This window comes from Paenibacillus sp. MER TA 81-3 (genome assembly GCF_023713585.1).
GTDB lineage: Bacteria > Bacillota > Bacilli > Paenibacillales > Paenibacillaceae > Paenibacillus_B > Paenibacillus_B profundus.
In genome coordinates, this window is record NZ_JAMAWB010000035.1 from 1 (window position 1) to 57,671 (window position 57,671).

Here is a 57,671-nt window from a genome sequence, read left to right on the forward strand (position 1 = left end):
CTTCGGGAGCACAGAGATCACCAGCCTTTGATGAGATACTTTGATTATACCGAAAAAAAGAGACAGACTCTTCAAAAAAATGAAGAATTGTCTCTTTCAGGACTAAGGGACTTTTTCAGTGGCCTCCGAGTTTTCGGAGTGGTGTTTTGCGCTAACCAATCAATATAATTCCGTAGAATTCACCTGCAACAAATCCTAGATTTTCACCCGCCAATTTTACTTTTCAAAGAACACAATTTGTGCTGCCACTCCCAAAATAGAACCTATGGATATAATAAATAAAGTTCTTTTCTTTGGAGGGTTCGGTTCATCTTTTGCCTTCCTCTACGCAGCTCTTAATTACCTTCAGTTAAGTGTAGCCTATGCCGTATGGATTGGCATTGGAACAGCCGGTGCGGTGCTAGTAAATATGGTTTTTTTCAACGAGTCAAAGAGCATTGGGCGAACCATAAGTTTCATTATCATTGTCGTCGGTGTGACTGGACTAAAAGCAGTCTCTTAACCTACATTTCATATAGAGTAAAGAAGAGATAAAAGAGCGTGGAGAAACGGTACTTTCTAATCGAGAAGCACGTGTTAAAAATGAAAGATAACTATATTTTGTTCGTCGTATCAAAAGATGCTGCTATAATTGAAGGCGCATATGATGAAGCTCTTAAGTGATGGAAGAACGTTGTATATTCCGGCGCGCCCGGGTTAGGAAGTGAATAGGATGAGAGCACCGTTCGAATTCTCCTACGCTCTTGTTTCGTGCAAAAGACATAGTTTTCAAGCAGGCTTCAGACTAAGACCGATCCGGCCGCATACAGTAGCGCTGTGTTATATAACTAAGGGCAGCGGCACCGTGTTGATCGATGATACGCCGCATGATATCGAACCCGGAGCATGCTTCATGCTTCAACCTGGCATGCTCATCGAAGCAAGTGCTGCGCAAGACAACGATGTTCATTTCTTCCTGTTGCAATACATCGAAGTCAAGCTGCCTGTCCCGGAGCGAAATATTCGCATCAAGCCAGCTGATCCGCAGCATGGGGAATCCCGGCCTATTGCGTTCCTTATCGTGGCTCAAGTTACGGTCTTATCTGTGTTGGAGCAGCTTGAGCAATCGATGCTGGAGCAGGGGCATGGGGCATGGCTGCGTGGACAGGCGATGTTGTATGAGCTTCTCTATGTCCTTCATTCGGATTATGAATCACAGAAACAGAATCGGAATGAGTCGATCCAGCGCACGATTGACTTCATGGAACAGCATTATATGGAGAGAGTGCAGGTAGGCAAGCTGTCTGACATGGCCGGCATGACATCGAGCTCTTATTGCCGTGCCTTCAAACGAAAGACGGGGATGACACCAGGCGAATATTTGACCAATGTGCGCGTGCAGCGGGCCAAGGACTTGCTGGCCATGTCGCACCATTCTATTAAAGATGTCGCTCAAGGCGTCGGATTTCAAGACGAGCTATATTTTAGCCGCGTCTTCAAAAAATCGGCCGGATTATCTCCGACCATTTATGTAAAAAAATACGGGCAACGAATAGCCATCGTGAGCAAGCTGTTCCTGCAGGATCATTTGCTTGCTTTAGGCATCAAGCCAATCGCCGCGCCGTCTTTTCCGAATTATTGCTCAACGGCATCTGGCTTCCCGGTCTATCTGCATCATCTTCTTCACGGCACGAAGCCTCTGAATGCGGAACAGCATATTCACCCGCGCGAAGTTCTAATGATGGCGCCTGATTATATTCTCAAGATGAACTTTAAGCTCAATCAAGATAATCAAGTATGGACCGACATGACTGCCAATACGATAAGCTTTGACGGCTTTGACAGCTGGCATGGCTATCAGCGTTATATCGCCAAGATGGTCGGCAAGGAGCAGGAAGCGGAAGCGGTCATCCGCAACATCGCTTCCATGGAGGAACAGGCTAAAGAGATATTGAGGCCGATAACCCGCACTGGCAAATGGACCATCGTTCGTATTCATGAAAATGATTTGCGGATCCAAGGGATTAGCGGACATGCCATCAATGATTTGTTTTACGGAAGTTTCGGATTTCAACCGGAAGCCGAGGTGACGCACTCCTTTTACAAATGTATTGCGCTTTCCGAGTTGGTTGAACTGAACCCAGAAAGGATAATTATTCTCTGGAGCCAACGGGATGATGTGATGAAATTGCAGGGCAATCCTTTATGGAGGGAATTACGTGCTGCCCGAGAGAACCGGGTCTATGTTCCGGATAGCTTCGAATGGGATCCGTGGGGGCCGTTCGGCCGGGCGCATATGATTCGGGAAAGCGTGAAATATTTTCAGCAGCAATGCAGGTGATAATAGCCTCCATATAAAACGGGCAATGCAGTGTATGGATAAGCTGGGCGCTTCTCTATACAATATTAATTGATAATGATTATCATTAACAGTATGGAGGCTTATAGAGATGAAGAGAAGAAGGGGATCTAGTCTGACTCGAAATCAAATGACATGCATGTTGCTTGCAGCTATAGTGCTTGTACTCGTGGGGTGTGGAAGCAAGCCGAACGAGGTGCAGCCGTCATCTGCATCTGCCCCAGCTGCTGCGGACACCGCTGCCCCGAAGGCAGATGATGTGCGGGAGATCGAACATGCTATGGGTGCAGCGAAAATAAAGGGAACGCCGCAGCGTGTCGTCATTTTGACCAATGAAGGCACTGAAGCATTGCTTGCTTTGGGCGTGAAGCCGGTTGGAGCCATTCAATCATGGGAAGGCGAGCCATGGCACGATCATATTAAAGATGAAATGCAAGGGGTTAAGGATCTTGGCTATGAGAGCCAGCCGAACGTTGAAGCGATTCTCGAGCTGAACCCCGATTTGATTATCGGGAACAAAGTGCGTCATGAAAAAATTTACGATCAATTGGCGAAGATTGCGCCGACCGTATTTTCCGAGGAGCTGTCCGGTCAGTGGAAGGTGAACTTCAACCTGTATGCCGAGACGTTGAACAAGCAGGCCGAAGGCGAAAAGGTTATGGCGGAGTTCGACCAGCGTGTGGCCGACGCGAAAGCGAAGCTCGGTTCGAAGACGGCGACGAAAGTATCGGTGGTCAAATTCTCGATGAAAGGCGTTCAAATTTACCAGAAGGATACCTTTAGCGGCGTGCTGCTCGCTCAGCTTGGCATGGATCGTCCGGCTTCGCAGGACAAGGACAACTTCGCCGAGTTTTTGTCGGAAGAGGGAATGAATGAAATGGACGGCGATATTTTGTTCTACTGGATTTCTGAATCGAAAGGACAGACGGAAGTGTCTGACAATGCGAAGAAATGGATGGATAGCCCCGTCTTCAAAAGCTTGAATGTCGCTAAGACGAACCAAGTATTCCAGGTGAACGAAACGATCTGGAATACCGCAGGAGGCATCAAAGCAGCAAACTTGCTGCTGGACGATATTATGAAGCGCTTTGAATAATATATGTGGAATGAGGATGGGCATGCGCTCATCCGCTAACGAGTAGACCTGTCATCAACGACAAAGGTCTACTCGTTTTTTTTTCTGCTTCAGGTGGAACATTTTACTTGTTCCGGGAAGGAAACGACGGTCTGCGCATAGAATTGCTCTAGCAGGTCGAATTCAGACAAGGAGCGAGTCACATATGAAAATAGCGGTTGTTGGCTGCGGAGGCATGGGGCACGTGCATGCGCTTGAGTTTGCAAAAATGCCGAACGTCGAGCTGGTCGGCGTATGCGATATCGTGCCCGAGTTAGCGGAATCGTTGGCGCGGCAGACGGGAACGTCTGCGTTCACCTCGTTCGATGAGATGATGTCGTCCGTGGACGCTGACATTATTAGTGTAGCGGTGCCGAGTTATTTGCACAAGGAGCTTGTCATCAAAGTGGCTGAAGCGGGGAAGCATGTCATCTGCGAGAAGCCGATTGCGCTGAATGTGGAGGATGCCGAGGAGATGGTCCGCGTGTGCGAAGCGAACGGAGTGCAGTTGTTCGTTGGACATGTGGTGCGCTTTTTCCCGGAATATGCGCAAATAAAGCATCAAATAGATGCCGGGCAGATAGGCAAAGTCGGTGTCGCGAACGCGAAACGGGTGGGCGCTCACCCTGGCAACGTCAAATCCTGGTACAAGGAAGCGGACAAAAGTGGCGGCGTCATCGTTGACTTGATGGTGCATGACATCGACTTCATGCGTTGGACGCTCGGCGAGGTCAAGTCGGTATACGCCATGAACAAATACGATGATGACATGGATTATGCGTTAGTAACGCTCGTCTTTGAGAGCGGCGCCGTTGCCAATTTGGAAGCATTCTGGGGATATCCCGGATCGTTTCACTATACGGCGGAATTCGCCGGTACTGCAGGACTGGTACAGAGCGATAGCCTGAAGAACCAATCGCTGCAAATTCGTAAGAGCGAAGCGGAGGCGGACGGAGGCAATTTCGTTGAAATTCCGCAAAGTCCGGGATACCGCAATCCGTACACAGTGGAGCTGGAGCACTTTATCGGTTGCATTCGCGATGGCATTGAGCCGATTGTAACGGCGCGGGATGCTTGCAGGGCGCTCAAAATCGCAGCAGCTGCTCAGGAATCGATACGCACCGGCAAGGCGGTTCTGTTGTAAGCAACCGCAATTCAATGGGGGAGGGCTCGTGACATGAAAGGATTGAAGGTAGGGATGATTAGCTTCGCGCACGGACATGCGTACAGCTATTTTCATAGCCTGAGACAAATACCTGAAGTGCAAATCGTCGGAATTGCCGATGAGGTGCGCAGCCGCGTTGACAGCATCGTCGGCGAATATGGGGTGCCGTACTTTGCTGATTATCGCGAATTGCTCGCGCAGGACGTGGATGCCGTCGTTATTTGTTCGGAGAATGCGCATCATGCGCAAATGGCGATCGATGCGGCTAACGCTAAGAAGCATGTGCTCTGCGAGAAGCCGCTCGGCACGACACTGGAAGAGATGGAGCGTATGATTGCTGCCTGCAGGGACAACGGCGTTCAACTAATGACAGCGTTCCCATGCCGGTACTTGGCGGCGGTTGTCCGCGCCAAGGAAGCGGTGGAGCGGGGCGACATTGGCAATATCGTCGCCATCAAAGGCACGAATCACGGCGGCAATCCAGGCTCCTGGTTCATTGACAAGCAGCTGTCCGGCGGGGGGGCAGTCATGGACCATACGGTGCATGTTATGGATCTGATGAATTGGCTGCTGCAGTCCAAGGTGACCGAAGTGTACGCTTATGCGGCTACATTGTTCCAAGAGGACCTTGGGGTGGACGATGCCGGCATGGTTCACATCAAATTCGAGAACGGCGTCTTTGCCGCACTCGATACGAGTTGGTCGCGTCCGAAATCGTTCCCGACTTGGGGCGATGTGACGATGGAGATTGTCGGCACGAAAGGGGTTATCTCCGTCGATGGCTTCGCGCAGCATAACGATTTGTACAGCGATGAAGCGGGCAAAGGACTGTGGACGTATTGGGGCGACGACATGGATGCTTACATGGTGAGGGACTTCGTCCGCGCGCTGCTGCAGGGCGAGCCGGTGCCGGTCACGGGCGAGGATGGCTTGCGTTCGACGCAGGTGGCGCTTGCGGCGTATGAATCCGTGAAGCTGGGCCAGCCGGTCGCGTTATAGTACAGAGAGCTTAGGGTATAGAGCATTATAAAAGCTTTATTTAAGGGGCATGCCGCTGCGGGTATGCTCTTTTTTGCCGTTCGACTTGTTGAGATAAGGAAGTCTGTTGCTGAGCACAATGAGCATAGAACCTAGGATGCATCTGAGCCCCTAGCTTCAGCGAATCTTTATATTTCTTGATTTCATTGGATTTTGTCCAATGAGACGGGGACGAATGCGAGTCTTGTATGAAAGTCATTGGATTCCATCCAGCCAGATCCGCCCAACAAGGCTGAAAAACAGAAATCCGCCCGATTTGACTGGAGGTTTTCCAATGGAATGCAGATTACCAGTTTAAAGCAGGGGAAACCACTGTACATTTTCCAATGAATGCTCTGTCGCTCGTCACATCTCACTCCGTTAGAGGTTATAAACATCAAATAACATCCCGCCAGCTCGCTAGCTACCGTACTCATCTTCATCGCCTTTTACTCATTCTCCCACACGCTCAGAAACAGATTTTTGCTTAGAAGGCGAATCAACTTAGTAAACCAACTTGGGCAGGGCAGCTTAGATGCAATATTAGAATAGCAAAACCCAGAGCACAAACTGAGATACAGACCTAGACACCGACCTAGACACAGACCTAGACACAGACCTAGACACAGACCTAGACACAGACCTAGACACAGACCTAGACACAGACCTAGATACAGACTTAGACACAGACTTAGATACAAACTGAGATACAGACTTAGATCGGATCTTGGAATAGAACCTAGGACAGAAACAGAACTCTTCTGGAGATGGAGTCAGAGTCGACAAGCGGTACAGAGCTGTATTGTCCGTCGGCATACTGAAAGAAGTCGATTGCTTAGCCGATTTATCAACCGAATTGCTGCGGGGTCATACCGCGTTGTTTCTAGACAACAGCCCGGAGGTCATTATTCTCGGCACGAGGAAGGAGATTACGCGCAGCGCGCAGGAACCGCCAGCGGAGATACTGGTTAGGGCCCCCGGCTTGGCTTTAACGAGAGCATTTGCGATAATACAACGCTATTGCGGCAACGTGGTGAAAATACGAACTTGACCATAACCCAACTCCGTGTCGGGCAACGCGTTACGAAGGAACTCGTTATAGCGTACGTCGAGGATATTGCCGATGAAAAATTGGTCCAAGAGGTTCGCGAGAGAATTGAGCGGATAACCTTGATGATATCCAAGATACCGGATACATTGAACAGTTTATTGAGGACAATTTCCTGTCTCCGTTTCCGCAAGTTCAGAGCACGGAACGGCTTGATCGCGTCATCAGCGCATTTGTTTCCACTTTCGGTCCGTCGTTGTATTTCATTCATCTCGTTTCATCAGGGGCTGATACCGACGAAGCTGGCGCTCTCGATTGCGGATACCCGGGTGGGAGTGCCATTTCCGTCGCTGATTGAAGTGCTCATTATGGAAGTGGCGTTGGAGATCTTGCGGGAAGCGGGACTCAGACTGCCGAAGCCCATCGGTCAGACGATTGGCATCGTTGGCGGGCTGGTTATCGGGGAAGCCGCGGTACAAGCCGGGATCGTCAGTCCTATCATGGTTATTGTAGTGGCGGTTACCGCTATATCCTCGTTCACGATTCCCCAGTACAATGCAGGTATTGCGTTAAGGATTCTTCGCTTCATCGCCATGATTTTCGCAGCCGTATTCGGACTGTACGGGGTAGTGCTGTTCTTCTTGATGCTGTGCAGTCATCTGGTCAAGCTGAAGAGCTTCGGGGTGCCTTACATTAGTCTGGCAGCTCCATATCGTCCTCAGGATTGGAAGGACTATCTCGTGCGGGCAGGGCGTTGCCAAAACATACGACTCACGGACCGGAAAGGTGATCGTATACGAAATCACGTCGTTAAAGAGCAAGATTCGCCCCCATGTAAATGGAAACCGCGTTTCCTTCGATGTGCAGATTGAATCGGATGGCCGTATCGGGGAACAATGGACGAGCGGGAATGACTTCGACAACCGCTTCATCAGGCAGGTGGAGGCGGATACCGTCAAGCGGGTGAAGCAGCGGATAGGCAAGATGCTGCACAAGGTGCAGAAGGAATATCGCGCAGATGTCATCGGACTGGGCGAACAAGTGAGAATTCAATATCCGCGGGTGTGGAAAAAATAAAAGGGGATTGGGATGACATCTTCGCTGATGCATCCATCCGGTATAGCGTGAAGGTGAAAGTGAAAAAGTTCGGCACAACGAGTATCAAAATACAATAACGAACAGGCAGGAATCACTCAAAATAAAGGACGTAAGGAATATATCCTTACGTCCTCTTCTTTAAGCTGCCCGTCTGCCACAGGCATTATCGTTTGCCGTTCGGCTCCATATTTAGCTTGAAGCCTGCAACCAATGCTTGCAGCTCCTCGGCGATGCTCGACAGATGAATCGCCGATGCGGCAATCTCCTCCATCGATGCGTTCTGCTCCTCGCTGGCGGCAGCCACCATGTCCATCTCGTTGGCGGTATCGTGGCTCATGACGCTGACCTCGTCGAAAGCGACAATCATCGCTTCATTGGACAGCGACAATTGCTCGCCCACGTGAGCTACCTGCCCGAGCTGCGTGTCGATGTTGGCAATTGCGCTGTACATGTCAGCGAAGCAATGTTCGACGGACTGCGTCAGCTCGCTTCCGGCTGAGGCGGACTCCACGCCTTCCTCCATGCGGCGCAGCATGAGACGGGCCCGCTCCTGTATATCACCGATAAGTGATGCGATCTTGCTGGCAGCGGTTCCCGCCTGGTCTGCCAGCTTGCGCACCTCCTGAGCGACGACAGCGAAGCCGCGTCCTTCTTGGCCCGCTCGCGCAGCCTCGATAGCGGCGTTCAGAGCGAGCAGGTTCGTCTGCGAGGCGATAGCTTGGATGAAGCCGGTAATGCCGCTAATTTCCTCGGCCACTTGGTTCAAGGTCTCCGTCTCTGCCTTGGAGCGGTTGGAATGGTCGAGTATGGCAACCATTTGCCGCTTGGCCGCGCTGAGCGCCTCCTCACCGGTATTCGCCAATTCATTGATATGCTGCGACGCTTCCGTACTTGCGTGTACGATGCGGAGCGTATTCTCCAGCTCTCTACGGGTAATCTCCGAAGTCTGCTTGACTGCTTGCACGCTGCTGTTCATATCGGAGGACTTCGCCGATACTTCCTGCATGGAGGCGGCCACCTGTTCGATCGTGCTGACGTTCTGCTCCGAATTGGCGGACAGCTCCTGTGATGCAGCAGACACTTGCTCGGAGTGGGTGCTAATTTCAATCAGCACATCGGACAGCGATTGCGACATCGTATTAAAATTGGCTTCAAGCTGGCCGATCTCATCGATTCGCCCTTTCTCTGCGACACGAACGGTTAGATCCCCTTGAGCGACGGTGTCAGTCACCGACTTCAAGCGCATAATCGGCACGATCATCCGCTTCATAAATATCCAGATAAACAAACCGATCAGTCCGAGCAAAAGGGCGATAAACAAGCCTGCAATCCACTGTAGCTTGCTCGTCTTCTCTGCAATTTCGCTCGAGTCCAGGACAGAGACGACGTTCAATCCGAGAGCATTCCGTTTGTCATAGCTATAATATTCCTTGCGGCCTTCACCCGCGAGCATGAACGTTCCTTGTTCCTGCTTGCGCATGTCCTCGAATTGTTCGCCCTTCACGGGCTCACCCTTCGTAAAGTGCGGGTGGGACATCGTAACATTGTTGCGGTCGAATAAACTTACATATCCCCGATCTCCGATCGTGAATGAGCCGACCATCTCATTCAAGTTATCGATCGCGACATCGATGCCAGCTACACCGGAGCCGTCAGCTGTTGTCTTGGAAAAGGTAATGACATAGCTGCCGCTCATGACGTCAATATAAGGATCCGTCATGGCCAGCTGCCCTTTCTGTTTCATGGCTTGTTTGTACCAACCGCGTGTAGTCGGATCATAGTCGGTTTTTGCATTTTCGGAAGAGGTGTAGAAGTTCCCTTTTGAAGATACGAATGCGGCAAGCACATTATCCGAATCTTTCGCCACGTTGCGAATGCGGTCGTATATGTAGGTGTCGCGGTTCTGCCCAGGGGGAATGCTAAGGTCAGCAAGACTGCTTATCGTAACGGAGAAATCTTGTTGCGTTTCATTAAACACTTGGTTCATCATCGTGGTAACCTCGTCGACTTGGGACAGCAGCTCGTGCTCCAGCTGGTTGCGGGCTAGATGGGTCAACGTATAGCTTAGTACAACAGAAGGAATGACGACAAGTGCAATGAGAAGAAGCAACATCTGTTTGGTCAAGGATGCTTTATAACGGTCAAATAACTTTTTCATAATGAGTGGTAACTCCTCTCTAGGATGAAAAGATAATGAAGATCATGTTGTGGCAAAAGTATTTATCGGTATCTGGAGAAAAAAGTGAATATGGTAACCGTTCTCAATATTAATGTAAATATTGGTAAGGTATTTATGGAAGAATTTAATGTGCATCGAGGCGTGTGCGAAAGCGGTTGTACTAGGTTGAACTGCCCGATTTCATCAAAAAGCAACACTTTTTCTCATCAACAGCCGTTATAAGGAATAGAGACTTTTTAAATGATGTGAACCTTTCGTATTGTTTAGAAAATCTAATTGTTAGGCATCGGAACGGAGAATCAAATTATTCAGCTAGGCAGTTGAGAGAGGAGAAACTTATGAAGTTAGTATTTGAACCAGGCAAACGCCGCTGCGGATTCATCTTGCTATTCGCATGTGCCATACTGATCCTTACCATATTATGGCCGGCAAGCATGCAAGCTCAAGGCAATACAGCTGCAGCTTCATTTAAATTGAAGGCTCAAGCCAAATCCCTATATCTTGTCATTGGCAAGGAAGCCGACGTGCCGAAGGTGAACGCTGTATATAAGGACGGCAGAATAGAAGACGTTACCGGATCCATCACGTGGCAGTCCAGTTCAGACGTGTTGACTATCGTTGGAGGCAAGGTGAGCGGCAGATATGGGGCCTCTGCGAAGTTGAAAGGCACATACGGCAATCAGACGGTTACCGTTCCCGTACGCATTCAAGAGGACTTCGTGGAGTATGGGGTGGAGCCATCTTCCGTTACATTAAGTGTGGGCTCCTCCAAGCCGATTAAAGTAATGGGTTATTACTCCAGCGGCAAGAAAGTATCGATCGCAAATAAAATCCAATGGAAATCCGGAAATGAGCAAGTTGCGAGGGTAAGCGGCGCTACGATAAAAGGAGTGGCAGAAGGCAGTGCGACCGTGACGGGCGTTTTTGGCGAGCAAAAGTTCGAAGTTCCCGTGCAGATTACACCGAAGATTAAAAAATTAACTGTAACGCCTGCGAAGCTGGTTCTGACACCCGGTAAATCAGCCGCTTATTCCGTTCAAGCCATTTATGAAGGCGGGCGCAAGGTGGATGTCTCATCGCAGGTGACTGCTAAAGTTTCCGGTACGGGCATTCAAGTGAGCAATGGCACCGTTACGGCGGCAGGTCAGTCGAAGGGCAGTGCGAGCGTAAAACTGTATTATGGAGGAAAGGGAGTATCGCTGCCTGTCAGCCTGCAGGAGAGCTTGACGGGCATCGAGGTTCAACCGACGTCTCTCGTTATCGGAGCCGGAGCCTCCAAGCCTATCAAAGTGATCGGCACCTATTCCAACGGCAAAAAGGTATCGCTTGCGAGCAAGGTCACATGGACGTCCGGAAATGGGAAAATCGCTAAAGTGACGGGTGCCAACGTTAAGGGCCTGACGGAAGGCACGACGAAAATCGTCGGCGTTTACGGTGACCGCACGTTTGAAATTCCGGTTCAGGTCACGCCGAAGCTGCAGAAATTGACGGTCACGTCATCGAGCTCAAAGCTCGCGCCGTATCAAACAACTACTTATCGGGTACAGGCCGTGTCCAGCAGTGGGAACAGCACCGATGTAACGTCGCTCGCCCAAGCCAAGTCAAATGGGAAAGCAACCGCCAATCAGGGCACGATCACTGCAGTGAGCAAAGGCAAGGCCGTCATTACATTTACATACGGCGGCAAAAAAGCATCCTTGCGTATCACGATAGAGTAGCATCGAGGCACAATGATGTGTGTGATGGCAACAAATCATTATAACGGGCACAGCTTCGCGTAACAGCGAGTGCTGTGCCTTTTGTCATGTGCGGAACACGCGCAGCGGAATCATTTTATGAGGAAATTAAAAAAAGGAAAGCCAAAACCGACCGCCGTCTGTCTAATAGTACGTATTCAAAAAGATCACTTTTCAGCACCGAGAAGGTTGCAAGAACTTGAAGAAGGAGGAGCGGAGTGTATGTGAGGCTACATGAGCACCTGAAATGTTTCCAAAGGAAACATGCTTCAGAAGCATAAGCTCTTCGAGAGTGAATGCAAGATTCGATGTCGAATGGCATTCTTGAGATACTTCGTGATCAAAAGTGGACTTTTTGAATAACCTCTAACGGGGAAAGGGAAAGGAGACGTCATCGTAGCTATGAATACCGATAAGCTGGTGAGGAAAGCGCAAAAAGGGGACGACAAAGCGTATGCCATGCTGTTCCAGGAATACGAAGAGATGATTTACCGGACGGCTTACATGTACGTGAAGAACGAAGAGGATGCGCTCGATGTCGTGCAGGAGACGCGTATCTCTCTTTAAATCCATTACTTCCTTGAAAGAGGCGCACTATTTCAAAATATGGTTGACCCGCATCGCGATCAACTGTTCGCTGAACTTGCTGCGGCAGCGGAAAAATGTCATTCCGTTCGAGCAGGAACATATAGAGCAACTCAAAGCCGGGGAGGACGGAGATATTCCGCTTGCCGTCACATTGAACGATATGCTGGAAAGGCTGGATACGAACGAGCGCGACCAACTTCATTCCGTTGAACAAGCGCTATGAGTCTCCATTTGGCTTCAAGCTGGACTTTCTCCAGCTCCGGCATGGGCCGAGCAAGTCGGAGTTGCTCGTCGACATTCGCGAATCTCAGGCTTGGAGGAACCAATATGGGACGTTGGGACCGCAATTCCTGTACCGCATCAAGGACGAGCAAGGGCAGGTTGTGGCGGCGTGGGACGGTATTAACGACATGACCTATAGTCTTGAAAGCAAAAATGCGCTCCTTAAGCAAAGCAGCGGAGGAGGCACCACGGGCCGGATACTCTACCGTCATGCGTTCCTTCCTTTCGGCGATGCCAAAGGTCTGAAGCTGGAGTTGGCTGCAGTATACACGCAGAATCCGGTCAAGACGCCTTTTGCCGTCACCTTCTCGCCGGAGGAACTGCTCGGGCATCCGCTGGAGAAGAACTATGATGGCAAGCGGCGCTCGTCATCAGTCCGAAGAATAACAATGGCAAAGATAAAGCGGTATCGAAAGCGGATGCTTTGGAAATCGTGACGCCAGTCGCCAAGCAGGTGTTCGGAATTGATTTGAAGTCGTATGAGCTGAAAATCGACCCGGATTGGGGAGATTGCATCTTCGCGAGCAAAGGCAAGCCATCGCTCGTTGCGAAATTCGACAATAAGGGAAATCTGAGCCGAATTCATCTGGCCGTGGATAGTAACAATCGCAAATAAAAGTGAGGCATTTCTGTAATAGTACGTTGCTGGGAATGGAATTGTTCATCCAAGCGGGTTGTTGATTTAAATCAACAACCCGTTTTTCGTTGTCTTTTCTTCTATATTCCGATTATTTTGTGTAAACTGAAAGGATATAGAATGCGGCTTTCAGGGTAGAACGCCGTCAAAGTGGAGGTACTTGTGGTTGTCACAACTGGGACTGTCCGTTAATGAATTCAACCGTTTAACCGAACAGATGAAGCGTCACTTCAGCTATTCCACGCTGGAACAGGGCTGGCGTTATTACCGCAAGCAAGCCGTGTCCGGGATGCAGGCAGAGGTGAATGCAGAGGTTAAGTCAAGCAAGGTGCAGTGGATAACGGCGGAGGTGCATGAAACGAAGCGCTACCGTGTCCGCTTCAACGTGAAGCAAGTAAAGCGAAGCGATTGCACATGTCCGGACGGTGGATATTGCAAACATATGGCTGCCGTGTTCTTCCAGCTGTGCGAGCAGACCGGCGGCAAGCCAGAATTGTATTTGGCCGAATTCCGTCAAGTATATATCGACGAGGAACGCCACCGAGCGGCTACGCGCAAGCGGGCGGAGCAGAAGGCGGAGCTTGAGCGCCGCAAGCAGGCAAGGCAGATGGCCTTGTCCCCGTCGGCTCCGGCCAAGGAATGGCATGATTTTTTTCATAAAAAGTATGGCAAGGCATTCACCGACTTCCATTCGCCAGTAACCGGCATTGTGAAATGGACGAAGGAGGAGCTGTATCGTGCTGCCGACGTGCTGCCGAAGCCGGTTGTGCCCTTGTACCACATGCATGTGCTGTTGTTCCTCATTCAACAGCTGTCCATCCGTTATCGCCATGGAGGCACCACGGGAATTCAAGGCAGGGATGCTCCCGTTGCAGAAGTCGTGGCGCCGTGCCTGAATCAATTGCAATCCTTGGCGGAATCTTTCGTGCTCTCATCTATACCGTCTGTATACGAAAAGCATGTATCTGACTTGGGCGTGATGGCTGAGGCGATTGCTTTCTCGGAAGAGGAATCGCCAGTGGACGGGCTGGAGCCGTTCGCTGTGCTATGGTCGACGGTGCTCAATCGGCGTGAATGGATGGAGGAAGCTTGTGAGCGGCTCAAGACGATGCTTGCTCCTGTATCCGCGTTGCGGCCGCGGCGGAGGGATGCCATCCGTGCCGCGCTCCTTCATCTTGAGGTGATGCTCGGATACGAAGAGCAGGCGGTAAAGCGCTTGAACGAGCTGACGTATTATAAGGAGCCGGGGCGTTATTGGATGTATCTGCATGAGCACGTGCGGCACAATCGGCTGGATCGTCTCGCAATCTGGTTGGAGGCGCTCGCGCCTTTCGTGCGCCAGTCAGGCCGCCGTGAAGATATGAAGCAATATTGGGAATTTTGGGAGTGTGTATATGAACTGGCACCGGACCAGGCTGGAATGGAGTCGCTTATCTTAACGTTAATGCCAGGTGTATATCCTTATTTGTCTGCCTTTCTGTTGGATCGGCAGCGCTACCGGGATTGGGCGGAAATCCAATTGCTGCAGCGCATCTCTCCGGAAGAAGTGGCGCCTTCAGAGCTGGACATCGTGGAGCGTGCCGCGCCAGAAGTGGTGCTGCCGCTGTACCATCAAGCTGTGGAGCGGCATATCGAGGAGCGCAGCCGCGAGCATTACCGTGCTGCGGTGCATCTTCTGCAGCGCATGCATCGATTATATGAGAACATTCACTCGCTTTCCGTATGGGAGCGGTATATGGACGGTCTCTTCGATCGCTACTCCCGCCTGAGGGCGCTGCAGGAGGAAATCAAAAGAGGGGCGCTGATTGTATGATAGAACGAGCGTTGTCTTGGATGGTGGAAATCCGCAGGCGCGGGGATGGAAGCTTCTTTTTGTTCAATACTGGATTACTGCGCGATATACAGGCGCTTAAGCATATGTTGTTCGCTTGGCACGCGCCTTCCTTCTACGGCACGATGCTTCGCACGGAAGAGGACGATCGTAAAGAAGGAATCGTGGTGACAGCATCAGAGCTGCTTGAGATGGTAACGCAGCCGGCTACGGCTCGCTGGGCGGAAGTGGCGCAGGGCGGCAGCCTCCGCATTGCGGCACAGAGCGCCAAGCTTTACGGGAAGATAGTTGCCGAGGGGCGATTTCAACCTTCTTACACCAAATGGAAGCAAGGGTCGTTCGGATGGGACTTGCTATTGACGGAGACGGAACAAACCGAATGGACTGATCTTCACGAACAAGCCCGCTTGTTGGGGGATGATGGTGCAGGATTGTCAGATTGGTTCGACGGCCTGATGGCAGAACTGCTGCAGCAGCGTGATGAATATTCGGTATTGTGGCGAAAGGCAGTAAGTGCCAGACCGGAATTAGAGGCTCTGCGCTTGCCTGTAGAGCGTTCTCCTTGGTGGGATGAGCAGGATTGGCTGAATTCCATCAGATGGGAGCAGGACGACACTCCATTCCGTGTCGTGCTGCGCTTGGATGAACCGGAAGAAGATCGCGGTCCTTGGAGCTTGCATGTGCTGTTGCAAGACAAGAATGATGCCGATCATCAGCTTGCATGCAAATTTGACCGCATAGCGGGAGAGGCTGCCCGCGACGAGGCGAGGCAGGCAGCGAAGGGAATTGCAGAAGGCGTTGCAACTGCTGCAACAGGTGCTGCGGAAGTGGGAGCAGAAGGCGATATGGACCATTCGGACATACAAGCTGATGAGGAGACAGAAGAGCAAGTCTCCCCAGTCATCGGCTCGTTCCCGGAACTATGGCTTCCGTTCATCGGCCCCCGGCTCAAGCGGGATGTCGACAAGCTGCTGCAGATTTTGCCTTGGCTGGCGAACGACGAAGGCAGCAGCCGCATGAAGACGCGGTTGACCGAGACAGAGGCATGGCAATTTCTCGCTGACGGGAGCCTGCTTCTGGCGGAAGCGGGTTTCCACGTAGTAGTACCTGCCTGGTGGCAGAGGGTGCGCCAGATGAAGACGCGGCTCAAAGCCAAATTAACTTCTTCCGCCGGCTTCTCATCGGTGTCTATGATCGGCCTGGAGCATATGGTGCAGTTTGATTGGAAGCTGGCGGTCGGGGATTTGCAATTAAGTGAAGCCGAATTCCGAACGCTGATTGCAGAAGATCGCAGGCTTGTGCGTCTGCACGGCCAATGGATTCAATTGAATCCGGAAGAAGTAGAGCAGATTCGCAGCATGATGAAGAAGGTTGGCAGCGAAGGAGTCACCTTGGGCGAAGTGCTGGAGCTGCATTTAAACGCGGAGCGGGCGCGGCTCGAGGAGGAATTGGGCGAGGATGCGCTACAGCGGGGCAATGAAATGCAGCTGGAAATGGAACTGAACGAACAGCTGCAGCAACTCATCGGCAACCTGCAGCATCATTCGTCGGTCCCGCAGTGCGAAGCGCCAGCCGCGCTTCAAGGGACGTTGCGCGCTTATCAGGCCGAAGGGTACTCCTGGCTTATGTTCATGCGGCGCTTCGGCCTCGGGGCCTGTCTTGCCGATGATATGGGACTCGGGAAGACGATACAGTGGATCGCTTATCTTCTGCGTGTGAAGGAAGAAGCGCCTGCAGGGGGGCCCTCGCTTCTCATCTGCCCGACATCGCTTATCGGCAATTGGCAGAAGGAGCTGCAGCGCTTTGCGCCTCAATTGCGCGTTCGCTTGCACTACGGGCCCACTCGGATTAGAGGGGCTGGCTTCTTGAATGAGATTGGAGATGCCGACGTCGTTATCACGACCTATACGCTCGCTCTGCTGGACCGCGAGCAGTTGCGGATGACAACGTGGAATTCACTCTGTCTCGATGAAGCGCAAAATATTAAAAATCCGTATGCCAAGCAGTCTGTTGCGATCCGCAAGCTGAACGCGCAGCACCGCATCGCTTTAACGGGGACGCCGATGGAGAACCACCTAATCGAGCTGTGGTCGATTATGGACTTTCTCAATCCGGGCTATCTCGGCACGTTGTCACAGTTCCGGCGAACGTATGTGAATCCGATCGAGCGGACTCAAGATGCGGAGTGGACCATGCTCGTTCAGCGGCTCGTTCAGCCATTCCTATTGCGCCGTTTGAAGAAAGACCCAGAGATTCAACTGCATCTGCCCGAGAAAAATGAATCCAAGGTGTACGTACCGCTCACTGCGGAGCAAGCGTCCGTATATGAACAGACGCTGCAGCAGTTGTTCGGCGACCTGGAGCAGCTCGGGACGATGGAACGCAGAGGGCGTATTCTTGCAGCGTTGACGAAGCTGAAGCAGGTATGCAATCATCCGGGGCTGCTTAATAAAGAAGCGGCGGCCCGTTCGGGACCGGAACGTTCCGGGAAGCTAATCCGTTTGCTGGAGATGCTCGCCGAGCTCAGGGCTGAGAATGAGCGCAGTCTCATCTTTACCCAATATGCGGAGACTGGCCGACTGCTGCAATCCGTTCTTGCGAAGGAGTTGGGGGAGAAAATACCTTTCCTTCACGGCGGAGTGCCGAAGGCGGATCGGGATAGCATGGTGCAGCATTTCCAGGACGATATGTTGCCTGAAAATGAGCGTCCTGGCGTGTTCATACTGTCCTTGAAGGCTGGGGGAACGGGGCTGAACTTGACGGCCGCCAATCACGTATTTCATTATGACCGCTGGTGGAATCCCGCGGTCGAGAATCAGGCGTCTGACCGCGCCTACCGTATCGGGCAGACCCGCAACGTGCAAGTATATAAGCTGATCGCTCTCGGTACATTGGAAGAGCGGATAGATGATATGATCGAGCAGAAGCAGGCGTTGAGTGAGCAAATTATTGGCACCGGCGACAAATGGATAACGGAGATGTCCACGACCGAGCTTAGGGAATTGTTCGCGCTGCGCAGCCAGTGGATGGATTGAGCAAATGAAAGATATAGGAATCGAAATAAAGAAGCACACATCGCAATTATTTGCGGCGGTTGTGCTTCTTTTTGCAATGATACCCCTCCTGTCTTGAATAATATTCCTTTCTTTACAAACAATACGATTCAAGTGTGTGTTCAAAAGGGGACTTTTTGAACAACCTCTTCAACGGGAGGATGATGTGGATGTGCAGAAGATTTTCATTAGCGGCGGATTTACCGGAGGTTACGCATTATTTTCAAATTAACAGAGTGATGTTCCATTACAAGCACCGGTTCAACATCAGCCCGACGCAGACGGTTCCGGTCGTGCTGCAAACAGGCGGCGAACGAATACTGGATGAGTACCGGTGGGGAATGGTCCCGTTCTGGGGCAAAGACTCGCTGAATGCGGACATTTATGCGGTGCATGAGAATTCTGCCTATTGGAAAGTCGTCGAGCGGCAAAGGTGCATCATTCCTTGCAGCGGGTTCTATTATTGGCGGCAGGAAGGAAAGAAGAGCTATCCGATGCGTGCGGTGCTACGGACGAGAGGAATCTTCGGAGTGGCCGGACTGTATGATATATGGAAAGATTCGCGCGGCGAGGCGTACCGTACCTGTACACTACTTATGACCCGGGCCAATGATCTGATTGCGGAATTTGATGCGCGGATGCCAGCGATTTTGGAGCAGAGTGAGGCGGAGACCTGGCTGAACAGTGAGACGACAGAAGTAGAGGCGTTGGCCCACATGCTGCGTCCTTACAGCCCGGCGCGAATGAATGTCTACCCAGTGTCGCCGCTTGTCAATAACGACCTGTATGATACTTCGGACTGCATCAAAGAGATGGATTTGAAAGTCGCATGGGTAAAAAATTGAAAGCACGCAAATCCGAAGCCGCTGCCCTATCGGGTAAGCGGCTTCGTTGATCCCGGTGAATTGGAGAGGGCAGACATATAGAAGTTATCCGGCAGCATCGTTGTCATGCATGAACGTTTTTTACAATCGAATACCGGACGGTATAATAGATTCAAGATGCAAAGAAGTCGTTCCTTCACCGCGGAAGAGGCTCAAGGTGCTGCGGGAAGCCGTGTGAACGATAAAAGGAGTGGATATATCCGTGCAGCGAAATCCTTACCCGGAATGGTCGTGGTCGCCGTCGCGGCATACGTTGTTCGAAGAGTGCCGCCGCAAATATTACTATCACTATTATGCTGCGCATAACGGCTGGTTGGCCGATGCGCCGGAGCTAGCCAAGCAGGCATATCGCCTGAAGCAGATGACGAACCTGTATCTGGTATTTGGAGATGCGATGCATAAAATGGCGGAGACGACGCTGATGCAGTTCAATCAGGCAGGACGCCTGCTGGAAGCGGATGAGCTGACGCGGCGAGTGCGCAACTTGTTGAATCAAGCGTATAAGGATTCATTAGATCAAGCGGCATGGCGGGAGCAGCCGAAGAAGCGCACGATGCTGCATGAGATGTATTATGACGGCGAGCTTCCGCACCATGTGGCCGACACGATTAAACGCCGCATTCCGATACTTGCGGACCGATTTTTGGGCAGCCGCAGCCTGCAGCAGTTCGTTCAGGAGCAGCAAGCTCGCTTGCTGGAAATCGAACGGCTCAATACGATCGAGGTAGCGGGTACGAAAGTGTATGTGAAGCTTGACTTCATGTTCCGCCAAGATAATCGGCACGTCATAGTGGATTGGAAAACGGGACAGGAAGACGAACGGAACAAGACGCAACTGAGGCTGTATGGTCTATACGTGCATCGGATGTACGAAGTGCCGTATGAACGTCTTGATATACGAACGGAGTATTTGCTGAGCGGACAATGTTACGAGGATCAGGTCGAAGGTGAAGAGATGGCGGAGTTAGAGCGGCACGTGGTCACAAGCATTCAGTTGATGAGAGATTATTTGGCGGAGCCGGCGATCAACCGCCCGTTATCGGTAGATTCCTTCGAGCCGACAGAGAATGCTCGCCGCTGCCGCCGCTGCGCATTCCTTGAAATATGTGAATATGGACAGCGGTCGGAGGACACATCTTCTGCTTCTTGAGTTTAGCGCCGTCATCAGAAATCGAGTGGCATGAACAAAAGGAGAACCAAACCAAAGCAACAGTATGGAAAAGGAAGGGGGATGGACAGATGACGGAAGCGGTGAATAGGGGTGCGGGACAGGTAGAGGACTCTACAGGAGCGGCATTTTTTGTGCCTCTGCCGCCAGATGGGCGGTATACCCGTGGTACGTATCAGCACGATGCAGTTACGCTAGCCATGACGATGCTCGGCAGTGTGCTGGTACGCAGGACGGAAGCGGGCATCATCAGGAGCCGAATTGTAGAGACGGAAGCCTATGTCGGTCCTGAAGACAAAGGCTGCCATGCTTATAATGGACGGCGGACGGCGCGGACGGAGACGATGTTCCATGACGGTGGAACGGCCTATGTCTATTTCATTTACGGCATGTATCATTGCCTGAACGTGGTGGCGAACGCAACGGACAAGCCGGAAGCGGTGCTTATCCGGGCAATCGCGCCGCTGACGGACGACGATGAAGCGAGAATGAAGCAGTTCCGCCGCATTCGTTCGCGGAAAGCGGCGGATTTATGCAACGGTCCGGGAAAGCTCTGTCAGGCGCTGCAGATCGATAAGCAATGCAACGGCATAGATATGATGCATAGCGATGATCTGTGGATGGAAGGCGGGACATGGCCGGGGGCGGACAGGATTGTGTGTGCGCCGCGCATCAACATTCCGTATGCGCAAGAATATGAGAGCAAGCTATGGCGGTTCTATGTGCAGGATGATCCGTATGTGTCGGTTAACGATAAGCAGGCCGTGTCGTTGACGGCAGCTTGGAGCACGTTGTATGGAGCAGAGTGAGCGGACAAGCGTAAGGCTAAAGGGAGTGACGGTAAGACGGTAATCTATGGTGTATCCTGTCGGTAATGATGATGCCGAAGAGGGGATGCGCCTTTTTTTCATTCCCCTTCAACAGAGAACATGCTGTCGGTCTACCGTGCAACGGTCCTTACATCCACTCTCCCGTACAGTCAGGGAGGATAATGACAGAGAAATGGCACATGCTGTTTGGTATAGATATCATGGCAATAAGCGGCCGATTATGATGACAGTGAACCAGAATTGTCATAGGTTGTGTCGTCTCCTGATGGAAGGGGAGAATGATGCAAAGGGACGGTTGGGGGAATCCCCTTCAGTGTGAATGCGTCACTGCATGAACGGAACATATCGTTAATAATGAAGTTCCCATCCCTACAATTTTACAGAGGGCATTCAAACACTGCCGCTCATTTTTGTAAGGTGCCGATAAAGTTTTTTTATGACATTAAAATATTCGTTTGAATTTATGAACGAGTCGTTGTATACTACAAATATATAAACATTCAAACATTAGTTTGATTATTGTAATGTTTACGATTATCTTGCAAATGCAGTTCCACTTTTCAGTTTACATGCTTAATATTTAACCAACTTTACAACAATATACAGGTGAGGTGACGCAAATGGCTGCACGGAAAATAATGAAGTCTGACGAGAATGGGCTTGACCATGTGAAAGACGACGTATGTGAAATCGTATGCTACGATACGGAGAAGATTAACTCCTTAAAAGGGCGTGTAGAGGATAACGAAGTACAGGGAATGGCGCAGATGTTCAAAGCGCTGTCCGATCCGACACGTATGAAAATGGCGTGCTTGCTGGATGAGGGTGAGGAACTGTGCGTCTGTGATATGGCGATATTGACTGGACAATCGATAGCGACGGCGTCCCATCATTTGCGCTTGATGAAGTCGCTTGGCATCGCCAAGTCGCGCAAGGAAGGGAAGAACGTCTTTTATACATTGAATGACCATCATATCAGTACGCTGATTCGGATGACGCTTGAGCATCTCAGAGAGGAGCATTGCCATGACGACACGGGGCATTCCACAACAAACTGATGAACGAGCCGCATATCGTGTGCAAGGGCTGTCTTGCGCCAACTGCGCAAAAGGTCTGGAGGAGGAAATACGCCGCCTTGACCATGGAGACAATGCCGTCCTGAATTATAACAGCGGCACGCTGAAGCTGAGCCGCAACATTGATATGGCCAAAGTGAATCGTATATTGCGAACGGATGGAGCTAGAATTGTCGAGTCAGGGTCTGGGGCAAGCTCGAAGTCGAAAGGGCATTCTCATGCTGAGGGGCATAATCATTCACACGCCCACAGTCACGATCACGCTCATGGCCATGAACATGGAGATGGTCACGGGCATGACCACAGCCACGGAGATATGAAGAAGATGAAGTGGTTCCTCGGCAGCTCCGGTATTTTATTTATCTCTACCTTTTTGTTGGATGGCCGGATTCCTAGCGCGGTTCTTATCGCCGTATATTTGTTGGCTATGCTGTTAAGCGGACATGTGACGTTCCTGAAAGGCTTGCGCAACCTGCTCCGCCTTCGCTTCAACATGGATACGCTGATGACAGTAGCTTTGACCGGTGCGGTATTGATCGGAGAGTGGAAGGAAGCGACGCTCGTTGCCATTCTGTTCGGTCTGAACGAACTGCTTGAGGGCTATGGGATGGAGCGTGCGCGCCAATCGATGGAAGCACTGCTTGCAGTAGCGCCGAAGCAGGCAACAGTACTGCGGGATGGGCAGTCGGTGACGATCCCAATTGAACAGCTCGTCATGGGCGATACAGTACTCGTTCGTCCCGGAGAGAAGATTCCTTCCGATGGTACGGTGCTTGAAGGGCATAGCGCCGTTAATGAGGCGGCTATTACAGGGGAGTCGCTGCCGGTATCGAAACAGAACGGCGACGTTGTGTTTGGTGGCAGCGTGAATACAGACGGCGTCTTGAAGGTGCGGATTGATAAGGCGTACGAGGATTCATCGCTCGCGAAAATACTGCATCTCGTTCAGGAAGCGCAGGATACGAAGACGCCGACGGAATTGTTTATCGACCGCTTTGCGAAGGTGTATACACCAATTATTATGATTGTGGCTGCGCTTGTCATTCTCGTGCCGCCGCTGCTGTTCGATGGAGACTGGTACAAGTGGCTTTATCAAGGGCTGGCTGTACTCATTGTCGGTTGTCCGTGCGCGCTCATTCTATCGTCGCCAATTGCCATTGTGAGCGGGATTACCCGCACTGCCCGCAACGGTATTCTCGTAAAGGGCGGCGTTCACTTGGAGCAGCTCGGCAAGATTGAAGCACTCGCCTTCGACAAAACGGGTACGCTGACCAAAGGGGAACCCGCTGTGCAGGCGGAATCGATTTACCGGCCGGACCAATTCTATCAAGTAGTCGGTGCGGTGGAGCAAGCCTCGTTGCATCCGCTCGCCAAAGCTATTATGCGATACTTAGAAGCGAAGGGCGAAGCGGCGTTCCCAGAACCGTCGCATAGCGAGACGGTTCCGGGTGAAGGCATCCGTGCCATCATCGACGGAGTGACGTATTGGGTCGGCAGCGAGCGCGTACTGGATAAATTGGCGCCGCAAGGAGAGGCCGCGGAGCGCGTACGGAAGGCGCGTGAAGAAGCGGAACAGCTGAAAGCGCGCGGTCTGACGCTCGTCGTAGTCGTCTCCGAGCATACGCAAGAGCCGCTCGGATTGTTCGGACTCGCAGACGAAATTCGCGAAGAGAGCAAAGATACGATCGCAGCGCTGCATGCAGCAGGCGTCAAGCATACGGTCATGCTGACTGGAGACCATGCGCAATCGGCACGGCAAGTTGCAGATAATGTGGGCGTAACCGATTGGTATGCGCAGCTGCTGCCGCAGCAGAAGGTTGAGAAGATTAAGGAACTGTCGCAGCAATACCGTGTCGCCATGGTTGGCGACGGCATCAATGATGCGCCGGCGTTGGCTTCGGCACAGCTTGGAATCGCGATGGGCAAAGGAACAGACAGCGCCGTCGAGACGGCCGACATCGTGCTGATGCAGGATCATCTTGGCAAGCTTCCGATTGCGATTCGTATTTCCCACAAGGTGAACCGGATCATCCGCTGGAACATTGGCATTACATTGGTTCTTAAAATTGTTGCGCTGCTGCTCACTATTCCAGGATGGTTGACGCTTTGGATCGCTATTCTGTCCGATATGGGCGCGACCATCTTAGTGACACTGCTCGGACTTACGATTCTGCTTGGCAAAGATCGCGAATAAGCATCTTATAGCATAGAAGGCCGCTATCCCTCCTTAACGGGCGGAGCAGCGGCCTTTTTCGCCAGCGAAGCTACATTTGGGAAGTTGTTTTTTCATAGATGTTAAATCCGCTCGAATGGCTCCCTTTATACTCATATCCAATACTCTGGTAGAAGGCGTTCAGCGCATCATTGCTTGCGATGCAATCCAAGCGAAGCCGGTCTTTGCCAGCGAATGAGATTCCTTGATCCACCCATCTCATCATTGCTGCGCCGAGTCGTCTGCCGGAATAAGCGCGATGAATGGCTAGTCGATGCAAATAAATGCTGCTCTCGTGCCCCTCTTCGCCCCATAGGGAGCAGTCCCATTCACTCGGCTGCTGCAGCATCATGATGACACCGGCTATCTGAACGCCCTGCTTGAAGACGAACACGTCTCCGTTTGCAATCGCGCCGGTCATATCATGTGTGTCTTCACCTTCCAATAGTCCACTCCATTGGCTAGAGCCTTTGCTTCGCAGCCATTCGGCCGTCTGTACCAACAGCGACATCACTACGCTCGTATCTTCTGGTGTTGCTTGAGCCGCTACAATGTCGTCAGCAATCATATCTTCTTTTATAGTGAATTCACTCATATCTCTACTCCTCTCGTACGTTTCGCTGCGTCCATAATAATGCTATTTTAGCGCAATCCTGCAAGGACGACAAAGTGCTGGCGTCAAATATGTCAGGATGGAATGATACCGCAATCAGGAGTAAAAAGTTGGATCGCCGGGCAACCTTAACAACATAAACCAACTGTTACTGTTAAGGAGTGGGCGAAGCGATGAATTCCATTGGCACCGATGGCCGGGGAGACTATACGGCACATCTGCGGCCGGAGGAACGGCCGAACCGGGCATATGCCGTCACAACAACCTATGCCAGACGATTGGCGTGCATCCTTGCGGTGCTGCTGCTGGCAGGTTGCACCGATACGATGTCTGCCTCCACAGGAGAAGCGGCATTTCATGCAGGAGAACCGCTTGTTAATGAGCAAGTCATACATGCGCCTTGGATTGCAACGAAGAACACGGTGCGCGTCAATACAAACGACCCGGTTAAAGCGGCTGTAACCATTTCACGGACGGTATGGCCAGCGACTGACGATAACCAGCGGCCGAATGGAGTGGTGCTCGTACCGAATGACGACTGGGCGATTGCCATGGCGGCAGCTGATTTAATTCATTTTCCGAATAACGGACCAGTGCTTTATATTACGAAGGATAGCATTCCTGACGAAACGCTATCTGAGCTAAAACGGCTAAAACCGAAAGGTTCCCCAGAAAATGGTGGGGTGCAGGCGATCGTGGTCGGTGATGTAGATGCCAGCGTCACGGAAGAAATCAAGGAGCTCGGTTTGCAGGTTGATGTCATTAAAGGCGATCAGCCTGCGAAGGTTGCCGCTGATATCGATGCATATTATACACGGGTGAACAAGGAACAGCCGAAATCGGTCGTCATTGCATCGACAGATGATGCGAAGTTCGCTCTGCCGGCTGTCAACTGGATTGCCCATATGCCGGAGCCGGTGCTCTACGTCAGCAATAAGGGGATCCCGCAGGCGACAGCCGATGCGTTGGCGAAGCGGCGCAAGCAAGCGGTCATGTATGTAATCGGGCCAGAGCAAGCGGTGCCTGAAGGCGTGGCCAAGGAGCTAGAAGTGTTCGGCAGAGTCGTGCGCATTCAAGGGAAGGACCCGATGCAGCAAGCGATTGCGTTCGCCAAGTATAAAGATAACAAGACGGGCTTCGGCTGGGGCATTACGACGGCGGGGCATAACTTCTCCTTCGTGCGGGAGGGGGATGAATGGTTGGCGATTGCACAGGCTCCGTTCGCGCATCTGGGCAAGCATGCACCGCTGCTATGGATGAGCGGGTGGCAAGTTCCGGACGATGTGCGGACGTATCTCGAGTCCGTCCGGCCAAGGTACATTACAACGCCGGTGGAAGGGCCTTATAATGCAGCTTGGCTTACGGGAGCCGAAGGGAGCGTAATGCCGAGCGTTCAAAGCGAGATCGATGCCTTGCTTGAGATTGAGCCTAAGAAGGCTGGGAGCAAGAGCAGCCCTCACGCGGGACATCATGGGTAACAAGTTAGAGAGCTTAGCTATGGACTGACATGGCTAAGCTCTCGTCATGTCAGCCTGGCTTCAAGGCAGAGAAGCGCAGCCGCCTGTAGTCCGCAACCCATTGTCCCTGTGCACAAATGAACGGAAGCGTTGGATATTTTCGGCGTGCCTGTTCAATCATGTCCGCTGATTTATCGATACCCTCTGTATGAGCGCCCGAAGCGGCAATCTGTGCAGTAAGATCCCCAGTGCCACAGCCCAAATCAAGAATGCGTTCCCCCTCCTGGGGGCGAAGCAGATCGACAACGTCTTTGCCGTAGACGGAAATGAAGCGCAGCTTATCATCATACAGCTCGGGTTTCCATTCATTATGGGGCGGCATATTCATCACCTCGCGTGTAAAGTCGTTCAAAAAGTCCCTATTGATTATTGTAGTATGGCAGAATTTAGATTATAGGACAAATATATAATACCTATCCCTATTATAGGGTACAACTATATAACATGGGAGATGTTAACAAATAATGGCGTAAGTCACGATTTTAAATGTTTTTTTTGACAAAAGAAATGGAAATATGACGAGCTTTCCAGTACATTTAAACTAGGTGAAAAAAAGTTAGAAGAGGTGAATGTATTGGCAAAGTCATCATCACGCAAAGGTAAAAAAGGAAACGAACGCATGTTTCTCATTATGCTGCCGATTGCCATTATCGTACTGCTCGGCATTATTTTTGTGTTAAATAAACAAGGAGAGAAAATTAAAACAGACGAAATGGCGAACAAGCCAGCGGTAGAATTCAATCTTGAAGGCCAGCCGACGCTTGGTTCAAAGGACGCGAAGGTGTCGATCGTGGAGTTCGGCGACTACAAGTGCCCAGCCTGCAAAATTTGGACGGATCAGCTTTATCCGAAGTTAAAAGCGGATTTCGTGGATACGGGCAAGGCTACGTTTACATTTATGAACAAGCTGGTCATTCCTAAATCCGAGCTGGCTTCCGAAGCGGCAGAAGAAGTATTTCGCCAAAACCCGGAATCGTTCTGGACCTTCCATCATGAATTGTATACATCCCAGCAAAGTGAGCAAAAGGATTGGGTAACTGTCCCGTTCCTTGTTGATTTGGCGAAGCGTGTCGTGCCCGATATTGACGCAGGCCAGCTTGAGCAGGCTTTAAACGATCGCACGATGCAAGGCAAGGTAGCAAGCGATGAAGAGATGGCTCACAAAGCCGGAGTGAACGGCACGCCGACCGTATTCGTGAACGGCAAAGAATTTACGGGACAATGGGATAATTACAGTCAATTGAAAGCGTTTGTGGAGACGGCGCTGAACGAAGCGAAATAATGGATGGGGGCGTGGAAGCTATATGATGGTTATCCGGCGTTACGCCTTGCATTTCGCTTGGCTCGTTTCATTTGTCGCGGCAGGCGGGAGCTTGTATATGAGTGATATTTTACTGTGGGAGCCGTGCAAGCTGTGCTGGTTTCAGCGCATCTTCATGTACCCGATGGTGATTCTGCTCGGCATTGCCGCTTACCGGAATGACCGCAGTGTAGTTCGTTATGCCCTGCCGTTATCGATAGTCGGAGGATTGATTTCGACTTATCATTACATGGTGCAAAAAATTCCTGCAATGGCCAACACATCGCCTTGTCGCTCTGGCATCCCTTGCAATACGGATTATGTGGATGCATACGGATGGATTACGATACCGCTTCTGGCATTCGTTGCTTTTTTGTTCATCACGATATTGCTGCTCCTTGCGCGTAAGCACGAACCACAAGAATAGAGTGCGACGGGTTATCATCAACACATGGGGGAGATAGAATGATGAAATTCGGACTGCAGAAGAAAATGGTGTTCGGCATGCTTATCGTATCTGGAGTTACCTATGCGACAAGCGGTTTCTTTATCTTCGTACTGAAGCCGTATATTGCCCCGAATATGGGCGATATAGCATATGATGCGATTATTTTTATGCTCGGCATATTTTGGACGTGCCTGCTCGGATGGTTGGCTGCAAGCTTGATTGTAAAGCCGCTCATTCAGCTGACGAAAGCGGCGGACGAAGCGGCGCAAGGCCGATTGAGCGTGACGCTGCCTACCTATCGCTTCCAGGATGAAGTTCGGGTCTTGACCCATTCTTTCGGTAAAATGATTCATAACCTTCAAGGGATGATTGTAGAAATTAAGAGCAGTGTAGACATTACAACTCGCAATACTTCCATGCTCAGCGACGCGATGACGCATGCGGCCGAGCAAATTGAGCATATTTCACGCACTGCGGAGGATATGAACCATGGGGCGGAGCAGCAAGCGACCTGGACGGCGCAATCGGCTGCATCGGTAGAAGAAATTCATGCCTCTGCCGTCGCCGTACAGGAACGAGCAGGTGAGACCGAGCGCATGACGGCAGATACGCTGGACACGCTGGCAGAGAGCGAAGATATTTTGAAATCGATCATCGATGGCATGCTGCATGCCGCGGAAGCCGGACAAGCCTCGATTAACTCGGTACAGCGGTTGAACGAGCAGGCTGAGCAGATCGGGGATATATCGATCGCGGTGCGTGAAATTGCGGACCAGACGCATTTGCTCGCCCTGAACGCTTCCATTGAAGCGGCGCGCGCAGGAGAGCAGGGGGCAGGCTTTGCCGTCATTGCGTCCCAAGTCCGGAAGCTGGCGGAACAGAGCGCGGCAGCTGTCAGCAGCATTAACGAGCGGATTATCCATATGCAGTCCCAAGTGGTGGAAGCAGTGGGGCACATTACGGCTCAGGTCGAGACGGTAAGTCTGGAAGCCGGGAAAAAAGATGATGCTGCGCGTGCGCTCAATACGATTGCTGAGGTAACGAAGCAGGCGTCTACAGCCGTGCATGACATTGCGACGTCGGTCGGTCAACAGACGGAACGGTTCGCGTCCACGTTGCAACAAACGCGGCAAATGGCCGCCGTCGTCAATGAAATGGCGGCGGGCACGCGGCAAGTGGCGAGCGCAACGCAGGAGCAGACGGCTGTTATGGAAGAAATGGCAGCTTCTTCCGACGTTTTGCGTGATCAAGCGAGCCGTTTGAAAGCGCAAATTGAAGTGTTTAAAAGCTGATTATAAGCTATAATTTCATATAAAATGACTGTGACCTGCACACTTTTGAGTGATGCAGGTCATTTTTTGCAACATTTGTGCATATAGAGGTAAATAAAATGCATGTTCAATCTCGAAAAAAACGCTATCATGGAGATACAATGAAAAGTTTTTTATTTCTTCCTTACGACTATGTAGGAACATAATGATACAACTGAAGGAGAGAGATTCATGACAACGCTTTCGTACCAAGGCAAGCAATTTTTTGTAGAGGGCAAGCCAACTCAACTCATCTCGGGCGCCGTTCATTATTATCGTATCGTGCCGGAGTATTGGGAAGATCGGCTGCTTAAGCTGAAGGCGCTCGGCTGCAATTGCGTGGAGACGTACATTGCGTGGAACATGCACGAGCCGCGGGAAGGACAGTTCAATTTCGAAGGGATGGCGGATGTAGCTGAGTTCGTTCGTGTCGCTGAGAGAGTGGGACTGTATGTCATTGTTCGTCCAAGCCCGTACATCTGCGCGGAATGGGAATTCGGCGGTCTGCCGGCTTGGCTCTTGAAGGACGAGATGCGTCTCCGCTGCAGCGATCCGCGTTATTTGGACAAAGTAGCCGCTTATTATGATGCGCTCCTTCCTCAACTTACGCCGCTGCTCGCTACGCAAGGCGGCCCGATTATCGCGGTGCAAATCGAGAACGAATACGGCAGTTACGGGAATGACCATGCCTACTTGCAGTCGCTGCGCCAGATGCTTATCGAGCGCGGTGTAGACGTGCTGCTGTTCACCTCCGACGGACCGCAGGACGATATGCTGCAAGGCGGCATGGCGGAAGGCGTGCTGGCGACAGTCAACTTCGGCTCCCGCGTGGAGGAAGCCTTCGATAAGCTGAAGGAATATCAACCGGATGCGCCGCTCATGTGCATGGAATATTGGAACGGCTGGTTCGACCATTGGTTCGAGCAGCATCACACCCGCAATATCGAAGACGCATCCAATGTGCTGGACGACATGCTGCGCATCGGGGCATCGGTCAACTTCTACATGGCGCATGGCGGAACGAACTTCGGCTTCTGGAACGGGGCGAACCACGGCGGCAAGTATGAGCCGACCGTCACGAGCTATGACTATGACGTGGCAATTAGCGAAGCAGGCGATCTTACACCGAAGTATTATGCGTTCCGTGAAGTGATTGGGAAGTATGCAGAGCTTCCGGAAGGTGAATTGCCGGCGAATACGCCTAAAGCGGATTATGGCGCTGTGCAGGTGTCACGACGTGTCAACTTGTTCGACACACTCGCTTCGATGGCCGATGCGAAGACGAGTGTATGTCCGGAACCGATGGAGAAATACGGGCAGAACTACGGCTTTATTATGTACTCCACGCGTATTTCGGGGCCTCGTCCGGAAAGCCGCCTGACGATTCAAGACGTGCGCGACCGCGCCCTTGTCTTCCTGGATCGGAAGCTGGTCGGTGTCGTCGAACGTTGGGATCCGAAGTCCATTCCGGTCGTCATTCCGGAAGGCGGCGCGCAGCTCGACATTCTCGTGGAAAATATGGGCCGGGTCAACTACGGTCCAGAGCTGTATGACCGCAAAGGCATCACGCACGGCGTGCGCTTGAATGGGCAATTCCTGTTCCACTGGGAAGTGCGCAATCTGGAGCTGGCGACGCTCGACGGTCTGCGCTTCGATGCGTCGGCTTCAGAGCTGGAAGGCGAGCAGCCGGGTTTCTATGAAGCAACGCTGACGATTGAGGGGACGCCGAAAGATACGTTCCTGCGTCTCGACGGATGGAAGAAAGGCGTCGTCTTCATCAACGGCTTCAACCTGGGCCGTTATTGGGAAGTGGGGCCCCAGCAGACGCTGTTCGTGCCTGCGCCGATATTGCGCAAGGGTCGCAACGACATCGTCGTGTTTGAATTGCACGCAGCGGGAAATCAACTTTGCTTCGAAGCGGAGCCTTCCTTGTAAGGCCGGGGCGGACGAAAAATGAATGCGAAGGGGGTGCCTGTTTCCTGCGGGCATCCCTTGATTGCCTTTACTACAGTGTCTTTGCAACGGTTGTCTGTGTACGAAATGTCGGATGCTGCTGATACTGTTCAATCCGAAAGCCATACTTCAACATAGAGGTGAACCGTTCGGCCCGACTGGACGGCTTGACGTTCAAAGACACGGCAGCTGTCGTGGCGACAGTGCTCGGATTGCCGATTCCGGCAGCTTGGGATGCACGGTTGCCAGAGGATTTGTTCGTACGTGAAGTCATTCTGTAATCGGTAAAAAGGGGGATACACGGTATGACGATGTATGTAGGCGTAACAGATATGTTCCACAAGGAAGTGCGCAGCTACAATGAATGGAATCGGTATACGACACTCGCGAAGAAGCGGCATCAGCGCGTTGTCAGCTGCAAGCGGGATAGTGCAGCGTTTCAAGTATTGGTATCGAGCGACGAGCCGTTCCTTCTCGCGAAGAATGCCGATACGCTGTTCTGGAAGGGTGGAGCGCTGAACATTGCTCGCGTGGAGGTTGCCATTGCAGGAGCATCTGTTCATCCGGACGTGAAGCTGATCGGATTCATGCGGGACGACGACGGAACGCCGAAGGCAGATCTGCTGCTTGAAGATTCGCATATACGGGCGGAAGCGCGCCAAGTGCAGCCGGTATGGGTGGAACTTCCAGCGGGAGAGTCGATGAGGGCAGGAACGTACCATGGCCGTGTCCGCCTGTTCACTCATCAAATGTTCGAGGATGAGCAGTGTGTCGGCGAGTGCACGTTCGAATGGATCGTGGCGGAAGAGACACTTCCTGAAGCGAAGGATTACCGCTTCTATCTGGATTTGTGGCAGCATAGCTCGAATATCGCGCGGAAATATAACACCGGCCTCTGGACAGAAGAGCATTTTGCTGTATTGGATGCTTATTTAGAAAGTATGGGCCAACTGGGGCAGAAATCCGTCACGGTCGTCGTCTCCGAAGTTCCATGGTCTGGGCAAATGTCCCATAACGACCGGGACCCGTCGGACTTGTTCGAATACAGCATCGTATCCGTGCAGAAGGCGGCGGATGGGGCGTTCCGTTACGATTTCTCCGCCTTGGAACGCTATATAGAGCTCGGCGAGCAACACGGCATATCTCGTGAAATCGAAGTGTTCGGCCTTTTGAACATTTGGCAGGACACGCATGCAGGATATGGTGCGCTGGTCGAAGGCGTATCAGATGCGATTCGTGTCCGTTACTATGACGAAGCGAGCAGCACATACCGCTTCATGCGCGGGGAGAGCGAACTGCGCGCCTACGTTCAAGCGCTGGAGGCTCACTTTACGGCTACGGGACGGGTGGAGCGAGTGCGGATTTTGGCGGACGAACCGGCGGATTACGACCTCTTCAATGAGAAGCTCTCTTGGCTGCGCCAGGCGGCGCCGACCTTCAAGTATAAAGTCGCCATCAATCACGTCGAGTTCGTGGAAAAAGGAATGGAAGGCGTGTCCGATTACGTGCCGAGCTTCTACTGTGTCGTGAAGGAGCATGAGCGGCTGATGGAGCAGCGCCCGTCGATTGACGGAACGCTGTTGTACTACGTCTGCTGTAGTCCGGACCGCCCGAACACGTTCCTTGGTTCACCGGCGCTGGAGAGCAGACTCGTCGCGTGGTATGTTGAGCAGCTTGGACTGGACGGCTTCCTGCGCTGGAATTATACCGTATGGCCGGATCATCCTCTCGAGAAGTTAGCATACCGCTCAGAGATTTGGAAGGCCGGGGATACGAACTTCGTCTATCCGGGTCCGCTCGGCAAGCCGCTCTTGTCGCTGCGCTACAAATGGCTGCAGCGCGGCATCCGCGATTTCGAGCTCATGCAGCTGCTGAAGGAGCAGGGCGAAGGCGAACGGGTTAAGGCGGCCTTAGCACGCGTATTCCGCTATAAGCAGATTGCAGACTGCGATCCCGACCGCCGTGCACATGCAGAGGCGATGTATAGCTTGAGCGCGGCAGACTATGACGAACTGCTTCTCGGTGTAACAGAGCGAGTATAAATTATAAATGGAGAGGCTGTTCCAAGGGTCAGCCCCTTTTCTTTTAAAACGAAAACAGATTGACGGGCTTCCGTTCAATAGTCCTTATGTCCATTCTCCCATATAATCAGGCAGGATAACGTTAAGGGCAAGGCGTATATAGCTTCGAATAGATACCATGGCATGAAGCGGCTGATGTATGTAAGTTAATGGGAGTTAACTATAATTATCATTGGACATGCCACCTTCTGAAGAAAGGGGAGAATGGAACAAAGGGGCCGATGAATCGAATCGCTCTGTTCGCATCATTGCACGAACGGATCATTTCGTTAATATTGCAGAGTCATGCCTTGCAGTTCGATAGAGGTTTTCTCATGATGTGGTCTGCATGGTTGCAATCACTTACGTGGCACCCTGCAAGACCGAATTCCCTTCATTGGGGACGAGCTGCTCCTGTGGTGTATCGCATACTGGCATTTTCGCGGAAGCGGGCTGCTCCAATTCCTCTGGCTGAGGTTTTCCAACCACTTGCAGGACAAAGTCCGTAACATTAGCTTCATACCGTTCTTTATCTACGCAATAGGAAACACCGTGTGTGGCCCCATCCACCAGCACGAACGCTTTTGGTTCGGGCTTTGCGTTGTACAGGTCGGCACTCATGTAGGTCGGAACGAAAATATCCTTGCTGCCATGAATGAACATAATCGGCAGCCTGCATGTCTTCATGACGCGGATGGGGCTTACGTCCTCGAGCTCGAATCCAGCTTTGCGCTTTAACAAGCGATTGATGAGCGGCATAATCGGCCAAGCGGGCATATGATTGAGCTTCGTGACCTGATGATGGATTAGCTCCGTTAAGTCCGAATACGGGCAATCCGCAATAATGAACCGGACCTGTGGACGGTGCATGGCGGCATACTCGAGTACGGTTCCGCCGCCCAGCGACTGGCCGTGCAGACCGATTGCGCAGTCTTCCCCTTTACGGGCGATGACCCAATCTACCCATGCCTGCACGTCTTTTTTTTCGTTAAATCCGAAGGTGGTATACTGCCCCTCGCTCTGGCCGTGACGGCGTTGATCTACGAGCAGAACGTTAAAGCCCAGCTTGAAGAACATCGCCATGAATTGGGCGGACCAGGTCAGTGCCGACGTATAGCCGTGCACGATGATGATGACACGTTTGGATGCAGGAAATGATTCGATATAATACCCGTGCAGCGCTAAGCCATCATGGCTGCGGATGAACAGCTCCTCTTTATCGCAATCGTCATACTGCTTCTTACGGAACACCTTATGCTGTTCAAGCAAATCGAGGCATTGTTCATAGGTGGAGCTCTTCATCCGCGTCATCTGAAAAACGGCAAATTGCGGAATTATCCAGATGGACAACAGGATGAACAGAATGATGCCGCCTACTATCGGAATCCACATGTCAATCCACTCCTTAATCCACGTAGTCTTGTCTTCTTGTCTATTAGGGTGTGCAATTTCATCCCAATTTACACTTGTCATTCGACTGCATTCTACTACGTACTACATAGTGCAGGTTGGCGAAGATGTTCAGTTTTTGTACAATGAGAACATACGGAATGAAAACGGGGGATGACGTTGAATTTGGAAGAGCATGTAATTCAGGAAGAACGCAGTGCACGTGAACGGAAGGGCAGTGTGGGGGGAACGGCGGCAGATTGGCCAAGTCCGGCACGCAGGCTGCTTATCGCTGGAACGGGGAGCGGTGTCGGCAAGACGACCATTACACTCGGCATTATGAGGGCGTTAACCCGCAATGGCTGGAAGGTGCAGCCATTCAAGTGCGGCCCTGATTACATTGACCCGACTTATCATACCGCAGTGACAGGCGTACCATCGCGCAATCTTGACAGTTGGATGTGCGGTCCAGATGGCATGCGTGACATCTTCGTCCGGAGAGCGAACGGAGCGGACATTGCCATTATGGAAGGCGTCATGGGATTGTATGATGGACGTAGAGCAGACTCCGACGAGGGAAGCTCTGCTTCCGTTGCGAAGCAGCTGGATTGTCCGGTGCTGCTCGTCATTGATGCGTCGGGCATGGCTAGAAGCGCTGCTGCTATGGTAGCTGGCTTTCAACATTTCGATGCGGAGGTTCGCATTGCCGGAGTGATCGCTAACAACGTCGGCAGTGAGGGGCATGGCAAGCTGCTCCGCGAAGCAATTGAGTCCGCATGCGGCGTGCCGCTGATCGGCTTTGTGCTGCGTAATACAGAGCTGGCCGTTCCAGAACGGCATCTGGGGTTGGTGCCAGCCATCGAACGGGGAACGCTTGACTCACTGTTCGATCGTATGGCTGATGCCGTCGAAGCGCATACGGATCTGAATGAGATCGTTCGGATCGCAGAGTCAGCGCCGTTGCAGAACATGGACGACTTGAGCTTAGGCGCAGCGGATAGCAACGATATTCCGAGCAAGCAGAGCAGCTTCTCTTCCGTACGAGAGGCAGGGCAAGAGCTCGGCGTCACTCAGGAGCCGCTGCGTTTGGCGCTTGCTTATGACGCGGCATTTCACTTCTACTATCCGGACAATATGGAGCTGCTCGAAGCGTGCGGCTTCGAGCTTGTCCGCTTCTCGCCGCTGGCAGATGAGCCGGTGCCGGATGGTGTCGACGGCTTGTATATTGGCGGCGGCTTTCCAGAAGCGTTCGCGCCGGAATTAGCGAAGTGCAGCCGCGCATTGGCTTCCATCCGCCAAGTTATTGAGGCAGGAACACCGACATTTGCTGAATGCGGGGGTTATATGCTTCTGACCGAGCGGCTTGTGTTAACGGATGGAAGCGTCTATCCACTCATCGGCATCCTCCCAGGCGAGACGCGCATGGGAACGAAGCTGGCTGCACTCGGTTACCGTGAAGTGACAGGGGAAGCAGGTAATTTCCTGCTGCCAATGGAGCAGACAGCGCGCGGACATGAGTTCCATTATTCGACAGTTCATGTGGAGGAGGCGCAAGCGCTCCCTCCGGCATACCGTTCCCGCGGATTGGCCGGAGAGCGGCCCGAAGGAGCGGTGTATCAGGATCGACTTCAACTCGTGGCCGGCTATACGCACATCCACTTCGGGTCGAATTCCGCCATTGTGACAAATTGGGCGCAAGCCTGTGTCGCATTTCGTCAAAAACGTTTATAATGTATCCTAGGACGAGCCCCGCGCATGCGGGGTCTTCCACTGTTCATGAATAAGAATTCACAAGCTTCATACTAGTGTGGTAAACGACCTCTATTAAATACTTAGACAATGAACGTTACGTTATGCTGATAAGCGAAAGGATTTGGAACAGATGTGTGGCATTGCCGGTATATATCATTTTCATGATCAACAACCTTCTGAACATATCGTCCGCAGCATGATGGATTTAATTCATCATCGCGGACCGGATGATGCAAAGCTGTGGATCGGCGATCGCGTCGGCCTCGGATTTCGCCGTCTATCCATTATTGACGTTGCCGTTGGGGCACAGCCGCTCAGCAACGAGGACGATTCGGTATGGATTATATTCAACGGTGAGATTTATAACTATTTGGAACTGCGCGAAGATTTGATTCAACGCGGCCACCAGTTCAAGACACATACCGATACGGAAGTTATTCTTCACCTATATGAAGAGCACGGCTCCAAGTGCGTGAATCATCTGCGCGGCATGTTCGGGTTTGCGATCTGGGACCGCAACAAGCAGGAGCTATTCATTGCGCGCGACCATTTCGGCATCAAGCCGGTCTATTATTTCATGAACGAAGAGATGTTCCTCTTCGGTTCGGAGATTAAGAGCCTCTTGGCCGTACCGGGTGTACCGCGTCAAGTGAATATGAACGGCTTGTATAATTATTTGACGTTTCAATATGTGCCTGATCCTGAAACGATGTATGCGGGTATTCACAAGCTGCCGCCCGCACACTACATTACGATTCCGTTCGGTGGCAAGCCGGTCATTGAGAAGTACTGGGACCCGATGTTCGAGCCGGTGGAGCGTCCGCTGACGCAAATTATCGAGGAAATCCGCGATGTAATGCGCGACTCTGTGGAGCATCATCTGCATAGCGAAGTACAGCGCGGCTGCTTCCTCTCTAGTGGTATTGACTCCACCATTACGTCGACTTTGATGCGCTCCATCGAACCGATTAAAACATTTAGCGTCGGATTTGAAGGTCCGAACGATGAGACGATCATTGCACGTGATACGGCCAGACAGATAGACACGGAGCATTATGACCGCATAATTACGCAGGAGATGTACTTCGATGCGGTGCCGCGTGCCATCTGGCATTTGGATGAGCCGGTAGCAGATCCTTCCGCGATCGCATTATACGAGGTGGCGCGTCTGGCGAAGGAGCATGTCACCGTGGTACTGTCGGGCGAAGGAGCCGATGAGCTGTTCGGGGGATATCGCATTTACCGTGAACCGCATTCTTTGCGTTACTTGTCATGGATGCCGGAAGGTATGCAGCGCGTGATGAACCATATTGTGCGTTCCGTTCCGTTCTCGTTCTATGGGAAAAATTATTTGCTGCGCGGAACGACTCCGCTTGAGGAGCGTTTCTTAGGCAATGCGAACATTATGACGGATGATGCGAAGACAGAGCTGTTGCGGGCAAGCGCAGACGAAATGTCATCCTTCACGAAGCCGTTCGATATTGCACGCCAATATTATGACCGGACGCAGCACCTTGATCCGGTGTCTCGCATGCAGTATATCGATATGAACCTGTGGATGCCAGGAGATATATTAATGAAAGCGGACAAGCTGACGATGGCCCATTCGCTCGAACTGCGCGTGCCGTTCCTGGATCGCAAAGTATTCGATATCGCCCGCCGCATCCCGGCTCAACACCGCATTGCAGAAGGGACGACGAAGTACGCGTTGCGTAAAGCGATGGAAGGCATCATTCCGGATTCAGTCCTGCATCGTCCGAAGCTCGGCTTCCCGGTTCCAATGCGGGATTGGCTGCGTACAGAGCGCGCGAACATTATGTGGGAAGAGTTGTCTTCCAGCGGCATCGATCACATCATTAACCTGACGTCGGTCGAGGATATGTTCCGCCGGCATAAGAACGGTCAAGGAGACTATTCGCGCAAAATTTGGGTATTGTATGTGTTCGGCCTGTGGTACCGGACATATATGAGAAAGCAGTAGCATCGAATTATAGAGTAATGAGACTAATACCCGTCATTCTTGTTTTTTGCATGAATTCGGGTTGTCGCAAGATTAGCACTTCTCCATAGGAGAGGTGCTTTTTCGCTTGTTCATGCAAATATCGACAATTATACATGTTAAATATTACCTATATTAACATATATAGAAAGTATTGTTTGGGAAATGTTGAAAATCTATATTAAAGTACTAGGTGACTATTAAATATTGATATGGAGGTCATCGCGTATGTACAAAAAAATAGTTCCCGCGTCTTTGTTTGCCTTTGTACTCATTTTTGTGTTTTCTGTAACGACTGTGTTTGGAGCTGCTAAAATAGGGGAGCCGCTTAATTATCCGGAAAAGGGCTGGGATCGATATTCGTATACGTCACCCGAAATAACCTATGAAGGAAATTGGTGGGTTGGGAATGTCGCAAAACATAGCACCAATAAGGATGCTTCATTCAAGTTTAATTTTGAAGGCACATCATTCCGAATCATTACGCAAAATTATGGATATGTAGACACTTCGGACAATATTTCAGTTATCGTTGACGGCAAAATTAACGGGAAATTATCATTGCAAGATATTCCATATGATTATTATAATTCAAGACTGGCATATGAACTCAGTGGACTTGAGTATGGCGAGCATACGGTTGAATTCGTTAACAATCAAAGCAACAAGCATATACTGCTGACGGCGATTGACCTTCAGCAGGGAAGTCAGTTAAAGCCATATAATCCAGATGCCATCAACAGCCCTAAGCTGAGCGTTACATCGGTTACCTATGCTGTATATTTGAATCAGACGTTCGACGTTCAGATTTCGCTCGATAATGTGAATTATATTTATGCGGAAGACTTTACGATACAATATGACAAAACACGCTTCCGTCTGGAAGAGGTTGCAGTCGACAATAAATTAATGCTAGCGCATCAAAGCGACACAGGCGCGTTGTTGCGGCTCATTACGGCGAGCAAAGGGAAATATAACGGGATTCACGGAAAAAGCAAGCTCGTTAATTTGAAGTTTAGAGCGATTGGATTGGGAGACGGGAAGATTCAAGCCGTGCAGGCAAAGATTGCAGATAATGGAACGCGGGAAATCGACCTGCTGTCAGGTAATTTAGGAGGACGAACCTTTTCGGTCGTCGGCAGTTCAGAATTCAGTCTGAAGCATTTAGGCGTGCTTGCCTATTATTATGAAGATGATAAAGCCAAATTACCGCAAAATCTTCAAAATGTGGTCGGCGGCCAAGGAACGGTTGGAGAAGTTGATTTAACCCAACTCGTCAAATCGATTTTATCGAATCCCCATTATAATGTGAAATCCTAACAATAAGAAAGCTGCAAGTTGTTTTCGAAAGAAATTGTGAAAACGGCCTGCGGCTTCTTCTCATTTTCCGACATATGAGTTGGAAGCGAACACCTACGGATGTCGCTGAATAATAAGCGACTGTACTCCACAAAATAATCCTTGATTGCCAAGGAGGTGTAGCTATGAACAACAGACAACTAGGTACGCACGAAATGTTGGAAGTGCATGAACTTTTGAACTTTAAAAATGTTTGCATGACAAAAACCAAAACAATGATGGGGTTGGTGTCATGTCAAGAGTTGCAGGGATTAATGCAAGAAGATGTCCAAAACTCGGCCAAAGCAATTCAGGATTATCAAGCTCTATTGTCGCGAGCAAACTATATTTAAAGGAGGTGTTTATATGAATCCAATCGTTCAAAACCTGACGGGTATGAGCACATTATCCGATCAAGTAATTGCAACGGATATGTTATTGGCTTCAAAGTCCGGCATAAAGGACCTGGCCGTTGCCATTACCGAGTCAGCCACGCCTGATGTGCGTACTGTATTAAAGTCGCATTTAGATACAGCCATCACCTGTCATGAAAAGCTTACCAACTATATGATGAATAAGGGATATTACCATCCGTACAATGTGAATGAACAGTTGCAAATCGACATGCAAAGCGCCAATGCTGCATTGGGACTTCAGCAATAACATACTCGTACCCAGTCCAAAGCACCCATGAGATACGGGTGCTTTTTAATATACCTTAAAGCGTACTTGTTCGTATAAGGATTGCATCACATGGGAATCTTACAACTGATATAACATTACTAACCGGAGGTGAATGAATTGAAAAAACGACTGTCAGCTATTCTGATAATGGCATCCATTTCTATGGTTCTCGCCGTACCAGCCTTTGCAGTAGATGGTTCCAGTTACGATGGCGGTATGAACACCAACGCGAATAGTGGTTACAACACCAACACGACTGGCAATTACAACACAAGCAACGTCAGAACTAACGCTGTAAATGGCAACAGAGGAAACAATTATGGTTGGCTCGGTCTGCTTGGACTAATTGGCTTAGCAGGGCTGCGTAAAAGAAACGATGAATATTCCGGTCAACGTTCATAAGCTGTAAATTTCGATATTTAGCTGTTCTAAAGTAAATACGAAATGCAAGATGCACCCACAAGAGACATCATTATATCCTTGGGGTGCATTTTTTATGTCTGCGCCGTCTCCAATATTTTTCATTAAAAAGCCGCCCCCGGAGGAGCGGCTGAGAACAACTTACGTGACTTTATTGTGAGGGTGACCGATTTTCATCATGAGTTGGAAGCGGACGCCTGAGGATGGGAATGTCCATCCATTGCTGACTCGTCATCGGCTCCCCGCTTGCGTTTCTTGTCCATCCCGTCACGGGAGATACGGCCGTTGCCGATAAGCAGCGATACGAAGATGCCGAGCACGATAAATCCTAATCCGGTCAGGAACACGGTGGAGAAGGAGGAAGACCACGCTTCCTTGACGGTATCCAACAGGTTCGTTTTTGCTTCTGCAGGAAGCGGAATTTGTTCGCTGTTAATGAGCATTTGATACAGCGTATTTGAGTCGGTGCCGGTCTTATCCAGCACAGTCTGCGTCATCGCATCAGCGCTCGCTTTGGCTTTGGCTATGTTGGTTGCGATGACCGCATTCATGATGACATTGAACAGCGTCGCTCCGATTGTGCTCCCGATAGAGCGGAAGAAGGTCGTCGCTGAGGTAACGGTGCCCAACTTTTCACGCGGGAACGCATTTTGGACGACAATCGTAATAATCGGCATTACAAGCCCCATCCCGAAGCCGAGCACCATCATGAAGCTATAAGCGGTAATCTGCGTCGTATGGACGCCCATCGTGCTCATCAGCAGGAAGCCAATGGAAGTGATGAGCATCCCCGCGGCCATTACCGAACGATAAGGCATGCGCAATACGAGGCGGCCGCCGAGGACGCTCGCAATAATGAGCGCAATCATCATCGGTGTCATTGTGGAACCGGCCTGCGTCGGTGTCACGCCGAGCACGCCCTGCATGAACATCGGCACGAACATGATGGCGCCGAACATGCCGAGACCGACCAGAAAGCCGAGTGCGACGGATACATTGAATACGCGGCTCTTGAACAGGGACATCTCGATAATCGGTTCTTGTGCCCGACGTTCTACGAAGACGAATAGAACGAACAGCAGCAGCGCGCCGGCAAAGGTAAGTATGCTCGTTGCCGAAGTCCAACCATATTTGTCGTGATTCAAAGACAACCCGAGCAGAAGCAGCACGATACCTGGAATGAGTGTGAAAATACCTAACCAGTCGATGGCCACTTTCTTGCTCTTGTCCCGCGGAGCATCCACGGACTTCATCCCGATAAAGATAAGGACGGTCGATAATAATCCGAATGGGACATTAATTAAGAAAATCCAATGCCAACTAATATTATCTACGATAAATCCGCCAAAGAACGGCCCGATCACGGAACTAAGACCGAAAATCGCCCCGAAGATGCCTTGCCACTTCGCGCGCTGCTCCGGAGTGAACATCATGCCGATGATCGTCTGCGACATCGGCATCAGCATCCCGCCGCCAATCCCTTGTATGGCTCGATAAATGATTAATTGCTCCATGGTAGTGGCTGTCGCACATAGCCCAGAACCGACGACAAAGATAAGCCAGCCGATCAAATAAATAAAGCGGCTTCCGAATAAGTCAGCCAGCTTGCCAGCCAGAGGAATAACAGCAGTGGAACAGATCATATACGCTGTCGTAACCCATGCAAATATGGAAAACCCGTTTAAATCCTTAATGATGGTCGGCATAGCCGTACCGACAATCGTTTGCTCAAGGGAACTGAAGAACATCCCCATAATAAGACCGAATAAAACCATGTTGCGACGAGACCGGGTGGGGTCATTCGTCATCGTCATTCGCAATCACCTTGCTTTCGTTCAGTATGTTTTTTCCTCTGCAGCCGTTGTGTACCTATGAGTGATAACTTGCGATAAATCGTAATTATCCGCATCCATTTCACAGCTGACTTTCCGGTCAACCAAATGACATGTTGATACTATAATTCCGGTTGACCCGAAAGTCAAATGTTTTGTTGCTAAAATATTTCACTCATATATCCATGTGTGGTATGGTTAGCTTATTAAATGATTGCCTCCTTGACTTCGCAGTCATTGACGTGACGGTCAAATGCTCAATGATGTCCAGTCAATTAGGCATGGAGGACGCGACATGGAAGATAAGAAGAGTCAGATTATGGAGACCGCACTCGCGTTATTCGCGGAGAAGGGCTACCATAATACCTCGATTCAGGAAATTGCGGATCGGATTGGCATTGCCAAAGGATCCGTGTATTCGTTTTTTCGTTCAAAAGAAGAACTGTTGATTACGATTTTCGACCATTATCATCAATTGATGTATGAGATGCTTCGCCACACGTTGACTGAGAGTTTGCCTCCGCGTGAGAAATTGGAGAAGTTGATTCGTGTCTCGCTTGAGCAATTCAGGCGTTTCAAGCTGTTCCTGACGATGCAGCGGAAAGAATCGCACTTGCATCAGAAACGGGAAATTCGCGACATGGTGTTCGAGTTCCGGGCCAAACGGTTCTTTGCTTTCCGCCAAGTTGCTGCCGAAGTATACGGAAAAGAGACAGAGCCATATTGGATCGACCTCGCGACAATCATTAGTGGTATGACCTTCGAGTTCATGAATTATGCGGCGTTCGATCGGAAAAATGTGGACTTTGGCAAAGTGAATCATTTTATTATTAACGTGCTGGATGCGACGGCGGAAGCGTTGGTGAAGAAGAAGGCGGAACCTGTCCTAACGCTCAGCATGATGAACGACTATATCCGGGCAGGGAAAATCGGCCTGTCAGACGAGCAGCAGCATTTGCTGCAGCGAGTGTGGGAGTTGAAGGATGCGGTGCTGCAAAGCCCTTGCAGTGTCAAGCAGAGGGAGGAAGCGGAGCAGGCTTATTCCACCTTGGAATCCGAGGTGCTGCGGGGCAATGCAGGAGGAGTCAATGCGCGCGCAATGGCGCTGTTTCTCGGTTCACTGCCGGAAGAATCGATACAGCAGGCGGCGAAGAAAGTGCTCGTCACATTGCAATCTCCGCGTTGGGGTGAAGGTGAAGGCAACTCGTGCGTACGTGGCTGCTGAACTTGGACCCGATAACGAAAGGGATATGGCTCCTGAGCACTGGACTTGCCGCGATTATCACCTTGAACTTGTCGTGGCAATCCGCTTGGTTCGCAGTAGTGCTTGCGATCGGCCTGTCCGGCGCAGATTGGTCACTCGGCCGATGGGGCAAGACCCTGCTCTGGCTATTCGGCTTCGGCCTTCCTCTCTTTCTGTTTCAATGGCTCGTCCTGCCCGGGGAGACGCCGTGGCTGCGCGCAGGCGGGCTCGTCCTGACGGCGGAAGCGTGCCGGGATTCGCTGACGCTGACACTGCGAGCGATGACGCTGTTCCTGTCATCGCTGCTGTACGCGTCAACGACAGCGCCTCGTGATGTGGTCGTGGCGCTGTCGCATCATATGCGGCTGCCAGACCGCTTTGCGTTCGCGGTCGCCATTGCGCTGCGCTTCGTGCCGCTTCTTACGGAGGAAGCGGCACGTATTCGCCACGCGCAGCGCATGCGTCAGCTAGCGCCTCCGCGCGGGCTCGGCGAGCGGCTAGGCATTGCCTGCCGCTACGGGGTAACCGTGGCGGCGAATGCGCTCCGCCACGTGCAGGAGGTGGCGACCGCGATGGAAGTGAAGCGGTTCGGCGCGGTCGCCACGCGCACGCACTGGCGCAGGCTGCGCTTTGCGCCTGCTGGAATCGGTGTCGCGGCCGGCTCCGTAGTGGCGGCGGCCGCGACATGCTTGTTCGGCTAGGGCAGAGGAAGACTCGTTCCATTCAGCCCTAGCCACGCAACATTATTACTTGCAATTCCTTCATAAGGCTTGTAACGTTAAAACAAGATATTCCAGAGTTAACGTTGTCAAGGAAATGGAGGAATTATACTCGTGCAACATAGACCCGCTGAACGCTTCTCCTTGCGTTCGTTAACGTTGTCCGAATGGGTGCTGATGGCACTCTTGGCCGCGGCTAATGGCGTGCTCACAAGCGGATTGTCATGGGTGAACAAGCTGCTTCATTCTATTGGCGGTCCCATGCTCACGTCATCGCTTGTCGGCTTATACATGATTTACGGTCTGCTTGCGATGTATATCATTCGCAAACCGGGTGCGGCGCTAATGACCTATGCGCTTGGCGCTTGTATTCAAATTCTCGTCGGCACTGCATACGGGGCTTGGTCGGCTATTGCGGCGGCCGCCTGCTATGCAATCGTGATCGAGCCGATTTTTTATTTGTTTCACTATCGTCATTATAATTGGGGCGCCATGTTATTTGTCGGTACCGCCGCGGTGCCGCTCTGGTTCGTCGTGTCCGCCTTCATGTTCGGGTACATACAGTACGAGTCATGGGTGCTCATCGTTACGTTACTTATCCGCTGTCTGAGCGGCATGCTGCTCTGCGGCGCGCTTACGAAAGTAATCGGCGACCGCTTGGCGCCGACGCGGGCGGTTCGCCCCTTTGCGCTCGGCCGTGACTATCGGGAACATCAGGGATAGGAGGAAGACGAACTGATGGGGCAATCGTTAAGCCTGGATGAGGTCATGCGTGCCGAACGCGTGGCCTTTACCTATTTAGGAGAGAACGAGCCAGTGCTCGAAGAATGCAGCTTCCGCATTTTACGCGGCGGTGTCACACTTATCGCCGGTGGCAACGGCAGCGGCAAGACAACGCTATGCAAGCTGCTAGCCGGCGCGATGCAGCCATATGAAGGAACGGTGCGCGGAACGATTGATTCGGCAGCGGCACACATCGATTCGTCCCCGCTTGTCGGCTTCGTTCTGGAGGAGGCAGATGAGCAGTTCGTTATCGGGACGGTGGAAGACGAGCTTGCCTTTGCGCCTGAAAATTTGGGCCTGCCGCGCGATGTCATTGGCAAGCGGGTAGAAGAGCAATTACGCAGAGCTAGCCTTACTTCACTGCGCCATCGGCAGGTGCATCAGCTGTCCGGAGGGGAGAAGCAGCGGACGGCAGTTGCTTCGGTTTTGACACTGGAACCCGACGTTCTCATTATGGATGATGCGTGGAGCCATATGGACGCGCCGGCTCGCCGGCAGCTGGATAAATCGCTGCAAGCCTGGCATCAAGCAGGCCGCACGCTCATTCTAGCCGTGTCACGGTTGGATGAGATGGACTGGAACTGGTTAGATGATGCCCAGCTTCTTCTTCTGCACGATAGACGCATTGCCTTCGACGGTCATTTGGCAGAAGTACAGACTGAGAAGTCGGTAACGGAGGATGACTCCGCTTATCCCAACCTGGTCAGCCTGTGCCGCAAGGCAGGAGTGCTTCCCTCTGGACCTGCTCTGATCCAGCACAATGTAATGCAAGATAGTCTGGTATCTGATTGTGCAGCACCTAAGTGTACAACGAAATCCGCATGTCCTTCAGACGCGGCCAGGGCGTTACTTCAAGTGTGTGAGCTCGACTTTCGCTACCGCCTCGGAGCCCATTCGCGCTCGCCGCGTGAATATGCGCTGCACAGCATCAGCTTTCAGCTTTTACAAGGGCAATGCGTTATCCTGCACGGACTGAATGGTTCAGGGAAATCGACTCTTTTCCGCATACTAACGGGAGGGATGCCGTCTAAGGCCGGGTATACGAGCGGTACGGTGATGCTCGAGGGGCGCCCATTCTCACAGTGGTCCACTTATGATCTTGCGGGGCGCATCGGTTTTGTCGCTCAACATCCGGAGAACGGATTGTTCGCTGATACGGTGGAGGAAGAAATACGTGATGCCGTTCTGATGGCGCAGCGCAGCGGCCGCTCGTGCCACGATGCAGGTGACGGCCTCATGACAAGCCAAGCTCTCGATAAGCAGGTGGAGACCTGGCTCGAGCATAACGATTTAAGTTCGGTCCGGCACCTTCACCCGCATGATCTGCCTACCGGCGCGAAGCGTCTCTTAAGTCTCACCTTGGCCGTTATTCACGATCCGCCTATCTTATTGCTGGATGAACCGACCGCAGCGCTCGATGCCCGCCATGCCGAGGCGGTACGGGATTGGTGCCTCGCGCAAGCGGAGAAGGGGCGAGCGCTTATCGTGGCTACGCATGACCAGATGTGGGATCAGGTTCGGCATTCGAGTATGCGTCAGGCATATATGGATGAAGGAAGGCTTACAGAGGTTGTTCAAAAAGCCCCCTTTTGATCACGAAGCATGTACTAAATACAGTGAAAATGCCGTTTAGCGGCTCGATCTTGTTACATTTTAAAAATACATTTTACAGATGGAAAGGGGAGGATAATGATGATGAACACAGCTACCATGCAAGCCGGGCGCAGCCGCAAGCTGGTAACCCTGGCGCTGCTGCTGTCCACATTTCTTGCAGCTATTGAAGTGACGGTCGTTAGTACCGCCATGCCGAAGATCGTATCTGACTTGGGCGGTATGCAACTGATCAGTTGGATATATGCCGCCTATTTGCTGACGACGGCCGTATCGACGCCGCTGTTCGGTAAGTTGGCTGACTTATATGGACGCAAGAAGCTTTTTATTTTCGGCTCCGCCTTGTTCGTCGCAGGTTCCATGTTATGCGGATTGTCGATGAACATGACGCAGATGGTCATATTTCGTGCGATTCAAGGGATAGGCGCTGGCGCCGTACTCCCGGTCACGTTCACGATTGTGGCCGACATTTACACGTTTGAAGAGCGAGCTAAGATCCAAGGGCTGTTTAGCTCCATATGGGGGATTGCGGGACTAGTAGGTCCGCTTGTCGGAGGATTTTTCGTCGACTCTCTGTCCTGGCATTGGATATTTTTCTTTAATGTTCCTTTTGGCATCGTATCCGTCTGGATGATTATCGTCTGCTTCAAAGAAAAGGTGGAACGGAAGGACAAACCGGTGGACTACGCAGGGGCTGCCACGTTCACGATTGGCATGACTGCCTTCTTGTTCGCAATTATTACCGGGGGGCAGAGCATTGCTTGGAACTCTCCATGGATGGTGCTATTGCTCGGGATCGCAGCTGTCTTTCTCGTCATGTTCTACTTTATTGAAATCAAAGCGCCGGAACCAATGGTGCCATTTCAGCTGTTTCGTATTCGAGACATCGGCGTATCGAACTTGGTCGGATTTTTGATAAGCAGCGTTCTTATCGGGATCAACTCGTATTTGCCGCTATGGATTCAAGGGGTGCTGGGTGAAAATGCGACAAGCTCAGGCCTGTCCTTGACGCCGATGTCGATCGGTTGGCTCATCGGTTCGATTATTGGGGGACGGATGCTCATTAAGAGCGGAGCGCGCTTGACCTCTTCCATAGGGATGACGTTCATCGTCATTGGTTCCATATGGCTAGCAATGATTACCGGGGCGACATCGGTGTGGGTTATCGTTGCGTTGATGGCGATATCGGGTCTTGGCTTCGGCTTCTCGATAACCGTCTTTACGATCATTGTCCAATCTTCCGTGGAATGGAGCATGCGCGGGGCATCGACGGCGCTGAATACGTTCGTGAGAACGTTGGGTCAGACGCTCGGTATTGCCGCCTTCGGAACGTTCCTGAATGCCCGCATTGCCTCGTTAGTCAGCACGGCGGGACCGGAAATTTCTTCGCAGATTACAAGCGATGATTTGAACAATTTGTTGAACCCCGAGAGTGCAAGCCAATTGGCGCCGGATATGATGAACATTTTACGTGGTTTTTTGGAAACGGGGCTATCTAATGTATTTGCCGTTATGGCTGCGATCGCGGTCATCTGCTTCGGGTGTACACTGCTGATGCCGAAGTCAAAGACTGGCCAAGGCACCAACCAAGCAGGTAATACTGCAGGTTCGGCAAGCCATTCCGCTTCGTAATGAATGCATCCGCATCGCTGTGAGGCTGCGGAATGAACTGGATGCTGCCCGTATAAAGAAGAAGAAACGGCGAATACGCTTATTCATTTGCCGTTTCTTCGTCAATTAAGAGCCTTTCTTCGTGACGAGACTCAATTTCTCCGCTTGTATACCTAATTTTTTAAGCAAAGAAATGGCTTGTTCCTTCTCTTCCAAGGTCAGACCACTCATGGCGCGCCGCAGCGTCTGCGCTTGCTTAGGGAATATGGCATTCATCTCTTCGTGTCCCATATCGGTAAGCTCCGCAAAAATGACACGGCGATCTTTGGCGCAAGGATGTCTGCGAAGCAGGCCGTTGCGCTCCAGCTTGTCGATGACGTAGGTGACGTTACCACTTTGCAGAAGAAGCTTTGCCCCGATTTGTTGTATAGGCTGAGGTCCTTTATGATGAAGCATTTCTATTACAGCAAAATCAGTAGGGTTGAACCCTTCCACTTTACATCCCGCGGCGGAATGGTCTGCGACACTCTTGAAAGCCTTGGAAAAGACGCGGAACAGATGTAGCGATGTTTCGGTCTCGCGATCGATTCGCTCAGACATTCGAATCCCACCTTATACTAGTAGTTACGTAATAATCGTATAACGGAAGCGAACATGACTAAAATATCATTTATCACATTTGTGAAAGAAAGAACAAAAAAATTTTAAAATGTTTAAATTCGTTCAATAACGTAAAAAGGAGGCGGAACGATTGAAGAATGATGAACACGCTGAAATGATCGCTTGTCGAGTAGGGGAAGAACAGAAGCTGTATTGGGGATTGTGGAACAAGCCCGCATTGAAGTCCGGAGAGCTGCTTGTCCGCATCTACGCAACGGCGTTGAACCGGGCAGATCTGCTGCAGAAGCGCGGGAAATATCCGGTTCCGGCAGGGGCTTCGCCCATATTGGGGCTGGAGATGTCGGGTACCATTGAAGCAATCGGAGAAGGCGTCACGGGTTGGAACATAGGCGATCGGGTGTGCGCGCTGCTGCCGGGAGGTGGCTACGCCCAATACGCGGTCATTCCTTCGAATATGGCGATGCGCGTTCCCGATAACATGACGCTGGAACAGGCGGCCGCAGTGCCTGAAGCTTATTTGACCGCATTTTTGAATGTATTTCAGCTTGGCCGTCTGCAAGCAGGGGAGTCCGTGCTCATCCATGCCGGCGCAAGCGGAGTAGGAACGGCGGCGATTCAGCTTGCCCATGCTGCCGGTGCGCGTGTGGCCGCCACGGCAGGATCGGAGGAGAAGTGCGGAGTAATCAAGCAGCTCGGTGCCGAGCTTGCAGTGAATTACCGCAAGGAGCCGCTTGCCGAGTCTGTGTTACAATGGACGGGGCAAGCAGGTGTACAGTTGGTGCTCGATTCAGTCCTTGCTCCGTATTGGAAGGACCATCTTCAATGCATGGCGATGGACGGTCGTCTCGTGCTAATAGGCACGCTTGGCGGTTCCAAGGTTGAGGTGGATTTTATGTCTGTCATGCTGCATCGGCTCCAGATTATTGGCAGCACGCTCCGCGGGCTTCCGCTTGAACGCAAGGCCCGGTTGACGGCTGATTTCGTTTCCTTCGCGATGCCGCGGTTCGAAGCGGGGCAGTGTATGCCTGTCGTGGATTCCGTATGGCAGCCGGATCAAATAAATGAAGCACATGAGCGTATGGAACGTAATGAAAATGTAGGGAAATTAGTTCTAATCGTGCCTTGAGGCACAACTGAAAGGGGAAATTCCTCTTGATTGTACTGGATACACATATTCAATCAGCGGGTTACGATAAAGGTGAATCCAAAATTCATGATATTACGTTTCAGGTCGAGGCCGGCCAATTGGTGGGCTTAATCGGACCGAACGGTGCGGGGAAGAGCACCACGATCAAGTCGATATTAGGAATTATGCGTGATGTGCAAGGAAGCGTACGAATTGGCGACGGCAAGGGGACCTACGCTTACGTTCCGGAACAACCCGTGCTATATGATTCCATGACATTGTGGGAGCATTTGGAACTGGCTGCGGCAGCGCATGAGATGCCGCGTGACGAGTTCGAAGCACGGGCAGAGGAGCTGTTGCTGGAGTTCCAGATGACGGAGCAGAAGCATCATCTGCCGACCAGCTTCTCCAAAGGAATGCAGCAGAAGCTAATGCTTATTATCGCCTTCCTGCTGCGTCCTTCTCTCTATATAGTGGACGAGCCGTTCGTCGGATTGGATCCGCGCGCCACCCGACGTTTTCTCCGCATGCTCGACAAGGAACGACAGCGCGGGGCAGGCGTGCTGATGAGCACGCACGTGTTGGATACAGCCGAACGCGTGTGCGATTCCTTCGTGCTCATCCACCAAGGGCGCATTGTTGCCCGTGGAACATTTGAAGAGGTGCGGCAGGCGTGCGGATTGCCTGAGGGCACTTTATTCGATTGCTTTGAGGCGTTGACCTGATGGCGAAGCAGCGATCTATCACAGCGATGGAACCATGGACACTGGCTTTGCGGCGCTTGAAGACGAATGCCGTCTACCAATGGAAGGCGCTGCGCACCGTATTGGACTGGACGGTATGGCTGTATATCGTCATCCCGCTATTGCTGCTCGGGCTTAAGTTCTACTATGATTGGTGGACGGATCCACTGCCTGCCTCATGGATTGCCGGGCCGTACATCCTGTTTCTTCTGCCCTGTATTTTGCCTGTCATTATGGGGATGATGCACACTTGGGCGGAAGGGGGAGACATCTTATTTTTGCGTCAAAAATCGACATGGTGGAAACGGTTGGTACTATTCGGCTTGCTCGGGTACATCATTCGCAGTGTGCTGGTTACCGGCTTCGCGTTGCTTCTCGTCTCTCCATGGCTCGTTCGCGGGTATGGCTTGCCCGTTACTCTGCTGCTTGGCTTCGCCCTCGCCATCAGTGTATTGTCTGTCTTGACTGCATTACTGCGCAATCGAGTCCATATTGCATATGGCGGTTGGCGAAGATGGGGGATATCGCTTATCGTCGGTATACTGTCTATTGCAGCATTTGGATTCACATTGTATGTGCTGCAACTCCATTATCTGATCTGTATTGGCTGGGCGGCAATACTGGCAGTGCTTGCGACTCCACTCTTTCTGTGGCGCATCCATGCGCGGCACACTTTTGACCGGGATGTCGAGGTAGAAGGGGAAATAAAGCTGCGCTTGACAGCGTTGCTGCTGTCCCGAAGTGTAGAGAAACCAACGCGGAGCAGACGCAAGCGCCCACTCCTATTCCCGAGATCCGGATATTTTATGAAGCGAAAAAATGGCAGCCAGCAAATCGGCGCAATTGCCGTCAAATCTTTGCTGCGCAGCAGAGCTCATCTGACTTTCTATATTCAACTCACCATGGTTGGCCTTGGAGCATCGTTCGTTGCATCCCAGTTCGGGCTCTTTCTCATTATTGTGCCTGTATTGTACGTCATCCTCAGTTATTGGCTTAGCATGTACTGGCGAGAGTTCATTGAAGGCGATGTTCCTGCTATGTTCTCATTCCGTTCCGAGCAACTGCATAAAGCAGCGCAGCATATGGTAATGGTGCTCTGTGCAGTTCCTGGCGCTCTGTGGGCGCTCGCAGGGGGCTTAATTATGACGACGCCTCTCCTAAGCATCGGCTTGGCGGCATTCGGAGGGCTGGCCGCCGCGTATATCGGCAGTATCGTCATACTGATGACCGGTTGGAAAGAGAAGCGCAAGCAGGCAGATGCCGCGGAAGATATGGCAGGGCAATAATGGGCGGGGTATGTTCCTCTTCGACTCGGGCATATTAACGGATAGCTCACCAAATAGGAGGAACGAGTATGCCAGAAGCAGCCATTCGGTTCCGGTTCACGGACGCCGCCAGTGCCATGTTGGCATTTGATACGTTGGAGGAATTGGGATACACTCCAGCATATGACGGAGACAACCATACGGAACTTCATGTGCATGTGGAAAAAAGAGATCTCACGTCTGCGCTCGAAATAGCAGAGGCGCATGGTGGACAGCTTGTAGAGGAAGCGGATTTAACTGAAGTGTCCGTCATGAACCAGGCCTACGGCATGGATTGGATTCCGATTCCGGCACATGTTGTTAATGAGGATTGGGTTGATGATGATCGATATGCTGTGAAGGACCGTACTCCGAATCATGATGACTTGTCTCATCGGGAGGAAGAAGCTTTTGGTTGGATCGATGACGAGACGACCAATCAATTCCCAGGCGGCATTCATATCTGAAAGTCGCAGAATATACGATGAACATAATTCAATGGTGCATTTTATGAAATAAGGGCAGTTCCGTCTATTTTACCCCGAAAGGGAATAGCGGGCTGCCCTGTTTGTCATTTAGTAGAGCTATTCATGAACGGCTTGGGCAGCGTGTTTGCCGGCTGTATAGCCTGTCGCAAAGGCGGCAGTAATATTGTATCCCCCTGTATAGCCGTGAACGTCCAAAATTTCTCCGCAGAAGAACAACCCGTGCATCTTCCGGGATTGCATCGTCTTTGGTTCAATCTCCTTCAGGTGGACTCCGCCTCCGGTTACGAATGCTTCTTCCAATGAGAGGGTTCCGTTCACTTTGATCGGAAATGCTTTTATAAGACGGCACAGATCCTGCCAGGGCTGCTTCGGAATATGATCGTAGGTTACCGTGTCATCGATTCCTGCTTGCTGTAACAAAATGGGGATGATTCGCTCGGGCAGCAGCAGCTTGAGCACATTTTTTACGGCTTTCTTCGGTTCTTGCGCGCAAAGCTGCAAAGATTTCCGTTCGAGTTCGGCCAGAGACATCTCTGGCTGGAGGTCGATCGTCAGATTGACGGTCTCGCGTCCCGAACGTTGTAATTGCTTGATGACGAACTGACTGCAACGAAGCGCGGTCGGTCCAGATAGACCGAAATGAGTGAACAGCAGGTCGCCTTCGTGTTCAACCACCTTTTTGCCTTTCTCATTCCATACTGCGACACGAACGCTGCGCAGCGACAACCCTTGCAGCAGTTTCTCTCGAATAAAGTACGCATTTGAAGTAAGCGGCACTTCGGTCGGATACAACTCCGTTATCGTATGGCCTGCTGCCGTCGCCCAAGCGTAACCATCGCCGGTGGAGCCGGTGTGAGGTACAGATTTTCCGCCCGTTGCAATAATGACAGCGTTGCTATGCAGCGTTGCTCCGTTTTTGAAGCGCACGCCTTGAACTGCTCCTTCGTGGTATAATACGTCGGCGACTGGTTGGTTTACGAGTATCGTGACGCCAAGGCGGCGAACCTCGCCGATTAACGCTTCGACCACAGTCTTTGCTTTATCCGAGATCGGAAACATACGTCCGTTATCTTCTTCCTTCAAAGCGATGCCAAGGCCTTCAAAAAAACGGATAATATCCCGATTATTAAAGTGGGCGAAGGCGCTGTGTAAAAATTTACCATTACCCGGGATGTGTCGAATTAGTTCCTCTTGGTCTTTAATGTTAGTTACATTGCATCGTCCGCCGCCGGATATGGCGAGCTTGCGTCCGAGCTTGTCCCCTTTGTCGACAAGCACCACCCGCGCGCCGTGTTCAGCAGCTGCGATGCAGGCCATTAGACCGGAAGGGCCTCCCCCAATGACGATAATATCGGTTTGTTTCATTTCGATCTCCTTCTGCTATTGTTCTTACGCTATTGTAACGCAAAAATCGAAACTTGACGAAAAGGTTGTGTTGCTCCATTGTTAATAAAGAATAATTATGATTTAACCAAGGCATCTTTAACTTACTTTATAGAGGAGATATAACATGTACGTGGCCCTCAAGGAAACCCTGCTGCAAGTTCTAATTGCTTGTATTCCGGCGTTCTCTTGGCAGCTCTGCTCCATCAAGCCGGAGCGCGTAGCGCGCGCACCGGTTATCATCGGACTGACATCGGCTTTCTCCGTACTTCTTTGCATGGTGTTCTCATTTTATATGGATACGGCGCAACCTTTTGATTTCCGTTTGCTCCCGTACATGCTCGGTATTTGGTATGGAGGTTACCGTATCGGGCTTGCCATCGTTGGGCTCTATATATTAATGATGTTCGGCTTCCAAGGAGTTCAGCAGCCGCAAATGATGTGGGGCGATGCGCTTATTTATTTGACGCCGTTTATTTTTGCTTTCATTAATAAATTCCGTCAATCTGGATTGCGGATGCGCCTTTTTATTTATCTTTCCTTTTCTTTGCTTGGAATTATGCTTTATTACGGGTTTTATGCAACCGCTTCACCACACGGGAAGCTATTTTTGTTCACCGATGCGAAAGTGATGCTGTTCATGGTTATGTTCGCCGTCATGTTTCTGATTACCGCCTGCCTGCTCATTTATATGATTGAAGAAACGCGGGAGAAAGCTTTTTTGCAGCAAGGATATCAGACGGTCTCTCGGCGCTATCGGGAAGAAATGGAGAAGCTAAGTCAAATTTTGAATACAGCGCCGCTCTGTGTAATTGCTATTGATGTTGAGACGAGAATTACAGCAATCAACGATAACATGATTGAAGGAATACTTTTGCAAGTGCCCAATGTTGCACGGGCTGAGTTGATTGATCGGCCGCTGAGCGAATTGCTGCAAAAGATGGGGGACAATCCGAATCAGTTCATTATTTTAGAGGGGGCGCTGCAGGGAGGCGTCGTGGACGGGGAAGTGGCCCGGTTCGGAGATCGAGAATATTACATACTTGCCAATGCCATTCGAAGTCAGGAGACGGGAGAAATCGTCGGAGCGGTCGGTATGGCGCACGATATCACGGAGCTAACCCAGCTACGCACCGAAATCGGCAATATGGAACGCCTCCATCTGGTGGGGCAGATGGCAGCAAGCATTACACATGAAATTCGCAATCCGATGGCGGTTATTCGCGGTTTTATGCAGCTGATGCAAGAGAAGAGTCCTGACAATTTACAAAATTATTTTCATATCGTTATGGGTGAAATTGACCGTGCCAACGGAATTATTAATGATTTTTTGGCGCTAGCGCAAAATCGAATCGTGGAGAAGGAACAGATTCATCTGCACGATATCATTCAGCAGCTGTCTCCGCTGCTCTGGGCGGATGCGAATCTCCGCGGTCAGCAAATCATATTCCGGCTTGCTGAACACGAGCTTATTCCAACGCTATATTTGAATACCAAGGAAATGAAGCAGCTCATTCTGAACTTGGCGCGAAATGCGATGGAGGCGATGGAAGCTTCGGATACGGAGGGAATATTAACTTTAGAGACGGTGCTTGTTCCGCAAGGCGTTCAGCTCCGGGTACGTGATACGGGATCAGGCATTCCTCAGGTAGAGCTGGATAAGTTGTTCGAGCCTTTCTATACGACCAAATCAAAAGGAACGGGGCTCGGCCTGCCATTGTGTTTGAGCATTATGGAGCGGCATAAGGGGACGATAGAGGTATTCAGTACTGAAGAAGGAACTGTTTTTGAAGTGACGTTCCGGTTGCATGCCGCTGATTCGGAGGGATGCTTCCCGTCACTCAATGATGAAGCTGGGGCCCCCGAATTGAATTGAACCCATCGTAAACGTTCGTTATGATAGACATATGGGGGGGGACCGTATGAATGTGCTTCAAATCGGAAATATTACAATCAATTGGGAGTTGTTTGTTAGCTTTGCCTCTTTTCTTATCGCGGTATTCATCATTTCACTTCGCTCACGTATGGAAGGGCAAGCATTACGGCATTATACCGACTGGGCGCTAACGGTAGCACTTCTGTTTATTTTGAACGAAAAACTCGGGTTTCTGTGGGATTCCCCGTCTATTATATGGCAGCAGCCGCGTACGCTGCTTTATTTGAACGGAACGTCTGCGAACGGCAATATGCTGCTTCTGCTCGGGATTGCCGTATGGACGACTATATATGTACGTAAGCACAAACTTTCATATACGATATTATTTGATCTGTTGGCTCACGGTATATTCACGTGGGTAGCGGCCTACGGCTGGCTCTATACGCTGAACGGGTCCAATGCTCCGGGCTTTACGCCGCTGCCGCTGCCAAGCGGGTTTCCGGCTCATGGCCTGCCTCCGGCGGAGACGTTGGCTTGCCTCATCCTGCTTGTCGGGATGTGGATGCGCCGCCGCCCGTTAGGTACGCTTGCAGATGCTGAGCTTGGCTTTCTCGCAGGAGGGAGCATCGGCATGCTGGGCAGCTACTTCAAGCCGTACGAGTCGCTTTGGCTCGGATTGGGGTATGAGCAATGGCTGTGTGCCGCAATGCTGGCTGCAGGCTACGTCGCTGTCCGCCGCCGTGAACAAGGGAAGCAAGGGGCGGCTGAACCGACTGAATCGGTTGAACTGGCTAAGCTGACTGAACAAGCACCGGATGCTGATGAAGCAGATCATCTGAAAGGATAGGCTTCCTTCTCTATGCGCATAATAGAGGTTGTTCACACGCACTTTATAGAAGCGACATAGCGGAAAGGAGGCCCATGCGATGAGAAGTCAAGACTCGAAAGCGCAGGAGCGGCAACAGCAAAAAAATCGTGAAAATAAGTCGAACGAGAGCACTGTCGTAGATAAGAAGTTGGATGGACCTAACCGTCCTTCCACGTAACGGTGGCGGGACTGTCCGAGGGGAAAGCAAAGATTCTGTTCATGGGATCTTCGGCTTTCCCTTGCTTTACGTCGCTGCAAATGGTTAAATATTTAACGATAGCTTATATTCAACCAATCTATCAACGGAATTATTTATAAGGTAAGGAGTGAGCACTGATGTCCATGTCTTTTGAGCAATATATGAGTGATATGGTTCAACCGATGCGTAATGAACTGACTTCCATCGGCTGTGTTGAGCTGCGGA

Annotated in this window: 51 protein-coding genes and 2 pseudogenes (1 of these 53 running past the window's edge); 46 read left to right on the forward strand and 7 right to left on the reverse strand. The window is 51.3% G+C overall.

Annotation, left to right across the window (positions count from 1 at the left end):
• Positions 1–271: 271 nt before the first annotated feature.
• The 8 genes and pseudogenes from M3650_RS29795 to M3650_RS29825 form a co-directional block, all read left to right on the forward strand.
• Positions 272–502: pseudogene (locus M3650_RS29795) on the forward strand (DMT family transporter); the annotation flags it as partial.
• 38 nt (positions 503–540) lie between these two features.
• Complete coding sequence (locus tag M3650_RS32145) at positions 541–663, forward strand: hypothetical protein (RefSeq protein ID WP_285848764.1); 123 nt, start codon at positions 541–543, stop codon at positions 661–663.
• Positions 664–712: 49 nt separating this feature from the next.
• Positions 713–2,320, forward strand: coding sequence for a helix-turn-helix domain-containing protein (locus M3650_RS29800; protein ID WP_251579890.1), 1,608 nt, complete (start codon positions 713–715; stop codon positions 2,318–2,320).
• Between the two features lie 109 nt (positions 2,321–2,429).
• Positions 2,430–3,434, forward strand: coding sequence for an ABC transporter substrate-binding protein (locus M3650_RS29805; protein WP_483311800.1), 1,005 nt, complete (start codon positions 2,430–2,432; stop codon positions 3,432–3,434).
• Between the two features lie 184 nt (positions 3,435–3,618).
• On the forward strand, positions 3,619–4,596 hold the full coding sequence (locus M3650_RS29810) for a Gfo/Idh/MocA family protein (RefSeq protein WP_251579892.1): 978 nt from the start codon (positions 3,619–3,621) through the stop codon (positions 4,594–4,596).
• A gap of 33 nt (positions 4,597–4,629) precedes the next feature.
• The gene (locus tag M3650_RS29815; protein WP_251579894.1) at positions 4,630–5,616 is read left to right on the forward strand and encodes a Gfo/Idh/MocA family protein; all 987 of its coding nucleotides are present in this window, start codon (positions 4,630–4,632) and stop codon (positions 5,614–5,616) included.
• Positions 5,617–6,451: 835 nt separating this feature from the next.
• A pseudogene (locus M3650_RS29820) lies at positions 6,452–7,554 on the forward strand (spore germination protein); the annotation flags it as partial.
• A complete protein-coding gene (locus M3650_RS29825; RefSeq protein WP_251579896.1) occupies positions 7,469–7,759 on the forward strand; it encodes a Ger(x)C family spore germination C-terminal domain-containing protein in 291 nt (96 codons plus the stop codon). The pseudogene M3650_RS29820 and the gene M3650_RS29825, both read left to right, overlap by 86 nt.
• Positions 7,760–7,943: 184 nt before the next feature.
• Here M3650_RS29825 and M3650_RS29830 read toward each other — a convergent pair whose 3' ends face one another.
• Positions 7,944–9,938 (reverse strand): methyl-accepting chemotaxis protein, encoded by a 1,995-nt coding sequence (locus M3650_RS29830; protein WP_251579898.1) that lies wholly within the window; start codon positions 9,936–9,938, stop codon positions 7,944–7,946.
• A gap of 359 nt (positions 9,939–10,297) precedes the next feature.
• Here M3650_RS29830 and M3650_RS29835 point away from each other — a divergent pair, with 359 nt between their 5' ends.
• From M3650_RS29835 to M3650_RS29890, 12 genes are all read left to right on the forward strand, one after another.
• The gene (locus tag M3650_RS29835; protein WP_251579900.1) at positions 10,298–11,677 is read left to right on the forward strand and encodes an Ig-like domain-containing protein; all 1,380 of its coding nucleotides are present in this window, start codon (positions 10,298–10,300) and stop codon (positions 11,675–11,677) included.
• A 420-nt stretch (positions 11,678–12,097) separates the two neighbouring features.
• Positions 12,098–12,262, forward strand: coding sequence for a sigma factor (locus M3650_RS29840; RefSeq protein ID WP_251579902.1), 165 nt, complete (start codon positions 12,098–12,100; stop codon positions 12,260–12,262).
• Positions 12,231–12,506, forward strand: a complete 276-nt coding sequence (locus M3650_RS29845) for an RNA polymerase sigma factor (protein WP_251579904.1) — start codon at positions 12,231–12,233, stop codon at positions 12,504–12,506. Before M3650_RS29840 ends, M3650_RS29845 begins: the two co-directional genes overlap by 32 nt.
• Positions 12,490–13,002, forward strand: a complete 513-nt coding sequence (locus M3650_RS29850) for a hypothetical protein (protein WP_251579906.1) — start codon at positions 12,490–12,492, stop codon at positions 13,000–13,002. Before M3650_RS29845 ends, M3650_RS29850 begins: the two co-directional genes overlap by 17 nt.
• Entirely contained in the window at positions 12,999–13,181 is a 183-nt protein-coding gene (locus M3650_RS29855; RefSeq protein WP_251579908.1) for a hypothetical protein, read from the forward strand. Before M3650_RS29850 ends, M3650_RS29855 begins: the two co-directional genes overlap by 4 nt.
• 187 nt (positions 13,182–13,368) lie before the next feature.
• A complete protein-coding gene (locus tag M3650_RS29860; protein WP_251579909.1) occupies positions 13,369–15,015 on the forward strand; it encodes an SWIM zinc finger family protein in 1,647 nt (548 codons plus the stop codon).
• Complete coding sequence (locus tag M3650_RS29865) at positions 15,012–18,068, forward strand: DEAD/DEAH box helicase (RefSeq protein WP_251579910.1); 3,057 nt, start codon at positions 15,012–15,014, stop codon at positions 18,066–18,068. The genes M3650_RS29860 and M3650_RS29865 overlap by 4 nt, the downstream gene beginning before the upstream one ends.
• Positions 18,069–18,256: 188 nt before the next feature.
• Positions 18,257–18,931 carry an SOS response-associated peptidase gene (locus M3650_RS29870; protein ID WP_251579911.1) on the forward strand — a complete coding sequence of 225 codons (675 nt, stop codon included), beginning with the start codon at positions 18,257–18,259 and terminating at the stop codon, positions 18,929–18,931.
• 241 nt (positions 18,932–19,172) lie between these two features.
• A complete protein-coding gene (locus M3650_RS29875; RefSeq protein WP_251579912.1) occupies positions 19,173–20,120 on the forward strand; it encodes a PD-(D/E)XK nuclease family protein in 948 nt (315 codons plus the stop codon).
• 89 nt (positions 20,121–20,209) lie between these two features.
• The gene (locus tag M3650_RS29880; protein WP_251579913.1) at positions 20,210–20,947 is read left to right on the forward strand and encodes a DNA-3-methyladenine glycosylase; all 738 of its coding nucleotides are present in this window, start codon (positions 20,210–20,212) and stop codon (positions 20,945–20,947) included.
• 641 nt (positions 20,948–21,588) lie between these two features.
• Entirely contained in the window at positions 21,589–22,026 is a 438-nt protein-coding gene (locus M3650_RS29885; protein WP_251579915.1) for an ArsR/SmtB family transcription factor, read from the forward strand.
• Positions 21,995–24,238 carry a heavy metal translocating P-type ATPase gene (locus M3650_RS29890; protein ID WP_251579917.1) on the forward strand — a complete coding sequence of 748 codons (2,244 nt, stop codon included), beginning with the start codon at positions 21,995–21,997 and terminating at the stop codon, positions 24,236–24,238. The genes M3650_RS29885 and M3650_RS29890 overlap by 32 nt, the downstream gene beginning before the upstream one ends.
• A 70-nt stretch (positions 24,239–24,308) precedes the next feature.
• On the opposite strand, the gene M3650_RS29895 is transcribed toward M3650_RS29890, so the two are convergent.
• Positions 24,309–24,851 carry a GNAT family N-acetyltransferase gene (locus M3650_RS29895; RefSeq protein ID WP_251579919.1) on the reverse strand — a complete coding sequence of 181 codons (543 nt, stop codon included), beginning with the start codon at positions 24,849–24,851 and terminating at the stop codon, positions 24,309–24,311.
• 191 nt (positions 24,852–25,042) lie between these two features.
• Here M3650_RS29895 and M3650_RS29900 point away from each other — a divergent pair, with 191 nt between their 5' ends.
• Positions 25,043–26,347, forward strand: coding sequence for a cell wall-binding repeat-containing protein (locus M3650_RS29900; protein ID WP_251579921.1), 1,305 nt, complete (start codon positions 25,043–25,045; stop codon positions 26,345–26,347).
• Positions 26,348–26,396: 49 nt separating this feature from the next.
• Here the strand turns inward: M3650_RS29900 and M3650_RS29905 are convergent, their stop codons facing one another.
• Positions 26,397–26,714, reverse strand: coding sequence for a class I SAM-dependent methyltransferase (locus tag M3650_RS29905; protein ID WP_311295170.1), 318 nt, complete (start codon positions 26,712–26,714; stop codon positions 26,397–26,399).
• A gap of 237 nt (positions 26,715–26,951) precedes the next feature.
• On the opposite strand from M3650_RS29905, the gene M3650_RS29910 reads away from it, so the two are divergent.
• From M3650_RS29910 to M3650_RS29935, 6 genes are all read left to right on the forward strand, one after another.
• The gene (locus M3650_RS29910) at positions 26,952–27,668 is read left to right on the forward strand and encodes a DsbA family protein (RefSeq protein WP_407672887.1); all 717 of its coding nucleotides are present in this window, start codon (positions 26,952–26,954) and stop codon (positions 27,666–27,668) included.
• Between the two features lie 22 nt (positions 27,669–27,690).
• The gene (locus tag M3650_RS29915; protein ID WP_019420335.1) at positions 27,691–28,113 is read left to right on the forward strand and encodes a disulfide oxidoreductase; all 423 of its coding nucleotides are present in this window, start codon (positions 27,691–27,693) and stop codon (positions 28,111–28,113) included.
• 38 nt (positions 28,114–28,151) lie between these two features.
• Positions 28,152–29,426, forward strand: coding sequence for a methyl-accepting chemotaxis protein (locus tag M3650_RS29920; protein ID WP_251579923.1), 1,275 nt, complete (start codon positions 28,152–28,154; stop codon positions 29,424–29,426).
• A 210-nt stretch (positions 29,427–29,636) separates the two neighbouring features.
• Positions 29,637–31,379 (forward strand): glycoside hydrolase family 35 protein, encoded by a 1,743-nt coding sequence (locus M3650_RS29925; RefSeq protein ID WP_251579925.1) that lies wholly within the window; start codon positions 29,637–29,639, stop codon positions 31,377–31,379.
• Between the two features lie 158 nt (positions 31,380–31,537).
• A complete protein-coding gene (locus tag M3650_RS29930) occupies positions 31,538–31,678 on the forward strand; it encodes a hypothetical protein (protein WP_251579927.1) in 141 nt (46 codons plus the stop codon).
• Between the two features lie 24 nt (positions 31,679–31,702).
• Complete coding sequence (locus tag M3650_RS29935) at positions 31,703–33,439, forward strand: DUF4091 domain-containing protein (protein WP_251579928.1); 1,737 nt, start codon at positions 31,703–31,705, stop codon at positions 33,437–33,439.
• 381 nt (positions 33,440–33,820) lie between these two features.
• Here M3650_RS29935 and M3650_RS29940 read toward each other — a convergent pair whose 3' ends face one another.
• Positions 33,821–34,930: an alpha/beta hydrolase gene (locus M3650_RS29940; protein ID WP_251579929.1), complete on the reverse strand. Its 1,110-nt coding sequence runs from the start codon at positions 34,928–34,930 to the stop codon at positions 33,821–33,823.
• A 90-nt stretch (positions 34,931–35,020) separates the two neighbouring features.
• On the opposite strand from M3650_RS29940, the gene M3650_RS29945 reads away from it, so the two are divergent.
• The 6 genes from M3650_RS29945 to M3650_RS29970 all read left to right on the forward strand — a co-directional run bounded on the left by M3650_RS29945 (position 35,021) and on the right by M3650_RS29970 (position 41,021).
• Positions 35,021–36,577 (forward strand): cobyrinic acid a,c-diamide synthase CobB, encoded by a 1,557-nt coding sequence (locus M3650_RS29945; protein ID WP_251579930.1) that lies wholly within the window; start codon positions 35,021–35,023, stop codon positions 36,575–36,577.
• Between the two features lie 151 nt (positions 36,578–36,728).
• Positions 36,729–38,579, forward strand: a complete 1,851-nt coding sequence (asnB, locus tag M3650_RS29950; protein ID WP_251579956.1) for an asparagine synthase (glutamine-hydrolyzing) — start codon at positions 36,729–36,731, stop codon at positions 38,577–38,579.
• Between the two features lie 246 nt (positions 38,580–38,825).
• The gene (locus M3650_RS29955; protein ID WP_251579931.1) at positions 38,826–39,917 is read left to right on the forward strand and encodes a cohesin domain-containing protein; all 1,092 of its coding nucleotides are present in this window, start codon (positions 38,826–38,828) and stop codon (positions 39,915–39,917) included.
• Between the two features lie 164 nt (positions 39,918–40,081).
• Positions 40,082–40,288 (forward strand): hypothetical protein, encoded by a 207-nt coding sequence (locus M3650_RS29960; protein ID WP_019420344.1) that lies wholly within the window; start codon positions 40,082–40,084, stop codon positions 40,286–40,288.
• 13 nt (positions 40,289–40,301) lie between these two features.
• Complete coding sequence (locus M3650_RS29965; protein ID WP_251579932.1) at positions 40,302–40,598, forward strand: spore coat protein; 297 nt, start codon at positions 40,302–40,304, stop codon at positions 40,596–40,598.
• Between the two features lie 138 nt (positions 40,599–40,736).
• Positions 40,737–41,021, forward strand: coding sequence for a WGxxGxxG family protein (locus M3650_RS29970; protein WP_251579933.1), 285 nt, complete (start codon positions 40,737–40,739; stop codon positions 41,019–41,021).
• Between the two features lie 194 nt (positions 41,022–41,215).
• Here M3650_RS29970 and M3650_RS29975 read toward each other — a convergent pair whose 3' ends face one another.
• Entirely contained in the window at positions 41,216–42,853 is a 1,638-nt protein-coding gene (locus M3650_RS29975; protein WP_483311801.1) for an MDR family MFS transporter, read from the reverse strand.
• A 313-nt stretch (positions 42,854–43,166) separates the two neighbouring features.
• On the opposite strand from M3650_RS29975, the gene M3650_RS29980 reads away from it, so the two are divergent.
• The 5 genes from M3650_RS29980 (at position 43,167) to M3650_RS30000 (ending at position 48,859) form a co-directional block, all read left to right on the forward strand.
• The gene (locus M3650_RS29980; protein ID WP_251579937.1) at positions 43,167–44,096 is read left to right on the forward strand and encodes a TetR/AcrR family transcriptional regulator; all 930 of its coding nucleotides are present in this window, start codon (positions 43,167–43,169) and stop codon (positions 44,094–44,096) included.
• Positions 44,078–44,815, forward strand: coding sequence for an energy-coupling factor transporter transmembrane component T family protein (locus M3650_RS29985; RefSeq protein WP_251579938.1), 738 nt, complete (start codon positions 44,078–44,080; stop codon positions 44,813–44,815). Before M3650_RS29980 ends, M3650_RS29985 begins: the two co-directional genes overlap by 19 nt.
• Positions 44,816–44,947: 132 nt before the next feature.
• Positions 44,948–45,556, forward strand: coding sequence for an ECF transporter S component (locus tag M3650_RS29990; RefSeq protein ID WP_251579939.1), 609 nt, complete (start codon positions 44,948–44,950; stop codon positions 45,554–45,556).
• Positions 45,557–45,571: 15 nt separating this feature from the next.
• The gene (locus M3650_RS29995; protein ID WP_251579940.1) at positions 45,572–47,209 is read left to right on the forward strand and encodes an ATP-binding cassette domain-containing protein; all 1,638 of its coding nucleotides are present in this window, start codon (positions 45,572–45,574) and stop codon (positions 47,207–47,209) included.
• 99 nt (positions 47,210–47,308) lie between these two features.
• Positions 47,309–48,859 carry an MDR family MFS transporter gene (locus M3650_RS30000; protein ID WP_483311802.1) on the forward strand — a complete coding sequence of 517 codons (1,551 nt, stop codon included), beginning with the start codon at positions 47,309–47,311 and terminating at the stop codon, positions 48,857–48,859.
• Between the two features lie 105 nt (positions 48,860–48,964).
• Here the strand turns inward: M3650_RS30000 and M3650_RS30005 are convergent, their stop codons facing one another.
• A complete protein-coding gene (locus tag M3650_RS30005; RefSeq protein WP_251579942.1) occupies positions 48,965–49,438 on the reverse strand; it encodes a MarR family winged helix-turn-helix transcriptional regulator in 474 nt (157 codons plus the stop codon).
• A 151-nt stretch (positions 49,439–49,589) separates the two neighbouring features.
• Between M3650_RS30005 and M3650_RS30010 the strand changes: the two genes are divergently transcribed.
• From M3650_RS30010 to M3650_RS30025, 4 genes are all read left to right on the forward strand, one after another.
• Positions 49,590–50,585 carry an NAD(P)H-quinone oxidoreductase gene (locus M3650_RS30010; RefSeq protein WP_251579944.1) on the forward strand — a complete coding sequence of 332 codons (996 nt, stop codon included), beginning with the start codon at positions 49,590–49,592 and terminating at the stop codon, positions 50,583–50,585.
• A gap of 26 nt (positions 50,586–50,611) precedes the next feature.
• The gene (locus tag M3650_RS30015) at positions 50,612–51,310 is read left to right on the forward strand and encodes an ABC transporter ATP-binding protein (RefSeq protein WP_019420355.1); all 699 of its coding nucleotides are present in this window, start codon (positions 50,612–50,614) and stop codon (positions 51,308–51,310) included.
• A gap of 26 nt (positions 51,311–51,336) precedes the next feature.
• Positions 51,337–52,614: an ABC transporter permease gene (locus tag M3650_RS30020; RefSeq protein ID WP_251579945.1), complete on the forward strand. Its 1,278-nt coding sequence runs from the start codon at positions 51,337–51,339 to the stop codon at positions 52,612–52,614.
• Between the two features lie 68 nt (positions 52,615–52,682).
• Positions 52,683–53,099, forward strand: a complete 417-nt coding sequence (locus M3650_RS30025; protein WP_019420357.1) for a hypothetical protein — start codon at positions 52,683–52,685, stop codon at positions 53,097–53,099.
• A gap of 117 nt (positions 53,100–53,216) precedes the next feature.
• Here the strand turns inward: M3650_RS30025 and M3650_RS30030 are convergent, their stop codons facing one another.
• Positions 53,217–54,485, reverse strand: coding sequence for a BaiN/RdsA family NAD(P)/FAD-dependent oxidoreductase (locus M3650_RS30030; RefSeq protein WP_251579946.1), 1,269 nt, complete (start codon positions 54,483–54,485; stop codon positions 53,217–53,219).
• A 145-nt stretch (positions 54,486–54,630) separates the two neighbouring features.
• Here M3650_RS30030 and M3650_RS30035 point away from each other — a divergent pair, with 145 nt between their 5' ends.
• The 4 genes from M3650_RS30035 to M3650_RS30050 all read left to right on the forward strand — a co-directional run.
• On the forward strand, positions 54,631–56,379 hold the full coding sequence (locus tag M3650_RS30035; protein ID WP_251579947.1) for a two-component system sensor histidine kinase NtrB: 1,749 nt from the start codon (positions 54,631–54,633) through the stop codon (positions 56,377–56,379).
• Between the two features lie 46 nt (positions 56,380–56,425).
• Complete coding sequence (locus M3650_RS30040) at positions 56,426–57,226, forward strand: prolipoprotein diacylglyceryl transferase (RefSeq protein ID WP_251579948.1); 801 nt, start codon at positions 56,426–56,428, stop codon at positions 57,224–57,226.
• Between the two features lie 79 nt (positions 57,227–57,305).
• Entirely contained in the window at positions 57,306–57,425 is a 120-nt protein-coding gene (locus M3650_RS30045) for a spore protein (RefSeq protein WP_251579949.1), read from the forward strand.
• 158 nt (positions 57,426–57,583) lie between these two features.
• Positions 57,584–57,671 carry the 5' portion of a BrxA/BrxB family bacilliredoxin gene (locus M3650_RS30050; RefSeq protein ID WP_251579950.1) on the forward strand. It continues 347 nt past the right edge of the window, so 88 of the gene's 435 nt are visible here — the first part of the coding sequence; the start codon lies at positions 57,584–57,586; the stop codon falls past the right edge of the window.

Bases quoted from the DNA above. Each gene is read 5' to 3' on its own strand.
- M3650_RS29895 (WP_251579919.1), bottom strand. From the start codon at position 24,851: ATGAGTGAATTCACTATAAAAGAAGATATGATTGCTGACGACATTGTA.
- M3650_RS30045 (WP_251579949.1), top strand. From the start codon at position 57,306: ATGAGAAGTCAAGACTCGAAAGCGCAGGAGCGGCAACAGCAAAAAAAT.
- M3650_RS29865 (WP_251579910.1), top strand. From the start codon at position 15,012: ATGATAGAACGAGCGTTGTCTTGGATGGTGGAAATCCGCAGGCGCGGG.
- M3650_RS29935 (WP_251579928.1), top strand. From the start codon at position 31,703: ATGACGATGTATGTAGGCGTAACAGATATGTTCCACAAGGAAGTGCGC.
- M3650_RS29835 (WP_251579900.1), top strand. From the start codon at position 10,298: ATGAAGTTAGTATTTGAACCAGGCAAACGCCGCTGCGGATTCATCTTG.
- M3650_RS29995 (WP_251579940.1), top strand. From the start codon at position 45,572: ATGGGGCAATCGTTAAGCCTGGATGAGGTCATGCGTGCCGAACGCGTG.
- M3650_RS29870 (WP_251579911.1), top strand. From the start codon at position 18,257: ATGTGCAGAAGATTTTCATTAGCGGCGGATTTACCGGAGGTTACGCAT.
- M3650_RS30030 (WP_251579946.1), bottom strand. From the start codon at position 54,485: ATGAAACAAACCGATATTATCGTCATTGGGGGAGGCCCTTCCGGTCTA.
- M3650_RS29915 (WP_019420335.1), top strand. From the start codon at position 27,691: ATGATGGTTATCCGGCGTTACGCCTTGCATTTCGCTTGGCTCGTTTCA.
- M3650_RS30025 (WP_019420357.1), top strand. From the start codon at position 52,683: ATGCCAGAAGCAGCCATTCGGTTCCGGTTCACGGACGCCGCCAGTGCC.
- M3650_RS29810 (WP_251579892.1), top strand. From the start codon at position 3,619: ATGAAAATAGCGGTTGTTGGCTGCGGAGGCATGGGGCACGTGCATGCG.
- M3650_RS29975 (WP_483311801.1), bottom strand. From the start codon at position 42,853: ATGACGATGACGAATGACCCCACCCGGTCTCGTCGCAACATGGTTTTA.
- M3650_RS29800 (WP_251579890.1), top strand. From the start codon at position 713: ATGAGAGCACCGTTCGAATTCTCCTACGCTCTTGTTTCGTGCAAAAGA.
- M3650_RS29980 (WP_251579937.1), top strand. From the start codon at position 43,167: ATGGAAGATAAGAAGAGTCAGATTATGGAGACCGCACTCGCGTTATTC.
- M3650_RS29920 (WP_251579923.1), top strand. From the start codon at position 28,152: ATGATGAAATTCGGACTGCAGAAGAAAATGGTGTTCGGCATGCTTATC.
- M3650_RS29905 (WP_311295170.1), bottom strand. From the start codon at position 26,714: ATGAATATGCCGCCCCATAATGAATGGAAACCCGAGCTGTATGATGAT.
- M3650_RS29945 (WP_251579930.1), top strand. From the start codon at position 35,021: ATGACGTTGAATTTGGAAGAGCATGTAATTCAGGAAGAACGCAGTGCA.
- M3650_RS29845 (WP_251579904.1), top strand. From the start codon at position 12,231: ATGTCGTGCAGGAGACGCGTATCTCTCTTTAAATCCATTACTTCCTTG.
- M3650_RS30005 (WP_251579942.1), bottom strand. From the start codon at position 49,438: ATGTCTGAGCGAATCGATCGCGAGACCGAAACATCGCTACATCTGTTC.
- M3650_RS29960 (WP_019420344.1), top strand. From the start codon at position 40,082: ATGAACAACAGACAACTAGGTACGCACGAAATGTTGGAAGTGCATGAA.
- M3650_RS29885 (WP_251579915.1), top strand. From the start codon at position 21,589: ATGGCTGCACGGAAAATAATGAAGTCTGACGAGAATGGGCTTGACCAT.
- M3650_RS30040 (WP_251579948.1), top strand. From the start codon at position 56,426: ATGAATGTGCTTCAAATCGGAAATATTACAATCAATTGGGAGTTGTTT.
- M3650_RS30035 (WP_251579947.1), top strand. From the start codon at position 54,631: ATGTACGTGGCCCTCAAGGAAACCCTGCTGCAAGTTCTAATTGCTTGT.
- M3650_RS29815 (WP_251579894.1), top strand. From the start codon at position 4,630: ATGAAAGGATTGAAGGTAGGGATGATTAGCTTCGCGCACGGACATGCG.
- M3650_RS29900 (WP_251579921.1), top strand. From the start codon at position 25,043: ATGAATTCCATTGGCACCGATGGCCGGGGAGACTATACGGCACATCTG.
- M3650_RS29955 (WP_251579931.1), top strand. From the start codon at position 38,826: ATGTACAAAAAAATAGTTCCCGCGTCTTTGTTTGCCTTTGTACTCATT.
- M3650_RS30020 (WP_251579945.1), top strand. From the start codon at position 51,337: ATGGAACCATGGACACTGGCTTTGCGGCGCTTGAAGACGAATGCCGTC.
- M3650_RS29940 (WP_251579929.1), bottom strand. From the start codon at position 34,930: ATGACAAGTGTAAATTGGGATGAAATTGCACACCCTAATAGACAAGAA.
- M3650_RS29925 (WP_251579925.1), top strand. From the start codon at position 29,637: ATGACAACGCTTTCGTACCAAGGCAAGCAATTTTTTGTAGAGGGCAAG.
- M3650_RS29840 (WP_251579902.1), top strand. From the start codon at position 12,098: ATGAATACCGATAAGCTGGTGAGGAAAGCGCAAAAAGGGGACGACAAA.
- M3650_RS29965 (WP_251579932.1), top strand. From the start codon at position 40,302: ATGAATCCAATCGTTCAAAACCTGACGGGTATGAGCACATTATCCGAT.
- M3650_RS30000 (WP_483311802.1), top strand. From the start codon at position 47,309: ATGATGAACACAGCTACCATGCAAGCCGGGCGCAGCCGCAAGCTGGTA.
- M3650_RS29830 (WP_251579898.1), bottom strand. From the start codon at position 9,938: ATGAAAAAGTTATTTGACCGTTATAAAGCATCCTTGACCAAACAGATG.
- M3650_RS29880 (WP_251579913.1), top strand. From the start codon at position 20,210: ATGACGGAAGCGGTGAATAGGGGTGCGGGACAGGTAGAGGACTCTACA.
- M3650_RS29805 (WP_483311800.1), top strand. From the start codon at position 2,430: ATGAAGAGAAGAAGGGGATCTAGTCTGACTCGAAATCAAATGACATGC.
- asnB (WP_251579956.1), top strand. From the start codon at position 36,729: ATGTGTGGCATTGCCGGTATATATCATTTTCATGATCAACAACCTTCT.
- M3650_RS29890 (WP_251579917.1), top strand. From the start codon at position 21,995: ATGACGACACGGGGCATTCCACAACAAACTGATGAACGAGCCGCATAT.